The organism is Cupriavidus sp. KK10 (assembly GCF_018223725.1).
Taxonomy (GTDB): domain Bacteria; phylum Pseudomonadota; class Gammaproteobacteria; order Burkholderiales; family Burkholderiaceae; genus Cupriavidus; species Cupriavidus necator.
On the sequence record NZ_CP073677.1, the window covers coordinates 2,351,153 to 2,408,823 of the forward strand.

At 64.2% G+C, this 57,671-nt stretch carries 49 protein-coding genes (2 of these 49 running past the window's edge); 18 read left to right on the top strand and 31 right to left on the bottom strand.

Features of this window, described 5'->3' with window-relative positions:
* Both KB879_RS11350 and KB879_RS11355 read left to right on the top strand, forming a co-directional pair.
* A protein-coding gene (locus tag KB879_RS11350) for an IS256 family transposase (protein ID WP_211982161.1) crosses the window boundary here: on the top strand, window positions 1-196 show its 3' portion. 1,058 nt of this gene lie to the left of the window's left edge; 196 of the gene's 1,254 nt are visible here — the last part of the coding sequence; its start codon lies beyond the left edge, outside the window; its stop codon occupies window positions 194-196.
* A gap of 190 nt (window positions 197-386) precedes the next feature.
* On the top strand, window positions 387-1,052 hold the full coding sequence (locus KB879_RS11355; RefSeq protein ID WP_249221283.1) for a c-type cytochrome: 666 nt from the start codon (window positions 387-389) through the stop codon (window positions 1,050-1,052).
* 119 nt (window positions 1,053-1,171) lie between these two features.
* Here the strand turns inward: KB879_RS11355 and KB879_RS11360 are convergent, their stop codons facing one another.
* Entirely contained in the window at window positions 1,172-2,059 is an 888-nt protein-coding gene (locus KB879_RS11360) for an NAD(P)-dependent oxidoreductase (RefSeq protein WP_211981326.1), read from the bottom strand.
* Window positions 2,060-2,153: 94 nt separating this feature from the next.
* Window positions 2,154-3,137, bottom strand: a complete 984-nt coding sequence (locus KB879_RS11365; protein WP_211981327.1) for an aldo/keto reductase — start codon at window positions 3,135-3,137, stop codon at window positions 2,154-2,156.
* Window positions 3,138-3,311: 174 nt separating this feature from the next.
* On the opposite strand from KB879_RS11365, the gene KB879_RS11370 reads away from it, so the two are divergent.
* From KB879_RS11370 to KB879_RS11400, 7 genes are all read left to right on the top strand, one after another.
* Window positions 3,312-4,214 (top strand): LysR family transcriptional regulator, encoded by a 903-nt coding sequence (locus tag KB879_RS11370; protein ID WP_211981329.1) that lies wholly within the window; start codon window positions 3,312-3,314, stop codon window positions 4,212-4,214.
* 82 nt (window positions 4,215-4,296) lie between these two features.
* Window positions 4,297-4,926, top strand: a complete 630-nt coding sequence (locus KB879_RS11375; RefSeq protein ID WP_153956587.1) for a transcriptional regulator — start codon at window positions 4,297-4,299, stop codon at window positions 4,924-4,926.
* Window positions 4,916-5,887 (top strand): ornithine cyclodeaminase family protein, encoded by a 972-nt coding sequence (locus KB879_RS11380; protein WP_211981331.1) that lies wholly within the window; start codon window positions 4,916-4,918, stop codon window positions 5,885-5,887. Before KB879_RS11375 ends, KB879_RS11380 begins: the two co-directional genes overlap by 11 nt.
* Window positions 5,888-6,045: 158 nt before the next feature.
* Window positions 6,046-7,029 (top strand): tripartite tricarboxylate transporter substrate binding protein, encoded by a 984-nt coding sequence (locus KB879_RS11385; RefSeq protein ID WP_153956589.1) that lies wholly within the window; start codon window positions 6,046-6,048, stop codon window positions 7,027-7,029.
* Between the two features lie 14 nt (window positions 7,030-7,043).
* On the top strand, window positions 7,044-8,600 hold the full coding sequence (locus KB879_RS11390; protein ID WP_211981333.1) for a M81 family metallopeptidase: 1,557 nt from the start codon (window positions 7,044-7,046) through the stop codon (window positions 8,598-8,600).
* Between the two features lie 23 nt (window positions 8,601-8,623).
* Window positions 8,624-9,760 (top strand): DSD1 family PLP-dependent enzyme, encoded by a 1,137-nt coding sequence (locus KB879_RS11395; protein WP_211981335.1) that lies wholly within the window; start codon window positions 8,624-8,626, stop codon window positions 9,758-9,760.
* Between the two features lie 169 nt (window positions 9,761-9,929).
* Window positions 9,930-10,763: a MurR/RpiR family transcriptional regulator gene (locus tag KB879_RS11400; RefSeq protein WP_211982171.1), complete on the top strand. Its 834-nt coding sequence runs from the start codon at window positions 9,930-9,932 to the stop codon at window positions 10,761-10,763.
* On the opposite strand, the gene KB879_RS11405 is transcribed toward KB879_RS11400, so the two are convergent.
* Complete coding sequence (locus tag KB879_RS11405) at window positions 10,750-11,601, bottom strand: HAD-IIA family hydrolase (RefSeq protein ID WP_153954067.1); 852 nt, start codon at window positions 11,599-11,601, stop codon at window positions 10,750-10,752. The two genes, KB879_RS11400 and KB879_RS11405, sit on opposite strands and share 14 nt — an antisense overlap.
* A 353-nt stretch (window positions 11,602-11,954) precedes the next feature.
* Here KB879_RS11405 and KB879_RS11410 point away from each other — a divergent pair, with 353 nt between their 5' ends.
* The 5 genes from KB879_RS11410 (at window position 11,955) to KB879_RS11430 (ending at window position 18,198) form a co-directional block, all read left to right on the top strand.
* On the top strand, window positions 11,955-14,105 hold the full coding sequence (locus KB879_RS11410; RefSeq protein ID WP_211981344.1) for a phosphocholine-specific phospholipase C: 2,151 nt from the start codon (window positions 11,955-11,957) through the stop codon (window positions 14,103-14,105).
* Between the two features lie 118 nt (window positions 14,106-14,223).
* A complete protein-coding gene (locus tag KB879_RS11415) occupies window positions 14,224-15,171 on the top strand; it encodes a phosphate/phosphite/phosphonate ABC transporter substrate-binding protein (RefSeq protein WP_211981345.1) in 948 nt (315 codons plus the stop codon).
* Window positions 15,171-15,947, top strand: a complete 777-nt coding sequence (locus tag KB879_RS11420; RefSeq protein WP_211981346.1) for a phosphonate ABC transporter ATP-binding protein — start codon at window positions 15,171-15,173, stop codon at window positions 15,945-15,947. Before KB879_RS11415 ends, KB879_RS11420 begins: the two co-directional genes overlap by 1 nt.
* A gap of 11 nt (window positions 15,948-15,958) precedes the next feature.
* Window positions 15,959-16,981, top strand: a complete 1,023-nt coding sequence (gene phnE, locus KB879_RS11425) for a phosphonate ABC transporter, permease protein PhnE (protein ID WP_114135014.1) — start codon at window positions 15,959-15,961, stop codon at window positions 16,979-16,981.
* A gap of 236 nt (window positions 16,982-17,217) precedes the next feature.
* Window positions 17,218-18,198, top strand: coding sequence for a tripartite tricarboxylate transporter substrate binding protein (locus KB879_RS11430; RefSeq protein WP_153954063.1), 981 nt, complete (start codon window positions 17,218-17,220; stop codon window positions 18,196-18,198).
* A 264-nt stretch (window positions 18,199-18,462) separates the two neighbouring features.
* Here KB879_RS11430 and KB879_RS11435 read toward each other — a convergent pair whose 3' ends face one another.
* From KB879_RS11435 to KB879_RS11460, 6 genes are all read right to left on the bottom strand, one after another.
* Window positions 18,463-20,007, bottom strand: coding sequence for an amidase family protein (locus KB879_RS11435; protein ID WP_211981347.1), 1,545 nt, complete (start codon window positions 20,005-20,007; stop codon window positions 18,463-18,465).
* Between the two features lie 150 nt (window positions 20,008-20,157).
* Window positions 20,158-21,432 (bottom strand): oxalate/formate MFS antiporter, encoded by a 1,275-nt coding sequence (gene oxlT / locus KB879_RS11440; RefSeq protein ID WP_153954061.1) that lies wholly within the window; start codon window positions 21,430-21,432, stop codon window positions 20,158-20,160.
* Between the two features lie 105 nt (window positions 21,433-21,537).
* A complete protein-coding gene (locus tag KB879_RS11445) occupies window positions 21,538-23,118 on the bottom strand; it encodes a gamma-glutamyltransferase family protein (RefSeq protein WP_153954087.1) in 1,581 nt (526 codons plus the stop codon).
* Between the two features lie 238 nt (window positions 23,119-23,356).
* The gene (locus KB879_RS11450; protein ID WP_371827399.1) at window positions 23,357-24,439 is read right to left on the bottom strand and encodes a GntR family transcriptional regulator; all 1,083 of its coding nucleotides are present in this window, start codon (window positions 24,437-24,439) and stop codon (window positions 23,357-23,359) included.
* Window positions 24,440-24,458: 19 nt separating this feature from the next.
* Window positions 24,459-25,379: a 2OG-Fe(II) oxygenase gene (locus KB879_RS11455; RefSeq protein WP_153954060.1), complete on the bottom strand. Its 921-nt coding sequence runs from the start codon at window positions 25,377-25,379 to the stop codon at window positions 24,459-24,461.
* A gap of 16 nt (window positions 25,380-25,395) precedes the next feature.
* Window positions 25,396-26,142, bottom strand: a complete 747-nt coding sequence (locus KB879_RS11460; protein WP_211982366.1) for a hypothetical protein — start codon at window positions 26,140-26,142, stop codon at window positions 25,396-25,398.
* Window positions 26,143-26,422: 280 nt separating this feature from the next.
* On the opposite strand from KB879_RS11460, the gene KB879_RS11465 reads away from it, so the two are divergent.
* A complete protein-coding gene (locus KB879_RS11465) occupies window positions 26,423-27,397 on the top strand; it encodes an IS5 family transposase (RefSeq protein ID WP_116386451.1) in 975 nt (324 codons plus the stop codon).
* Window positions 27,398-27,800: 403 nt separating this feature from the next.
* Here KB879_RS11465 and KB879_RS11470 read toward each other — a convergent pair whose 3' ends face one another.
* The 5 genes from KB879_RS11470 to KB879_RS11490 form a co-directional block, all read right to left on the bottom strand.
* Window positions 27,801-28,610 carry an NAD(P)-dependent oxidoreductase gene (locus KB879_RS11470; RefSeq protein ID WP_211981348.1) on the bottom strand — a complete coding sequence of 270 codons (810 nt, stop codon included), beginning with the start codon at window positions 28,608-28,610 and terminating at the stop codon, window positions 27,801-27,803.
* Window positions 28,611-28,715: 105 nt separating this feature from the next.
* A complete protein-coding gene (locus KB879_RS11475) occupies window positions 28,716-30,008 on the bottom strand; it encodes an MFS transporter (protein ID WP_211981349.1) in 1,293 nt (430 codons plus the stop codon).
* 81 nt (window positions 30,009-30,089) lie between these two features.
* The gene (locus tag KB879_RS11480) at window positions 30,090-31,031 is read right to left on the bottom strand and encodes an SMP-30/gluconolactonase/LRE family protein (protein WP_211981350.1); all 942 of its coding nucleotides are present in this window, start codon (window positions 31,029-31,031) and stop codon (window positions 30,090-30,092) included.
* Window positions 31,032-31,068: 37 nt separating this feature from the next.
* Entirely contained in the window at window positions 31,069-32,613 is a 1,545-nt protein-coding gene (locus KB879_RS11485) for a UxaA family hydrolase (protein ID WP_211981352.1), read from the bottom strand.
* Window positions 32,614-32,658: 45 nt separating this feature from the next.
* Window positions 32,659-33,684 carry a tripartite tricarboxylate transporter substrate binding protein gene (locus KB879_RS11490; protein ID WP_153954051.1) on the bottom strand — a complete coding sequence of 342 codons (1,026 nt, stop codon included), beginning with the start codon at window positions 33,682-33,684 and terminating at the stop codon, window positions 32,659-32,661.
* Window positions 33,685-33,887: 203 nt separating this feature from the next.
* On the opposite strand from KB879_RS11490, the gene KB879_RS11495 reads away from it, so the two are divergent.
* A complete protein-coding gene (locus tag KB879_RS11495; protein ID WP_153954050.1) occupies window positions 33,888-34,769 on the top strand; it encodes a LysR substrate-binding domain-containing protein in 882 nt (293 codons plus the stop codon).
* A gap of 51 nt (window positions 34,770-34,820) precedes the next feature.
* Here KB879_RS11495 and KB879_RS11500 read toward each other — a convergent pair whose 3' ends face one another.
* The 10 genes from KB879_RS11500 to KB879_RS11545 all read right to left on the bottom strand — a co-directional run bounded on the left by KB879_RS11500 (window position 34,821) and on the right by KB879_RS11545 (window position 45,835).
* Window positions 34,821-35,552 (bottom strand): ribonuclease activity regulator RraA, encoded by a 732-nt coding sequence (locus tag KB879_RS11500; protein WP_153954049.1) that lies wholly within the window; start codon window positions 35,550-35,552, stop codon window positions 34,821-34,823.
* Between the two features lie 30 nt (window positions 35,553-35,582).
* Window positions 35,583-36,518 carry a dihydrodipicolinate synthase family protein gene (locus KB879_RS11505; protein ID WP_211981354.1) on the bottom strand — a complete coding sequence of 312 codons (936 nt, stop codon included), beginning with the start codon at window positions 36,516-36,518 and terminating at the stop codon, window positions 35,583-35,585.
* Between the two features lie 74 nt (window positions 36,519-36,592).
* On the bottom strand, window positions 36,593-37,378 hold the full coding sequence (locus KB879_RS11510) for an SDR family oxidoreductase (protein WP_153954047.1): 786 nt from the start codon (window positions 37,376-37,378) through the stop codon (window positions 36,593-36,595).
* An 89-nt stretch (window positions 37,379-37,467) separates the two neighbouring features.
* On the bottom strand, window positions 37,468-38,415 hold the full coding sequence (locus KB879_RS11515; RefSeq protein ID WP_153954046.1) for an NAD(P)-dependent oxidoreductase: 948 nt from the start codon (window positions 38,413-38,415) through the stop codon (window positions 37,468-37,470).
* Between the two features lie 12 nt (window positions 38,416-38,427).
* Window positions 38,428-40,179, bottom strand: coding sequence for an IlvD/Edd family dehydratase (locus tag KB879_RS11520; protein ID WP_153954045.1), 1,752 nt, complete (start codon window positions 40,177-40,179; stop codon window positions 38,428-38,430).
* A gap of 14 nt (window positions 40,180-40,193) precedes the next feature.
* Window positions 40,194-41,207: a tripartite tricarboxylate transporter substrate binding protein gene (locus KB879_RS11525; protein ID WP_211981356.1), complete on the bottom strand. Its 1,014-nt coding sequence runs from the start codon at window positions 41,205-41,207 to the stop codon at window positions 40,194-40,196.
* Between the two features lie 254 nt (window positions 41,208-41,461).
* Window positions 41,462-42,091: a transcriptional regulator gene (locus KB879_RS11530; RefSeq protein ID WP_153954043.1), complete on the bottom strand. Its 630-nt coding sequence runs from the start codon at window positions 42,089-42,091 to the stop codon at window positions 41,462-41,464.
* A gap of 67 nt (window positions 42,092-42,158) precedes the next feature.
* Complete coding sequence (locus KB879_RS11535; RefSeq protein WP_153954042.1) at window positions 42,159-43,613, bottom strand: amidohydrolase family protein; 1,455 nt, start codon at window positions 43,611-43,613, stop codon at window positions 42,159-42,161.
* A gap of 129 nt (window positions 43,614-43,742) precedes the next feature.
* The gene (locus tag KB879_RS11540) at window positions 43,743-44,855 is read right to left on the bottom strand and encodes a DSD1 family PLP-dependent enzyme (RefSeq protein ID WP_211981358.1); all 1,113 of its coding nucleotides are present in this window, start codon (window positions 44,853-44,855) and stop codon (window positions 43,743-43,745) included.
* A gap of 11 nt (window positions 44,856-44,866) precedes the next feature.
* Window positions 44,867-45,835: a tripartite tricarboxylate transporter substrate binding protein gene (locus KB879_RS11545; protein ID WP_153954041.1), complete on the bottom strand. Its 969-nt coding sequence runs from the start codon at window positions 45,833-45,835 to the stop codon at window positions 44,867-44,869.
* 310 nt (window positions 45,836-46,145) lie between these two features.
* Here KB879_RS11545 and KB879_RS11550 point away from each other — a divergent pair, with 310 nt between their 5' ends.
* On the top strand, window positions 46,146-46,901 hold the full coding sequence (locus KB879_RS11550; RefSeq protein ID WP_153954040.1) for a sulfite exporter TauE/SafE family protein: 756 nt from the start codon (window positions 46,146-46,148) through the stop codon (window positions 46,899-46,901).
* A gap of 129 nt (window positions 46,902-47,030) precedes the next feature.
* Here the strand turns inward: KB879_RS11550 and ggt are convergent, their stop codons facing one another.
* The 7 genes from ggt to KB879_RS11585 form a co-directional block, all read right to left on the bottom strand.
* On the bottom strand, window positions 47,031-48,638 hold the full coding sequence (ggt, locus tag KB879_RS11555; protein WP_211982173.1) for a gamma-glutamyltransferase: 1,608 nt from the start codon (window positions 48,636-48,638) through the stop codon (window positions 47,031-47,033).
* A gap of 144 nt (window positions 48,639-48,782) precedes the next feature.
* A complete protein-coding gene (locus tag KB879_RS11560) occupies window positions 48,783-49,775 on the bottom strand; it encodes a tripartite tricarboxylate transporter substrate binding protein (RefSeq protein ID WP_371827411.1) in 993 nt (330 codons plus the stop codon).
* A gap of 304 nt (window positions 49,776-50,079) precedes the next feature.
* Entirely contained in the window at window positions 50,080-52,398 is a 2,319-nt protein-coding gene (locus tag KB879_RS11565; protein ID WP_211982177.1) for a xanthine dehydrogenase family protein molybdopterin-binding subunit, read from the bottom strand.
* A gap of 20 nt (window positions 52,399-52,418) precedes the next feature.
* Window positions 52,419-52,898, bottom strand: a complete 480-nt coding sequence (locus tag KB879_RS11570; RefSeq protein WP_115213844.1) for a (2Fe-2S)-binding protein — start codon at window positions 52,896-52,898, stop codon at window positions 52,419-52,421.
* A gap of 197 nt (window positions 52,899-53,095) precedes the next feature.
* Window positions 53,096-54,043: a LysR family transcriptional regulator gene (locus tag KB879_RS11575; protein WP_211981360.1), complete on the bottom strand. Its 948-nt coding sequence runs from the start codon at window positions 54,041-54,043 to the stop codon at window positions 53,096-53,098.
* A 162-nt stretch (window positions 54,044-54,205) separates the two neighbouring features.
* A complete protein-coding gene (locus tag KB879_RS11580; RefSeq protein ID WP_249221285.1) occupies window positions 54,206-56,155 on the bottom strand; it encodes a sigma-54-dependent Fis family transcriptional regulator in 1,950 nt (649 codons plus the stop codon).
* Window positions 56,156-56,493: 338 nt separating this feature from the next.
* The gene (locus KB879_RS11585) at window positions 56,494-57,027 is read right to left on the bottom strand and encodes a lecithin retinol acyltransferase family protein (RefSeq protein WP_371827400.1); all 534 of its coding nucleotides are present in this window, start codon (window positions 57,025-57,027) and stop codon (window positions 56,494-56,496) included.
* Window positions 57,028-57,466: 439 nt separating this feature from the next.
* On the opposite strand from KB879_RS11585, the gene KB879_RS11590 reads away from it, so the two are divergent.
* Window positions 57,467-57,671, top strand: the 5' end (the start) of a protein-coding gene (locus KB879_RS11590; protein ID WP_153954035.1) for a hydantoinase/oxoprolinase family protein. It continues 1,940 nt past the right edge of the window; the window shows 205 of its 2,145 coding nt (coding positions 1-205); the start codon lies at window positions 57,467-57,469; its stop codon lies beyond the right edge, outside the window.

Consider the following 57,671-nt stretch of genomic DNA (forward strand, 5'->3'; position numbering starts at 1 on the left):
AAGCATGCACATGCAGTTGCGCAAGATCGTCAAGAACCGAGGTCACTTCCCCAGCGACGAGGCGGCCAGCAAGCTGCTTTACCTGGCCTTGCGCAACATCGAGAAAGACTGGAAGATGCCGCCCATCACCTGGAAACAAGCGGCCAACCAGTTCGCCATTCTCTTCGGTGACCGCTTCACCAACGCCCTACGCTGAGATTTATTTAACCGACCTCAGCACACAGAATTCCTGACACCTCCCGCTCGGCCGAGACGGACACGCCTGACTGTATTTAGCATGACAATTTCGTAATCGTCTCAGCGCTCATTTGTCAGTATCGCTCCTGCATAGTCGTGCCGAATCATTGATCCGACAACGCTTACGACCGCCATATCGGGAGATGCACATGACCGGCCACTACCCTCCCAGCCCGGGACGCAGCCGCTTGCGGCTTGGTTTGCTGGCTCTCATCGCTGTTTCCGGCGTCTGTCATGCGCAATCCGCAGTCACAGCGGCCGATCCCGCACTCAGTACGCCAGCGCCCTCCCTTGCCAGTTGTGTTTCGTGCCATGGCACCTTAGGCGCCGGTACGGCAACTGGCGCACCAAGGCTTGCGGGAATGAATCCGGACTATCTTGCGCATGCACTGTCCATGTTCAAGGCAGGAACCCGTGCGAGTGCTGTCATGCAAAGCGTTGCACACGACCTCTCCGACGGCGAGATACGCAGCCTCGCGGTGTTCTTTTCAGCCCAGCATCCTCCGCGTGTCGAGGGTGCACACCCGCCTCCGCCAGCTCTGGTGATGGCCGGCAAGCGACTGGCCGAGCTGGGAGCGGCTCCGGACATTCCCGCCTGTTTCAGCTGCCATGCGGCCGATGGAAAAGGCAACGGCGCACGCTACCCTGGCATTGCCGGTGAACCGGTGGCATTTGTCATCAACCGGCTCCATGAGTTCCAGGCCCGCGCGAAGGCGGGAACACCAGCGCCGGGGACAATGACGGCCGTGGCGGCCACGCTGAACGAGCAGCAGATTGAACAGGCTGCGGCTTACCTGTCGGTGATCGATCCCTGAGGCGACGGGCACCCGCTGGAGGCATCGGCCTGGGTCGGGAAGCTCTTTCCACATCTGGTGGACGTAGCCCCCTCCCCTTGCAAACCGCCCGTGAGCGACTTGCCTTACGGATGCCAGGCCTACTTGCGCATGCCGGCTTCGGTCAACGCGCAAAGTGCCACGGCAGACCAATCGTGCTCAGCACCAATGCCTTGCGAGCGCACCGCAAGAAAGCGATCGTGCACGAAGCTCGCAAGCGGGAGCGGCACACCGAGCGCTTCGGCGGCCGCCAGCATCAGGCGATTGTCCTTCTGGCCGAGCGGCAATGAAAAGCCAGCCGGCTGGAACTGCTGCGACGCGATCATGGAACCATAGATCTTGTAGGGCGGCGCATTGAAGTTCGCGTTGGTCAGCAGATCGACGAAGTGCATCGGGTCGATTCCCGCCTTGCCTGCCACCGCGCAGGCTTCGCCCAGCGTCTCGATGATCACGGACAGCATGAAGTTGCCGATCAGCTTTACGAGGTTCGCCTGCGACGGATCGGCCCCGACGATGCCGACGGACTGCCCCAGCTGTTCAAGCAGGGGCACCGCAACTTTCAGGTGCTCGTCGGCGCCTGCGGCCATGATGAAGAGCTTGCGCGCCGCCGCCGCGTCGGGCCGGCCAAACACCGGCGCCGAGACAAAGCCCACCCCGGCTTCACGATGCCGCACCGTGAGAGCCTGTGCGGTATCGACGCCGATCGTGCTCATTGAGATATGCACCGCGCCTGGCCTGAGTCCAGCGAGGATTCCCGTTTCGCCGAGCGTGACCAATGTGAGCGCGGCATCGTCGGCGACCATCGAGAAGACGACGTCAGCCAGATGTGCCGCTTCGGCCGGACTCGCCGCGACCGTGGCCCCTGCCCTGCGCAGCGGTTCGGTACGCGCCGGGTTGCGGTTGAACACTTGCACCTGGTGCCCGGACTCGAACAGATTCATGGCAATCGCGGCGCCCATCGAGCCAAGCCCGATAAATCCAATCTGCATGATGAAACTCCGAATAACGAATAATGTTGACAAGGTAGCGCCCTGGCAGGGTCGCGATGACGGGCGAAGCTTGCCCGTCCGCTGCCACCCCGTGCTATCGCAGCGGCGGCGCCATGAAATCCGGACCGACCGGATCGGTCACATGCTGTGCGAGCAGGATATCGATGTCCTCCTTGTCCTGCGCGCTCAGCTTCCATCCGAACGCGTCGCCGATGCCGCCCAACTGGTCCGGGCGACGCGCGCCCCACAGCGCAATCGTCGGGCCCTGGTCGAGGATCCAGCGGATCGCCAATGCCAGCACCGACTTGCCATGGCGCTCGCGGGCAAACGCCGAGAGCGCCTCGACTGCCGCCAGGTACTGCGCGAAACGCGGCTGCCGGAACTTCGGATCGGCATTGCGCAAGTCATCACCGTCGAACGTGGTGGACGCATTCATGCGCCCGGACAAAAGGCCTCGGCACAGCGCACCATAAGCCAGCACGACAAATCCCCGCTCACGCGCGTAGGGCAGTACGTCAGCCTCGATCGCGCGCTCGAACAGGTTGTAAGGAGGCTGGACTGCCGCGAGCCGTGTCGCCACAGAGAACGCGTCCATCTGCCGCGGGGAAAAGTTGCTGACGCCGACAGACAGGATCTTTCCTTCCACGCGCAGCTTCTCCAGTTCGGCCGCGGTGTCTTCGAATGACACCAGCGTGTCCGGCCAGTGCACCTGGTACAGGTCAATGTAGTCGGTGCGCAAGCGGCGCAGTGAATCCTCGATTTCCTGCCGGATGCGCGCCGGGGTGGCGTTGCGCTGCACACCGCTGTTGCCCCATTCGAGCCCGGCCTTGGTCGCGATCACCGCATCCTGGCGCCAGCCAGCCAGCGCCTTGCCGACCACTTCTTCCGAATGGCCGAAGCCATACACCGGTGCGGTGTCGATCAGATTGATGCCATGGTCGAGCGCGCTGCGGATCGTCGCCATGGCGGCGTTGTCGTCGGTTCCGCCCCACATCCAGCCGCCTATCGCCCATGTGCCCAACGCAATGCGCGATACCGCAACCGGGATGCCTTCAATTCGTATCGTCTCGACATTCATACTCAATCGCTCCAGTAGATGGTTGCCTGCGAGCGTTGGCCTACGCGTCGGACTGCGCGTCGGACTGCGCGTCAGACTGCGATCGGCCACCGCATCAGGCGCGTACAATCTAGCTCATATATCGTTGAGTTGAATTCAACGAACCATTGAGGCAAGCCACATCACCTGTCTGTCATGCCCGCCTTCACCCGCACCGAGCTTGCCGATCTCAATGTGTTCGTCACCATCTGCCGCCGCCGCAGTTTCCGGCAGGCGGCCGTCGAACTGGGGGTGTCAACGTCCGCGCTAAGCCACTCCATGCGCAATCTCGAAGCGCGGCTGGGCGTGAAGCTGCTCAATCGCACCAGTCGCTCGGTGGTGCCGACTGCGGCCGGCAGCGCGCTGGCGGAACAGCTTGGCAGGGGCTTTGAGACCATTGGCGCGGCCATCGATGAACTCGATCGCTACCGCACATCGCCGGTCGGCCGCCTGCGTATCAACGTGCCGCGCGACGCGTCGCGCCTGCTGATCGGGCCGATCCTGCCAGCTTTCACCGACGCGTATCCGGAGATCCAGCTCGACATCACCGTCGACGATCGCCTGATCGACATCATTGCCGACGGCTACGACGCCGGCATCCGCTACGGCGACACGGTCGCACGCGACATGATCGCCGTGCCGCTGACGCCACCGTTACGCTGGGTGATCGTGGGGTCTCCCGCATACCTGGCGCGGTGTGGGCGCCCGACGAAGCCAGACGACCTGATGCGCCACGCGTGCATCCGCATTCGTATTGGCGACAACTCGCTGTATCGGTGGGAGCTTGGCAACGGACGCCGTGCACTCGAACTCGACGTGCCTGGCCCGGTAAGCGCCAACGAGACGGACACCGCCGTCGATGCCGCGCTGAACGGCGTCGGGCTCGCGTACTGCCTCGAACGCCGCGTGGCCGACGATATCGCCGCCGGCCACCTTGAAGTAGTGCTGCCGAAATGGGCGGTCGCCGGGCCGCCCATGGTGATGTACTACCCAAGCCGGCGGCAGACACTGCCGGGCCTGCGGCAATTGATCGACATGATCCGCTCGGCCAACACCTGACAGGCGACGGGCGCATGCGCGCTCCGTGACACGCAGGATTTTCTTCCTTGACTATTCGTCTAGTTCTGGATAATCTGTCCATATGACGAAGCGAACCAAGGAGCAGCAAGCGCTGCTCGATCAACTCAAGCAAGTGGCGCAGGGCCTCGGCGAGACCCTGGCGCCGTTTTGCGAGGTCGTTGTCCACGACCTCCTGGATCCCAGGCACGCCATCCTGGCCATCCATAACAACCTGTCGGGCCGCCAGCCTGGCGACCCGGCCACAGAACTCGGCCTGGCCCGCATCGCCGATCCGCAATACCAGCAAGTCATCGCCAACTATGCGAACCAGTTCGCCGATGGCCGCCAGGCCAAGAGCACATCGATCGGCATCAAGGATTCCAGCGGGCAATACATCGCTGCCCTGTGCCTGAATGTGGATCTCTCGCTGTTTCGTGGTTTGCAGACCATGCTGGGACAGTTCGGCACGGTCGGCGCGGCTGCGGGTGTTACCGAGTCGCTCGATCCGGTCGGCGCGGATGCCATCCGGGATCGCATTGACCAGTTCGCGGCGCGGCTCGCCACCACGCCCCGTTCGCTCAAGGCAACGGACCGGCGCGCGCTGATGCGCGAGCTCAAGGAATCGGGTTACATGGAGGTGCGTCGGGCCATGGAGGTCGTGGCGATGCATCTGGGCGTATCGCGAGCAACGGTGTACAGCGATGCCAAGTGACGCCCGCCTGCTGCTGCTCGACAAGGACGAGGTGCAGTCCTTGCTACTGCCTGACGACGTCCTGGAAGCCGTGCGCGAGGCCTTCGTGCTGCATAGCCAGGGCGAGGGCCGCGTGTTCCCGGTGGTGCGCGAGCCGCTGGTAACCGGCGGCGTCTTCGGCATAAAGTCCGGGGACGTGCAGGCACAAGGCTTGCTGGGTTTCAAGGCCGCGGGATTCTGGCCCAGCAACCGTCAGCTTGGCGGTGAGCCGCACCAGGCCACCATCATGCTGATCGATCCCGCGACCGGGCGGCCCGTCTGCCTGCTGGACGGCAATGCGGTCACCACCATGCGCACCGGCGCCGCGGGTGGCCTGGGGCTGCAGCAGCTCGCACGGGCGGACAGTACCCGCGTGTGCGTGTTCGGCACCGGTGTCCAGGCGGGCGTGCAGCTCAGCTTTGCCCTGCGGTTGTTGCCAGCACTTGGCGAGGTCCGCTATGTCACGGTGGACGGCAAGCGCGACGCTGCTTTCGAGGCGCAGTTCGCGCACCGTTGCGACATCTCGCCCGCGGGCGACCGCAATGCTGCAGTGTCCGAGAGCGACATCGTGATCACCGCAACGCCGGGAGCGGGCGCCTTGTTCGAAATGCAGGCGGTACAGCCAGGTACACACCTGAATTGTGTTGGCGCCGACACCAAGGGCAAGCGCGAGTTGCCCGAGGGCCTGCTGCAGCGGGTGCGCCTGTTCGTCGATGACCAGGCACAGGCACGCCAGATCGGTGAAACCCAATGGGCCTCCGATACGCCGTGCATCGAACTGGGCGACCTGCTGACAGGCAAGGCCCGTGTGGACCGGCAACCGACGGACATCACGGTATTCGACATGACCGGTCTCGCCCTGCAGGACCTGACCGTCGCCCGCCTGCTCCATCAGCGGGCCGGCGCGGCCGGCGTGGGCTCCAGCATCCCATGGTCGTGGTAACGCTTTGATCGATGTTTGCATTATGTAGGAGCTGCTTGCTTTTCACGATGTCACCGTAGCCGCCGCGCGGCTTCGGCGCCTTGCCCGCGGCATGCCACAGATGCGCTACCGGACGGTCAAGGACCTCAATTCCTTCCCTTTTGTCCGGAGTTGGTTTCATGCGTATCATCCCTGCCCTCACAGCGCTCGCATTGAGTGCTGCCTGTAGCTTCACTTCCGCCGCCCGCGCGGCCGACAACCCCTGGCCGCAAAAGCCGGTTACCGTTATCGTTGCCTCCGCTGCCGGCGGCTCGGCCGACGTATTGACCCGCGTTGTGCTGACCCACCTGGCGAAAGAAACCAACGCCAACTTTGTCGTCGACAACCGCCCGGGAGCCGCCGGCAACATCGGCATGGCGCAGGTCAAGCGCGCTGCCCCGGATGGGTACACGCTGGGCTATGGCAACATCAACACCCTCGCCATCAATCCGGCGCTGTTCAGCAAGCTTCCCTACGATGTGCGGCAGGACTTTGTGCCTGTGGGCCGCATGTTCTCGATCTATAACCTGCTTGTGGTCCGTGCCGATTCCCCGGTCAAGAACGTGGCCGACCTGCTGGCACTGGCCAGGAAATCCCCGGGCAAGCTGTCATATGCCGCTGCGGGCACTGGCAGCAGCGGCCACATGGGCGGCGAGTTGCTCAAGAAGATGGCCGGCATCGACGTGTTGTTCATTCCATACAACGGAGATCCGGCGTCCCTGACCGACCTCGCCGGTGGCCGGCTCGACTACACCATTACCAATGCGTCGGTGGCATGGCCACTGGTCAAGAGCGGCAAGCTGCGCGCGCTGGCGATCACCAGCCGCGAGCGCGTCGCGCTGTATCCCGACGTGCCGACGCTCAATGAGTCAGGCCTGAAGGGCTATGAAAATGTCTCGTGGGGCGGCCTGGTGTTTCCCAAGGGCACGCCGCAGCCGATCGTCGACAAGCTCAGCATGGCGTTGGAGAAGGTGCTGAAGACCGACAGCCTGCGCCAGGACCTGGCCAATGCCAACGCCGTCGCCGCCACCGGCACCCGCGCAGAATTCATCCAGTTCATCGCCAGCGAGCAGAAGAAGTGGGCCGACCTGATCGTAACCGCGAAGATCCCCAAGCAGAACTGAGCTTTCCGCCGACCATGTCCAATCCCCGCATTGCGATTCTCGGCTTTGCCATTGAATCCAACCGTTTTGCTCCAGTGTCCACGCGCGCCGACTTCGTGTCGCGGGCTTATCTTGCCGGCGATGCGCTGCTGTCGGATGCCCGCGCCACCGCCCCAGCCATGACGCCGGAGATCCCTGCCTTTGTCCGCCGCATGGATGCCGGCGGGCAGTGGCAGCCCGTCCCTATCCTGTTCGCCAATGCAGAGTCGGGCGGCCCGGTCGACCACGCCTTCTTCATGGAGACACTTGCCATCTTTGAACGGGAATTGCGCGCCGCGCTGCCGCTCGATGCCGTCTACATTTGCGAGCACGGTGCCGCCATCACCACCGAAGAGGATGATCCCGACGGTTTGGTCTTCGAGATGGTGAGGTCCATCGTTGGACCGACGGTGCCGATCGTCGCCACCGTCGACCTCCATGCCAATGTGTCCGATCGCATGGTCGACGCGGTCGATACGCTGATCTCCTATCGCCGTAATCCCCATACCGACATGGCCGAGCGCGGCGCGGATGCGGCTGACATCCTGATCGAGTTGATGCAAGGCACGCGCTTTTGCGTCGCGCATGTGCGCATGCCGGTTTGTGCGCCCCCGACCCAGCTCTTGACCGCGCCCGGAACCGGACCGTACGCCGACATGATCGAACAAGCGGAAGCACTGGTTGACCCGCGCATCGTCAATATTTCAGTGGTGGGCGGCTTTGCCTTTGGTGACACCCCGAAGAACGGCATGACGGTCATCGTCACGACCCGCGGCGATGCCGACTTCGCCAGGCAGACCGCCCATGATCTGGTAATGCCGGCGTGGACCGGCCGCACCGCGTTCACGCCCGCGTTGACGTCTCTTGACGAGGCGGTCGCGCTGGCCAAGGCTGCTGGCGATGACCACGCGCTGCCGCCCGTATTGCTGTCCGATGTAGCGGACAACCCCGGCGGCGGCGGGCGCGGCAACACGCCCTTCCTGCTGCAGGCGTTGTTGCGAGCCGGCGTGCGTGATGCCGTGCTCGGTGTGGTCACCGATCCTGAGCTCAGCGCGCAGGCCCATGCCCTCGGCGTGGGCGCCGAGTTTACCGCCCGCTTCAATCGCGGCGAGAGCACCGCATACTCCGATGCCTTCAGCGCACCCGCCACGGTACTGCGGTTGCACGCGGGCCAGGGCGTGGGGCGACGGGGGCAGTTGGCCGGCTGCAGCTATAACCTGGGCCCGTCGGCCCTGCTGCGGGTGGGAGGCGTGAAGGTCGTGGTGATCACCAATCGCCATCAATGCCACGAGCCCGCTTTCTTGGAGATGTTTGGCATCGATATCGCCGCTGCCCGCACGGTGGTAGTGAAATCGCGCGGCCATTTCCGCGCGGCGTTCGATGAGTTCTTTGATCCCGGGCAGATTTTCAGCGTCGATGCTCCGGGGCTGACATCGCCAGTATTGTCCCGCTTCGACTTCAAACGCCTGCCGCGGCCGGTGGTCCCGCTTGACGCCATGACCGACTGGACGCCGCATATCCGGCTGTTGCGCAAGCACAGCGCGCTCCAGTGAACCCTTTGCCGATCCAGCCAGACATGTCCACAACTCTCGACTCTCTCGATACCCCGGCGGCCGTCATCGACCTCGCCCGCATGCAACGCAACATCGACCGCATGCAGCAGCGCATGAACGCGTTGGGCGTGCGCTTCCGCCCACACGTCAAGACCTCCAAATGCACGCCGGTCGTGCGCGCCCAGCTTGCCGCCGGCGCGCAAGGCATCACGGTGTCCACGCTGAAGGAAGCCGAATACTTCTTTGCTGAAGGCATCACCGACATCGTCTATGCCGTCGGCATGGCGGCGCATCGGCTGCCGCAGGCGCTCGCGTTGCGGCGGCGCGGGTGCCAGCTGAAGCTCCTCACCGACAGCGTGGCCTCGGCCGAGACGATCGCCGAGTTCGGGCGGGCGAATGATGAGGTGTTCGAGGTGCTGATCGAGATTGACACGGATGGTCACCGCTCCGGCATCCGTCCGGAGGACCCTGCGCTGCCGGATGTCGGCCGCGCCCTGCACGATGGGGGCATGCGCCTGGGTGGCGTGCTGACCCACGCTGGCTCGAGCTACGAGCTTGACACCACCGAGGCCCTGAGCGCCCTGGCGGAGCAGGAACGCGCCGGCTGCGTGCGTGCGGCCGAGCGTCTGCGGGCCGCGCAGCTGCCGTGCCCGGTGGTCAGCATCGGCTCGACTCCGACGGCACTTTCCGCCGCGCAACTCGATGGCGTCACCGAGGTTCGGGCCGGCGTCTATGTCCTGTTTGACCTGGTGATGAGCAATGTGGGCGTCTGTACCACCGATGACATCGCCCTCAGCGTACTGACCACGGTGATCGGCCATCAGGGCGACAAGGGCTGGGCCATCGTCGACGCCGGGTGGATGGCGATGAGCCGCGATCGCGGCACGCAGAAGCAGAAGCGGGACTATGGCTATGGGCAGGTCTGCACGATCGACGGCACGGTGTTGCCGGGCTACGTGCTCAGCGGCGCCAACCAGGAGCATGGCATCGTGTCGCGCGAAGGAGCGCCCGATGCCGATATCGCCGCGCGCTTCCCGGTTGGCACGCGGCTGCGCATTCTTCCCAACCATGCGTGCGCGACCGGCACGCAATTCCCCGAGTACCAGGCGCTCTCCGAAGACGGTGAGCTGGCGGCATGGCAGCGCTTCCATGGCTGGTGAGATGGACGCAGCGGGGCTCGTGCACGGAAGTCTTCTACAATGGCGGCCATGTGTCCGCAGCGCGGACGCGCGACGGAACCCATCCATGCCAGCGAAGAAGAAACTCCCGGCCAAGTCCGCGCCGAGTCAGGCTAGTCAGGCCCCACCGAAGCAAGCCACGCTGAGCGCCATCATGGCGCGTATCGACAGCATCCGCGACACCCTGGGCGCCACCGGCCAGCGCATTGCCGACTTCATTGCCCGTCATCCGGAGGAAGTGGTCCATATGTCCGTCAGCGAAGTGGCCGAGCGCACCGGTGCCAGTGAAGGCAGTGTGGTCGGACTGTGCAAGGCGCTCGGCGCCACCGGTTTCCAGCAGCTGAAGATCGTGCTGGCGCAGGAGATCGTGCAGCCGGTACAGATGATTCACGAAGACCTGGAACCGAAGGACGATGCGGCCGCCGTGGTACGCAAGATCTTCCAGAGCAATGTGCAGACGCTGCTCGACACCCAGTCGACCCTCGACGTGGGCGCGCTGCAGCGCGCGGTCCAGATCCTGAAGAAGGCCAAGCGCATCGAGATCTACGGCATCGGCAGTGCGGCCACCATCGCCGAGGATGCGCATTACCGCATGCTGCGCATTGGCCTTAACGTCAAGGCCGTGATCGACTCGCATGTGCAGGTCATCAGCGCGGCCTTGACCGGCCCGGATGTCGCGGTGCTGACCATCTCGCATTCCGGCAGCACCTATGAGACCGTGACGGCGACGCGACTGGCGAAGGAGGCCGGCGCACACACCATCTGCATCACCAACTTCGGTAAATCGCCGATCCAGGCCTTCTCCGATGTGGTGCTGCTGACGATGGCGCGCGAGACCCACTTTCGCACGGAGGCGATGACCAGCCGCCTGGCACAACTGGCGATCATCGATGTGCTGATCGCGTGCCTGGCGCTGACCGACTACGATCGCGCGGTCAAGACCATCCGCCACACCTTCGACGTACTGTCGCTCAAGCGCTATTGAGCCTGGCGTGCAGGGCCGTGCGGCCGGCACACCATGTATTCAGCAACTGAGCAGGGGTCTCCGCCTCGGCCCCGGAGCCGGTGCCAAGCAGCAGATATGACATGCCCATCGCGACCGCGCCCGCGGCATCGGTCGCCGGGTTGTCGCCGATCATCAGCGCCTGCGCCGGGCTTGCCTGCAGCCGCCGCAGTCCTTCGTGGAACAGCGCATCGGCGGGCTTGCCGATGATGCACTCGGGATCCACGCCGGCACAGGCTGTCAGCGCGGCGAGCAGCGCACCGGTCTCCGGCACGCAGGTGCCGTTGTCGCCGGGATGGCTGAGATCGGGATTGGTGACCACCAGCCTGGCGCCGGCGCGCAGCACATTCGCCGCCAGCGCCAGCTTGCCGTAGTTGAAGTCGGGATCGCGCGCCAGCAGCACCACGTCAGCGCCCTGCTCCACCAACTGGCAACCGATCCGCTTCGCATGGCGGCGCAATGCCGGGCTGCCCAGCAACAGAACCCGCGCCTCGGGGGAGGTGCGGCGCAGCCAGTTCACAGCCATTTCGCCGGCAAGCACGAGTTGCTCCGGTGCAACGGGCAGGCCCATGCGGCGCAGCTTGCGCGACATGCCGGCCGCGGTGTCGGTGGAGTTGTTCGACACGATGGCATAGCGGCCCTGCAACGCCTCGAGCAGCGCGGCCGCGCCCGGCATGGCGGCGCCGTTGCGGATCAGCGTGCCGTCCAGGTCGACGATGTAGCGCCACGCCGGCGCGCGCCAGGGCGGCAGCGCCGGCTGCGGGATCGAGGCATCGTCGGTGGCACGTTGGCCGGAGGGGAACCGCCTGATATCTGTCATCTTTGCGTTCGAACATTTTGAGTAACGCTCATTCTACATTCAATTTTTATTGAACAACATTCACTGGATTGTCATGTAGGTCTTCTAGCATCCGTGTTGCCCCATCCCCAACCGCGCGACACGGAACCTCCATGAACACCCTGCGAACGAGATGTCTCGCTGTACTGGCTGGCGTTGTACTGAGCTCGGCGCTTGCCGGCTGCGGCGGCGGAGATGACTCCGCCTCCACGGCAACGTCACAGCAACTTTCATCGGCACAAGCGAACGAGCAAAAAAAGCCGGCGGACACGCTGCGCTGCGCCCCCTGAGCCTCTGTTGATCTCTTCCCACGCCATCGCCCACAGGTCAGCCACATGCAATCCAACGACAGACGCAATTTCCTCCGCACCGCCACCCAGGCCATGGGTGCCGCCGCCGCGCTCACGGTGCTGCCGCCGAGCATCCGCCGCGCGCTTGCCGTGCCCGCCGCGGTAGAGACAGGCACCATCAAGGACGTCAAGCACATCGTCATCCTCATGCAGGAAAACCGTGCCTTCAATCACTACTTCGGCACGATGAAAGGCGTGCGAGGCTTCGGCGACCGCTTCCCGATCCCGCTCGAAAGCGGCAAACCGGTCTGGTACCAGTCGGATGGCACGAAGGAGATCCCGCCCTTCCACCTGGACAAGCAGACCATGAACGCACTGCTGGTCCCGAGCACGCCGCACTCGTTCTCCGATGCGCAGGCGGCCTGGAACCAGGGCAAGTTCGGCATGTGGCCCAAGTACAAGAAGCCCTACTCGATGGGTTACTACAAGCGCGACGACATCCCCTTCCAGTTCGCGCTGGCCGAAGCCTTCACCATCTGCGACGCCTACCACTGCTCCATCACCACCGGCACGGATCCCAACCGCATCGTCTTCTTCGCGGGTTCCAACTTCAACCCGGAACTCGGCAAGAGCGGCGTCAACTGCACCGATACAGACTCCGAGCCGAACAACCTGCGCTGCTGGATCACGGGCGCGCTGCCGACGCCGGGCTACACCTATGCCGGCTCGTCTTTCCGTTGGCCGACGATTCCCGATGTCCTGCAAAAGGCCGGCGTCAGCTGGCGCATCTACCAGGATCCGAACGACAACTGGACTGGCGCGATGCACGGTGGCCTGGCCTTCGATTCGTTCCGCACGGCGCAGCCGGAGTCGCCGCTGTACAAGGAAGGCATGAGCCTGTGGACCATCGAGGACCTGCAGCGCGACGTGATGAACGGCACGCTGCCCGAGGTAGTGTGGGTGCTGCCGACCAAGCTGCAGTCCGAACACCCGGGCGCGCCGTCAAGCCCGCAGCACGGCGGCAACTTCACCGCCCAGGTGCTGAACGCACTGACGTCGAACCCGGAGGTCTGGAGCAAGACCGTGTTCTTCCAGACCTTCGACGAGAACGACGGGCTGTTCGATCACCTGCCGCCGCCGGCCGTGCCCTCCTACAACCTGGACGGCACGCTCGCCGGCAAGTCGACGCTGCCGCTGGAAGGCGAGTATTTCTCGGACCCGGCACGCAAATACCTGCATCCCCAGGACACCATCAGCGGCAACCTGCGCCCGTGGGGACTGGGACCGCGCGTGCCGATGTACGTGGTATCGCCATGGAGCAAGGGCGGCTGGGTCAATTCGCAGACCTTCGATCACACCTCGGTGGGCCGCTTCCTCGAGCAGCGCTTCGGCATCACCATTCCCGCCATCAGCCCCTGGCACCGCGCGGTCAGCGGCGATCTCACCTCGGCCTTCGATTTCGCCACGCCTAACGACCCGAAATTCCCCGCACTGCCCGATACCAGCGACTACGCGATCATCGAAGCCCAGCAGAAGACCATGCCGGCGCCGACTCCGCCCGCCACGCCACAGCCGCTGTTCCAGGAAATCGGCACCCGCTTCTCGCGCGCCCTGCCCTATGAGCTGCACACCAGCGCGCGCGTCGACAGTGGGGGCCGCAGCGTGACCCTGCTGTTCGCCAACAGCGGCATGCAGGGCGCGGTGTTTCATGTCTACGACAAGCTGCACCTGGACCGCATCCCGCGACGCTACACCGTGGAAGCGGACAAGACCCTGTCGGACGCGTGGGACGTCGTCGCGGACAACGGCAAGTACGACCTGTGGGTGCTCGGGCCGAACGGCTTCGTCCGGCATTTCACCGGCACCGCGGCCGCCAGCGGCGCGCAGCCGGAGTGCCAGGTCTGCTACGACCCGAAGAACGGCCAGTTGTACCTGCATATGCGCAACACCGGCAACGCCGCGTGCACCGTCACGGTACAGTCCAACGCGTACCGCAACGATGGCCCGTGGACGCTGACCGTACCCCCGGGCGGCGAGGTCGTGGAAGAGCGCTGGTCGCTGGAAAGGAGCGCGCGCTGGTATGACTTCAGCGTCGTGCGCGCGGACGACGCGAGCTACCTGCGACGCTTTGCCGGCCGTCTGGAAACCGGCAAGGACAGCGTCAGCGATCCGGCCATGGCCATGCCCGCCGCGTGATTTCCGGCACCTGCTAATTTTCTTTGACTATTGAGCGGGCGGCCTGCCTTGGTGCAGGCCGCTTGTCCATTCGCCGCCGACGGCGGCGGCTATACCACCGAGGGAAGGACCTATCACCATGTACCGCCGATTTTGCATCCGGACCATCACGGCAATCGCATTGGCCTGCGCCGGCCTGGCCGGCAGCGCGACCGTATTCGCGCAGGCGCAGCACGATGGCAGCGCGGCCAGCCCGTTGCGCGTCGTGCTGATTCCGGCCGACGGCGGCACCGAGGATGGCACGAAGAAGGATTTCGAGCCCATCTTCGGCGCCATCAGCCAGGCCACGGGACTGAAATTCGATATCAAGATCGGACAGAGCTACGGCGCCGTGGTCGAGGCGATGTGCAATGGCGCCGCCGATATCGCGTGGTATGGCCCGGCCAGCTATCTGCAGGCCCGCGCCCGCGGCTGCGCGGAGTTGCTGGCGCTCGCCGTGCGCGACGGCCAGTCGGTGTACTACTCGGGCATTTTCGCCCGCGCCGATGCCGGCATCGAGCGGATCCGGGACCTGAAGGGCAAGAAGATCGCGCTCGGCGATGTCAACTCGACGTCGAGCTTCAATGTGCCCGTGGCCATGATGCTTTCATCCGGTGTCCGGCCGGCCAGGGACGCTGCCATGATCAGCATGGCCGGCAGCCACGCCAATGTGCTCAAGGCCCTGGCCGAAGGCCTGGTCGATGCCGGTGGCGCCTCGTTCGATTCCTTCGAGAAAGCAGCCAACGCAAAGGCCATCGATCCCGCCAGGATCAAGGTGGTGGCGAAGAGCGCGCCGATTCCCTATCCGCCGCTCGCCATGCATCCGAAACTGAGCGACGGCGTAAAGGCCAGGCTGCGCGATGCCTTCAACAACATCAACAAGCTGCCCGGCATCACCAAGGATCAGATCCGCGGCTATGGCGGCAGCAAGGTCGACGGCTATACCTCCAAGGTGAGCGAAACCGACATGGCGGCCGCGGGCAAGATGTTCGAGCTGGTGACCGACCAGGTCAAGGCCGACATCATCATGAAGGCCGGTGCGCACTGATGATCGACTTCGATAGCGTATCCAAGGTCTGGCCCGATGGTACGGCGGCCTTGTCCGACGTCAGCCTGTCGGTGCCGCGCGGGCAATTCTGCGTTGTGCTCGGGCCGTCGGGCGCGGGCAAATCGACGCTGCTGCGCGCCGTCAACGGCTTGATGAGACCAGGCACGGGCGGCGTGGCAATCGACGGCATCGAGCTGACCCGCGCCACCGAGCGCCAGCTGCGCCGCCGGGTTGCCATGATCCATCAGCATTTCAACCTGACCCCGCGCATGAGCGTTGCGCGCAATGTGTTGGCCGGCGCGTTGCCGGAGGTTTCAATGTGGCGAGCGCTGCTAGGCTGGTTTGAACCCCGGTACCGCGCACGCGCGTGCGCCCTGCTGGCCGGCGTGGGCCTTGACCCGTCGCACTTGCCGCGCCGCGCCGGCGAACTCTCGGGCGGGCAACAGCAGCGCGTCGGCATTGCCCGCGCCTTTATGCTCGACCCCGAAGTCATCCTGGCTGACGAGCCGGTCGCCAGCCTGGACCCCCGCATCTCTCGCGACATCCTGACCCTGATCCGGGACGCCGCGCGCGCCTGCAATAGCGCTGTCCTTTGCAGCTTGCACCAGGTCGGCCTGGCGCGCGAGTTCGGCGACCGCATCGTCGGGATGCGCAGCGGCCGCATCGTGTTCGACGGGACACCCGCCGATTTCACGGATGAGGTAGTCGAGCGATTGTATGGCGGCGTCAGCTGGGAAGAAGCCGCACCCTCCCCCTCGCTACCGCTTGCCGCTTGAAGGACTCCGCCATGAACAATCCCGCCCATCCAGCCATTCCCGGCACGCAAGCCGACTGGAAACTCGACCAACCTTACAGTGCGCGCCATTTGCTGATCGTGCTGGCATTGCTGGCGGCCTTGCTCTATACCGGCCAGCGCACCGAAATGGACCGCATGGTGACCATGACGGGGCAAGCCGTGGGCAACCTGCTTGGCCTGAGCCCTGACTCGCAGGTGGTGCGCGGCCTGTCGCGCGTGGCCGAGTCGATGTGGCCCCCGGCGCTTGGCGAAAGGGAAGAAGTGGCGCGCTTGCCCGGGCTCGATCGCCGGCACTTGCCCATGTTCTCCCATATCGAAATCCAGGAGAACCGCGAACAGCACCTGAATCCGCAATCCCTGCAATGGGAAACCAGGCTGGAGCGCACCGAGTACCTGGTCAGGCCGATGGGCTATTTGTGGACCGTCTTCGTGAAGATGGTTGAGACCGTCGAGATCGCCATCTGGGGCACCGTGCTGTCGGTCCTGTTGTCGATGCCGCTGGCCTGCCTCGCCGCGCGCAACTACACGCCGAACCGGTTCACCTACACGCTGGCGCGCGCCTCGATCAGCCTGTTGCGGTCTGCGCCGGAACTGATCGTCGCCCTGTTCCTGGTCCTGGCCTACGGCTTCGGTCCGATCGCCGGCGTGCTGGCGCTGAGCCTGCATGCGGCCGGCTTTCTCGGCAAGTTCTACGCGGAGGACATCGAGCACGCCGACAACAAGCCACAGGAGGCGCTGGAAGCCATCGGCGCGGGAAAACTCAAGACGCTGTGGTACGCGGTAATGCCGCAGGTACTGCCGCAATACACGGCCTATACGCTCTACATCCTGGATCGGAACGTTCGCATGGCGACTGTCATCGGACTGGTCGGCGCCGGCGGAATCGGACAGGAACTCAAAGGCCGCTTCGACATGTTCCAGTACGGCCATGTTGCCACCATCCTGATTGCGATCTTCATCGTGGTGTTCCTGCTCGACCAGTTCTCGGCACGCGTGCGCGCGAGATTGATATGAGTCCATGCCAACGCCGTCCTTGGCAAAAACCGAGGCCAGACTCACCCGCCGAAATCGTCGATCGCGCATCCCGGAATACGCAGGCTCATCGCTGCCTGACGAAGCAGGTGGTGCACATGTGAGCGAACTCCATGAGGGCCCATGGCCGCAGAGGATCTGGCACGGACGTTGCGTCGGATGCTGCCGCTGCAAACTGGTTGCAGCCTCAGTGGAGTTTGATCTTTCGGGAGCGTCCGATGAAGAAAGTAGTTGTACGTGGGGCAGCCCTGGCGCTGTCCATTTGCGTACTGGCTTTCGGTGCTGGTACTGCGCAGGCGCAGGCATATCCATCCAAGCCAATCAGACTGGTGGTCCCATTTCCGCCGGCCGGTGCAACGGATGTCCTGGGTAGAGCGATTGCCCAGAAGTTGTCTGAAGGACTGGGTCAGCCAGTGACGGTGGAGAACCGGCCTGGTGCAGGCAGCACCATCGGCGCAGACGTCGTCGCCAAGGCGGCGCACGATGGCTACACACTGCTACTGGCGTCCGGTTCGCTTGCCATCGCATCCAACCTCTACAGCAAACTCAGCTTCGATATCCTGAAGAGTTTCACGCCGATATCGCTGGTAGGCCATGTACCCCATATGCTGGTCGTGAACCCTTCGGTCCCGGCGAATTCGGTGAAAGAACTGATCGCGTTGGCCAAAGCCAGGCCCGGGCAGTTGAGCGCCGCTTCGCAGGGAAACGGCACGCTGTCGCACCTTGAACTGGAAATGTTCAAGATATCCACGGGTGTCGACATACTGCATGTCCCTTATAAGGGCAGCAATAACGTCATGTCCGATCTGCTTGCCGGCAATGTCTCGGTGTTCTTCGACAGCGTTCCGTCGTCCATGCCGCTGGTGAAAGCCGGCAAGCTCAAGGCACTGGGGGTGGTCGGGACCAAGCGCCTGCCCACGAGTCCAGATATCCCGACGCTGAGCGAAGCCGGGTTGCCGGGATTCGAAGCCAAGAACTGGTTCGCGCTACTGGCACCGGCCGGCACGCCGAAGGAGATCGTGGAGCTGCTCAACGCGCAGGTGCAAAAGGCCGTTGCATCTCCGGACCTGGTTTCGCAGCTGGCAAGTCAGGGCGTCATCCTGGAAGGTGGCACATCGAAGCAGCTGGCGGCACTGATGCAAAACGACGTAGCAAAGTGGGGCAAACTCGTAAAAGCCGCAAACGTGCACCTGAACTGAACGCAGCGGGCATGCACACGCCATCGGGGACCACGCCGGCAGCAAATACTTACGGGGATTTCCTTTAATCGATCCTGGCACCGGAGAATTTCACGATCCTGGCCCACTTGACCGTCTCGCGGCGGGAGAGGTCCAGGAACTCCTCAGGCGTGCTGGGCGCGATTTCCGCCGGCAAGCGCCGTTGGCATAAGGGACAGGCCGCGCTCTTGCAGGCGCCAGGCGGAGCGCACCAGAGCGGGCCATCTCTTTGATAAAAGCGGATTCTCAGTCGTTGCGCGCCAGGCCCGGGGTGGAAGCAGGCATCTTGCGTGCGCGGGCCGCCTGCTCGAAACCATACGCGTATCGGATGAGTTGCGGTTCGCTCCACGGGCGACCGAGAAACTCCAGGCCGACGGGCACGCCGCGCGGGGCCTCCTCGGTGGGAGAAGAGAACCCGGCAGGCACCACCACTGCCGGGAATCCGGTCAGCGAAGCCAGAATGCCGTTGCGTTCTCTTTGGTCATACTCTCCGATCGGCACGGGCAGCCGCTTCTGATGTGGATAGATCATGGCATCGAGGTGGTTCTCCGCCATCACGTTGGCAAGCCGGATCTTGAGCGCGTCGATCTTTACCAGCCGGTCCTTGTAATCAGGCTCATTCAGGCCATTCTCGATGCCTTTGGCGGACTGCAGGAATTTGATCAGGCTCGGATGCGTTTTCCCACTGGCGACGATGTCGTCCAGCGAATGTGCGGGAGCCTTGCTTCCGACATCCTTCAGGTACTGGTTCATGACGCTCTTGTATTCGTATTTCTGAACATCGAGCTGGCCGTTCAGCTTGTCGGTATCCAGCTCGGGTGTCGAGACCGGTACCATGACCGCTCCCTTTTTCTTCAGCACGTCAATCGCATGTGCCATGACGCGATTGACTTCCTCGTGATCGGTCCCGGTCCCGAACAGGGATTGCATCACACCGATGCGCACGCCTTTCAGTCCGTTTTTATCCAGGTATGCCGTATAGGTCCCGGGGATATGGCCCCAGCTCATTGCGGTCACCGGATCGGCTTGATCGTACCCCGCCATGACGTCCAGCATGCGGGCGGCATCAGCCACCGAACGCGTGATCGGGCCTGCCTCGTCCTGCGTGAAGGAAACCGGCACAATACCCGAGCGGCTGACCAGTCCAAGCGTAGGCCGAATCGACACTAGGCTATTGTTGGAAGCCGGGGAGCGCAGCGAATTTGCCGTATCCGAGCCGGTGCCGATGGCGGCGAAATTGGCAGCCAGTGCCGCCCCGGTGCCGCCGCTCGATCCGCCCGGGGTCAGTTTGAGGTCGTAGGGATTCTTGGTCTGTCCGCCCAACGAACTGACCGTCACCCCGCCCAGCGCGAATTCCTGAAGATTGGTCTTGCCGAGAATCACGGCGCCACTCCGCTTCAGCCGGCCCACCACGAATGCGTCTTCAGTGGGCCGCGAACCCGCCAGCGAAGCCGAGCCAGCGGTGGTCGGCATGTCGGCCGTGTTGTAATTGTCCTTCAGCACCGTTGGGATGCACTGCAGTGGTTTCAATTTTCCGCTGCGGTGGAATTCGCGATCCATTTCATCTGCCTGGGCCAGCGCATCTGGATTCATGTAGAGCATGGCATTCAAGGCGGGACCTTGCTTGTCATATGCGTGAATCCGGTCCAGATATCGCTGGACCAGCCCATGGCAACTCAGGCTTCCGCTCCTCAGCGCTTGATGAATGTCTGCGACCGAAGACTCCATAATATTGAAGGATTTCTCGGCAGAATATGCCGTGAATGGCAGGATTCCAGAAAGTAATGCCATCGCATTTGCCGCGAATCGGATCCCGAAAGAATATCTTTTTAAGCGCATAGATAAGGTCAGATGGTTCTGAAGTACAGCCCGCCAATCGAGGCTGGCATGGTGAAAATTTTTGATCGTTATGAAAGAGAAATCAGGATCGCCAGCCAGCTGTTATCTGAGATACCGTCGCCGTGCCGGCTTGAGAACCGCGATCGCGAGCAATGCAGTCGCAATGTCGAGGGTGATGGCAACACCAAACACGGGCATCCAGCTACCGAGCTTTTCGTGCATCAGCGCAGCGAGCGGTCCGCCCAGGATCGACCCGATGCCCTGGGAGATATAGAGCCAGCCGTAGTTGGTCGTGGCATAGCGCGTGCCGAAGGTATCGGTCAGCGTGGAAGGAAAGAGCGAAAAGATCTCACCCCAGCCCAGGAACACCACGCCGGACAGCAGCACGAACAGCACCGCATTCTCGCGCGTCAGCAGCCACAGCGCCATCGCCACGCCTTCCAGCGCGAAGGCGAAGCACATGGTGTTCTCCCGGCCCCAGCGGTCGGATACCCAGCCAAACAGCGGGCGCGTCAGTCCGTTGGTGAACCGGTCCAGCGTCAACGCCAGCGGCAGCGCGGCCATGCCGAGCACAGTCACGCCGGCAACGCCGAAGTCCTTCGCGAAGGTCGCCATCTGCGATGTCACCATCAGTCCTGAGGTGGACATCATCGTCATCATGGCAAAGAGCAGCCAGAACAGCGGCGTGCGCAGCATCTCGCGGGTTGGGACGTCGGCGGCGGCCCTGGCACCGGTGCGCGTCGCAATATGTTCGGGCAGCACCACGCCCTGCGGCGAACGAAGACCTTGCGAGGCAACGAAGCCGATCACGGCAAAGAGAAGGCCAAACTGCCACAACGTGGCCTCCAGTCCCTTCTGGGCCAGTGCCGAGGCGATCGGAAAGGTCGTGGCGATGGCACCCATGCCGTATCCCGCTGCGACCATGCCCACGGCAAGCCCGCGCCGGTCCGGGAACCAGCGCACCATCTGCCCGACGACCCCGACGTAGACAATGCCCGTGCCCAGGCCGCCCACGACGCCATAGGTCAGGTACAGCAGCCCCACACTGTGCGTTTGCGCCGCCAGTACCCAGCTCAGTCCCGACAGCACCGTGCCAAGCGCAATCAGCCGGCGCGGCCCGAAGCGTTCAATCAGCGCGCCCTGGAACGGCGAGAAGAATGTCTGCAGCACGATCAGCAACGAGAACGTGACCTGCAACTCAGACAGCGGAACCCCCAGCTTGGCGGCCAGCGGTTTTGTAAACAGCGTCCAGACATACTGCGGGCTGGAAATCGCCATCATGCACAGCATGCCAAGCGCCAGTTGTATCCAGCGCTCGCGCGCCGCCGGCAAGGCTAGGGCGGTACCTGTTGATGCGTTCTCTGCAACGGTATTCATCGGACTACTCCTTCAGACCAGCTTCGGGGATCGGACAAGGGGAACTGCGTAGAAGACCGGGACCTGCCGCGCGAGGCGCATTGGCAAGCGGCATCCCGGCGCGGATTACCAGGCGGCAACGGCGCCATCGCTGCGGGGATCGGCGCCACCTTCGTAGAGCCCGCTGGGGTGCAGCACGATGGCGCCGGCATGGCCCATGGTTTCGTCATACGGCTGCAAGAGCTCGATCTCGTGGCCAAGTGTGCGCAAAGCGTCGCAGGTCGCCTGCGGAAAGCGCGACTCGAGCTTGAGCGTGTCGGTGGTCTGGCCCCAAGTGCGGCCCAGCAGCCAGCGGGGGGCGTCGATCGCGGCCTGCGGGTTCATGCCGAAATGCACGATGCGCGAGAACACTGCGCTCTGCGATTGGGGCTGGCCGTCGCCGCCCATGTTTCCGTAGACCAGCGTGCGGCCGTCGGCCAGGCGCGCCAGGGCCGGGTTCAGCGTGTGGAACGGTTTGCGCCCCGGCATCAGCGGGTTGCGCGCGGCGGGATCCAGCGAGAAGCTGCAGCCGCGGTTCTGCCAGTTGATGCCGGAGGCAGGCAGCACGACGCCGCTGCCGAACTCGTGATAGATGCTCTGGATAAAGCTGACCGCGACGCCCTCCGCGTCGACCACGCCCATCCAGACCGTATCCGCTGGCCCCATGCCCTCTCCCCACGGCAGCGCCTGGTCGGGCCGGACCCGCGCGGCCGCGGCATCGAGCCAGGCCGGCGCAAGCAGGTCCCGTGGATCCACGTCCATGTACGCGGGATCGGTGATATGGCGGTCGCGGGCCAGAAAGGCCTGCTTGGTTGCCTCGACACAGGCATGGACGTAGGGCGCGCCAGTCGATGCCATGGCGCTCGCCGGCAGCAGATCGAGCAGGCGGTCCAGCTGGCCCAGGATCTGCAGCGACACCAGCCCCTGAGTGGGTGGCGGCATGTTATAGACGCGGCCGCGCGAGTGCGCCAGCACCAGCGGCGCCTTCCATACCGCGCGGTGTCCGGCGAGGTCCTGCAGGCTGAGCGGGCTGCCGACGGCGGCCAGGTCCTGCGCAATGCTGCGGGCCAGGTCGCCCCGGTAGAAATCGTCAAGCCCCGCTTCCGCCAGTTGCTCCAGCGTGGCAGCCAGGCGCGGCTGGCAAAAACGCGCACCGGCAAGCGGCGGCACGCCGCCCGCCAGGAACGTCTCGGCAAATCCGGTTATTCCAGAGAGCTCATGGGCCCTCGCCGCAATGCAGGCCGCCTGGCTATGCGTGACCGGAACGCCGTGGCGGGCATAGCCGATGGCATCGGCAAGCAGCCGCGACAGCGGCATGCGCCCGCCCAGCGTCTCGCGCGACCAGGTGCGCGCGGCATGCCAGCCGGACACCGTCCCGGCGACTGTGTTGGCCGCCATCCCGCCGCGGAACGGGATCGTCGCGAGGCCCGCTTCACGGTAGCGCTCGATGCTGGCAGCCCCTGCCGCCGCACCGCACGCTTCGAGGCCGCGGGGCGCCTCATTCGGGCGCGCGATCAGCCAGAAGCTGTCGCCGCCGATGCTGTTCATATGCGGGTAGGCAACCGCGATCGTGGCCGCGGCCGCGATCATCGCTTCGACGGCGTTTCCGCCTTCGCGCAGGATCGCCAGTGCACTCTGCGAAGCCAGGGCGTGCGGCGCGACCGCCATGCCGCGGCTGCCGCGGATGGGGTTCCGATGAAATGTCACAATGTGCTCCGGAAATTATGTATACATAAAATTCACGGAACACAACGCAAGGCCTGTGCCACGCCATCCCCTGCCACTACTGCAGGGCAAGCGATGCCGCGCCGGTCAAGGCGTTGCTAGCGATAGCGGGGAATTCCCCGACAGGGGAAGGTAACGGGAAGTGGGAAAAATTATGGCGCCGACGGCACCATATTGGGGCTTACCCGAAGCGCCTGCGACGCGGCGGTGCGTCGGTGGCAAGCGGGCGCTCGAGGTTGGTGCGGGCTTGTTCCAGCCGTTCGGTGGTCAGGCGGCTGACCTCGACGCGCCCTTCTTCGATATGGCCGGTCAACAACTCGACCGCCCGCGCGCCATCACAGGCCAGCAGCGCCGTGAGGATATTGGCGTGCTCCTCATACGTGAGGGCGATGCGCTCGCCGTAGGCAAAATCGAGGCGCCGGATGATCCGGATGCGGTCCGTGACCTGTTGATGTACCGCGGCTGCCTCCGGATTACCCGCGGCGCAGACGATGGCTCGGTGGAACGCCTCGTCCAGGTCGGCAACCTGGTTGCCGTCGGTCAGGCGTTCGGCAGGCGGGACTTGCCACGTGGCTGCCAGCACCTCCAGGCACGCGCGATCCACGCGCGGCGACACCGGCTGCTGGCACAGGCGCATGGCGGCATGGGTCTCCAGCAAGGTGCGCAGGTCATAAAGTGCCTCGAAGCGCGCCAGGTCGATCGGCACCACCTCCCAGCCGTTGCGGAAGTGCCCGCGCACCAGTCCTTCGGACTGCAGGCGCAGCAGCGCCTCGCGTACCGGCGTACGGGAGATGCCGAACCGCTCCGCGACATCGTTCTCGGAAAAGCGGTCGCCAGGCAACAGCCGGAACGCAAAGATGTCGTCCCGCAGGCTGAAGTAGGCACGTTGCGAACGGGACGATTCGCCGGTTATTGCCGCGCCGCCCTGGCGCTCCTGTACCTCTGGCGGAGAGCCTGGAAAGCCGGAGTCTGCTTGGGTAGCTGAAGAAGGGCCTGGCAGGGGCGTCGTGCGGCGCATCGGACTGACATCGAAATGGGCATCGCTTTGGCGGGCGGCAGAGCGACACGCGTGGCGTGCGCGAAAGCATACCACCGATTTGCGGGCATCCCGAAGACGTTGAAAACCGGCCGGACCGCACCGGGCCTCGGCCTGTGCCTGCGCGAGCAGGCACAGGCCATCAAAGCAGCGGACAAGGCGGCCAAGGCACCGCTGCCGTTGTTCCCGATCATGCTTGCGCTGAGCTTGTTGATCGCCATCGTGCAAGTGCGCTCTATCTCGGCCACTAACTGGACACACGATCCTTTCCGCCGGCGGGCACGAAGCGCCGCTGCCGCATCCATTTAGTGACGACCCATTTCTCGCCGGCCTGCACTGGCGCCCCCGCGTGCAGCGTCCTGCCGTCGAGTTGACCGGCCGCATCGCAGTACTCGAAATACACCGCATTGCCCTTGCGCGGCGAAACCGCGAAGCCGATCTCGGGAAACGTGGTCTCGCCGCCGGCGTCGACATCGTTGAGATACACGACCAACGTGCTGACCCGTTGCCCGCTGCGCGCCAGCGAAGCCCGGTTGGCCGCGTTGGTTGGCATCAGGAAGTCGTAGTGCGGCGTGCTTTGCGCGCCCACGCCATAGCGCAGCACCTGCAAGCCTTCGCCGTTCTCCACTGGCAGCCGCATCAGCGCGGAGATGCGCTGGTCGATGCGCGCCACCAGCGCGTTTTCCTGCAGCCGGAAGAACATGCCGTGGCTGGTGCGCTCGTCGCTAACCACTGTGAAACCCGTCGAAGGATCGACCGTAGTGGAGGGCACGAGCCGCGGCTGCGCCATCGCGACCAGCGCGTCGCATTCGTCATGGCTGAGCACGCCTTCGAGCACGGCGACCGCCGGATTGTCCATGCGCGACAGCACGCGTACCTCGCGATCGGTGGCGCCGAGCAGCGTGCCTCGTCCCAGTCGCGCCAGGCGCACGCCAGGAGCCGTCGGCTTGCCGCGGGACACCGTGATGCTGTTCCGCGGCAAGGGCGCGCCGTCGCGGTACGCGCGCTCGAAGGCAGCCACCAGCTCGCGCGCGACCAGCGGATCGTAGCCCTGCGAGGCCAGGGCCTGCGCCATTTCGCCGGGCGCGCCGCCGCGCTGCAGCCCCTGCGTGATCCAGTCGCGCAGCGCGGGAGGGAAGTTGATTAGGGCGAGCGTAGTCTCTGACATGGCAGGCAGGCTCCGTTCAGCTGAGATCGTCGTTCGGGGCCCATCCATCCGTCGTCAGGTGGAAGCCTTCGCGCAACTGCATCGTCCCGGCCCCTTCAATCACGCGCGCGGCCATCGGGAATGCGCGCAGTGCTTCCGGCGTTCGCATCCACGGCGCGGCCGCCGTCCCCGACGCCGAGCCGATGTCTGCCAGCACCGCATCGATGCCGACGTCGAGGCGCTGGGCCAGGTTGGCCTTCTCAATCGCATAGCTCGTGCCGTTCGCCTCGACGAGGCGCTCCACCTCGCTCGACAAGGGGCTGATCACGACACCCCCGCCGATCTGTTCATTCACCTGATCCAGCGAGGCGCGCAGCACCATCCGGCTGGTGACGGGCGCGCGCGTCACCGTGTTCACGGCCGAGGTACCAATATCGGCGATCAACGAAGTGGGGCCGCTGACGTTCAGCTTGAAGGCGCCATGCGCGTCGGTGGTAGCCGGATTCTCCGCGCTCTCACACTTGCCGTTTTCATTGGCGTCAGCGCAGACCAGGGCGCCCTGATAGTACCCGGGTTTCAGCGTGGGCTCGGTCGCGCTGCCGGGGATGAAGCCGCTGGTCGCGACGACGCCGGCAATGGACTGCGTGCCCTGGCCCTGGCCCTGGCCCGGGTCCGTGCTGGTGCCAGCGCTGGTGCTGCCGTCTCCGCCGCATGCCGTCAGTATGCAGGCCGATGCGACCGCGGGTAAAACAAGAATACAGCGAGTTGATTGGAACGTTGCCATTCCTGGTCCAGAATGTTGGGACCTGCCCTTTTGATCAAGGCGGTCGGAATAATGTGAGGGAGTTGTTCTTGCGTGAGGCGCGACCAGTATTAGATGACGACATGACAATTCTGTGTCGAGGTGCAGTTAGCACAAAAAGGACCGGAGACGGGACGACGCATTGCGGAGGGACGCGCCGCCGCCTGGATCCGGCGGCGCGGTGTTAAGGCAATGCTGATTAAGTCCTCCGCTTCATGAGGAAGAGCGTTATGTGAGGGATCAAGAGCGCAAAGAGAAGAACATGAAGCAGATGACGTTGGCAGCGGGTGCAGATCAAGGGGCTGGATTCGAGCAATACCGTAAGCCGACGCGACGTGAGGCATTTCTGGCGACGATGGAGACGATCGTGCCGTGGGCGGCGTTGTGCGCGGTGATCGAGCCGTACTATCCGAAGGCCGGCAACGGCCGGCCGCCCATTGGCCTGGAGCGGATGCTGCGCATCCACTTTTTGCAGCACTGGTTCAACCTGGCGGATCTGGCCTGCGAAGAGGCGCTGTATGACAGCGCCAGCCTGCGCCGCTTCGTTGGGATTGACCTGGGTCGTGAACCTGTGCCGGATGCCACCACGCTGCTGAAGTTTCGCCGCCTGTTAGAAAAGCACCAGCTTGCGGAGCGGCTATTCGCTGAGGTAGGCCGGATCCTGCAAGCCAGCGGCGTGAAACTGAAAACCGGCACCATTGTGGATGCCACGATCATCGGTGCCCCCAGTTCGACGAAGAACGAAAAGAAGGCGCGCGACCCCGAGATGCATCAGACCCGGAAAGGACAACAGTGGTTCTTTGGGATGAAGCTGCACATCGGCGTGGACAGCCAGAGTGGGTTGGCCCATTCGGCAGTCGTGACGCCGGCCAATGTCCACGACAAGCATGCGCTACCCCAGTTACTGCATGGGCAGGAACAGCGCGTCTATGGTGATAGTGCCTACGCCAGTCAGCAGGAGCTGATCGCATCGAAAGCTCCCCACGCCAAGGACTTCACCAATCAGCGTACCCGCAAGAACGGCCAGATTGACGAGGTGCAACGCGGGAAGAACCGAAACAAATCGAAGATCCGTGCCCGGGTCGAACATGTCTTTGCCGTGGTCAAGCGCCTGTGGGGTTTCACCAAAGTCCGCTACCGCGGCCTGAAAAAGAATGCCGGCCGGGCCTTCACGGCCCTGGCGCTGGCCAATCTTTACCTGAGCCGAGGACATCTGATGGGAGCAGTCCGCCCATAAAGGGCGAGTGCGGGGCGAGCGCCTCGCCAACACACCCCGTTGGGGGGCGCAGCAAGCCAAAATCTCGTCATCAGAGCCATTTTTCAAAGCGAATAGGCTCCGCGTCGAACCGCTCCACAAAAAATCAGCAGCTTATTCAGCGTAGCCTTAAGGATGTATTGACGTATGCAGATTGTGCGTGAGCGCGAATTGCGCTGCAGCAGCGGGCGGCTCAGCTTCAATCCCGCCGCACCATCAACGGGGTGGCGGCGGGACTGCGCAATAGCGGACTGAGCCAATGCGCGTTCAGCTCAGTCAGTGCGGGGCATGGCCCGGAGGAGCGACGCGCAGTGCCCGTTCAAAGATAGCGAGCGTATCAAGGAAGACACCATACCGAGGCGATTATCGACCCAACAGTACACGTTCAATCGATATCCTCAAGCCGTCCCGCAAATTCGACAAGACAACCAAAACCGCCGTGGAACAGAGCTTCGCGCTTATCCTCACGGACACCGGATTCCAGGACGCCAGCACCGGATCGCTCCGCATCATCCTCTGGTACATAGCCAAGGAAGCGTACGTTGGCGTTGTCCCAACGATTTCTGGCATTGGCGGACACGCCATATGCGATCAGGAAGTGGTACTTCGGAGCATCTATCGCCCGGCGCGTCAACTGCACCATGTCTCGATGACTGATCCAAGAGAAAAGGTGGCGTTCCACCGTGGGTTGGTCGTCTGGACGGAATGACCCGATACGCAGACAAGCCACTGACAGGCCATATTTGTCCGCGTAGAGACGGCCAAGCGCTTCGCCAAATACTTTGGACAGACCATAGCGGCTGTCCGGTCGCGGCATGACTCGGTCATCGATCATCCGATCACGGCGATGAAAGCCAACAGCATGATTCGAGCTGGCAAAAATCACGCGTTTGACGCCAGCCATGCGGGCCGCCTCGAACACGTTGTAGCAGCCTTCAATGTTCAGGCGGCGAATACGGTCCCATGTGTCCTCGTCGGGAATGCCGGCCAGGTGAACGACACAATCGATTCCCTGCATCGCATGCGCTAGCTGTTCGATGTCGGTAATGTCAGCCGTCACGACTTCCTCGCCGGCAGCGGCAGGCGCCTGGGATGCGACATCGGCAAGCCGTATCAGTTCGTACTGCCCTTGCAACCCTTTGCGCAGCGCACGGCCGATGTGGCCGGCAGCACCGGTAATCAAAATCCGCTTCATGTACTTATCCTAAATGGTGTGTGGTCGGCCTGCTTATGCAAGCCGGCACCTCTGACGGGAAGGATGGACAGCCGCCATCCTTGCTGAGGCAGCGGTGAACGCAAGCTATGCAGCGGACCTGCTCACCGCCGGTTGACTCTGTGTGGCGCGGCCATTGATCACGAATACCATGGCCAGTACGCCCACCACGTCGATGGTTGCGCCAAGCGCGAAGGCGCTGCCGTAGCCTCCGAAGTACTGAACCGCGAAGCCTGTTACGGTGGGGCCGATGATGCCGGAGATATTGCCCATGAGGTGCACAAAGCCACTGACGCCGCCCAGATGCTTCCCCGGAACGAGTTCGTGCATCAGGGCCCAGCAAGACTGAGAGGCGGCGGTCAGGAACAGCACCGCAGCCGCCACCAGAGCCACTGCTGTCGCTGTCTGCGTAGCGAAACTCACTACGAGCATGGCGACTGCGGACAAGGCGAGCGGCACGACCGCAGAGAGCTTGCGTGCATTCAGCGGGTTCTTCATGCGCTTGTAGATGAAATCGCCCACGAGGCCGCCGCCGAAATAGCCGATTGCGCCGCACGCCCAGGGAATCGTGCTCAGCATGCTCATCTGTTTCAGGTCAAGGTGCAGGGCATTGGTGAAATAGCTCGGCAGCCACGATACAAAAATGAACAGTGTGTAGTTCACGGCAAACAAGCCGGTGCCCAGCGCCAGTACGCTGGGCTTGAACAGATGCTCGCGCAGCGTCGTTCCGCGGTCGCCGTCGTCGGCTGGGTGCGCGGCACTGCGGCTCTCTTCGATCAGACGCAATTCGTCCGCGCCCACACGGCGGCTCTGTACCGGGCTATCGGTAACGAAGAAGCGCCAGAAGACGATCCAGATCAAGCCAATCAGCGCAATCACGACAAAGGAAATACGCCACCCGAAAGCGATTGCCACCAGTCCCACAATCGGGCCGGCAATGGCACTGCCGAGCGTTTGCCCCGAGAAGGAAAAGCCGATCATTCGGCCGGTTTCACTACGCGGGAACCAGTTGGTAATGGTCCGGTTGGTGGTCGAATTCATCGGCCCTTCGCCGAAACCAAATAGCGCACGCGTCACCAGCAGGGTCGTGAAGCCGGTCACGGCGGCGGTGAGTCCACACACCAGTGACCAGCCGCCCATCGCCCAGGAAAAAACGCGCTTGGGCCCGTAGCGGTCGGCAAGATGTCCGCCGACAAAAGCAAAGATGGAATAGCCAAAAAAGAAGCTGCTAAAGACAATGCCGAGCTCCGACGGGGAAATGTCCAGCTCTTTGCTAATAATCGGTGCAACGACGCCCAGCGCTGCGCGATCCATGTAGTTGATCATCCCGGCCGAAAATAGTAACCCGGCTACTACATAGCGATACTTTCCAGACATCATTGCCTCCAAAAACCTATACTATTTGTAAATAAAATTACAAAAAATTATTTGCGAATTAATTGAGTGCCAAAAGACTGAGATTCAGCCGCCGACGGCGCCTTGCGTGTTGACATACAAGGCATAGATCGACTGGGAAGAAGCCATAAAGAGGCGATTGCGCATTGGTCCGCCAAAACAAAGATTGGCACAGCGTTCCGGAAGTGCGATGCGCCCGATCAGTCTTCCTGCGGGTGACACGCACATGACGCCGTCAAGATCGTCGCTGCCCATGCCCCAGCCACACCAGAGGTTTCCGTGAACATCGCAGCGCATACCGTCGAGGGTTCCTGCGCCCGCATCAAGCAGGATCCTTCCGTTGGCGATGCGCGTGCCACTGTCGACGACGTCATAGGTCCAGATCTTGCGCCCGGGCGTCCCGCGCGACTCGATGACGTACAGGATGCGCTCGTCGGCCGAGAAGCACAGGCCGTTAGGCCCCTTCAGTTCCGTTGTCATGACGGTCGGCGAGCCCGAGCCGGCGTCGATCCGGTAGACCGAATGCGGCAGTTCCGGGGTCGCGGCGCGACCTTCGTAATTGCCCTGTATCCCCATGGGCGGATCGGTGAACCAGATGGAGCCGTCGGATTTGACGACGACGTCGTTGGGCGAATTGAGGCGCTTTCCCTCAAAGCTGTCGATCAGCACCGTGAGGCTGCCGTCATATTCGGTGCGCACAACGCGGCGGCCGCCGTGCTCGCATGTGATCAACCGCCCTTGCCGGTCGCGCGTGTTGCCATTGGCGTAGCCGGATGGTTGCCGGTACACGCTGACCGCGCCAGTCTCCTCTTCCCACTTCATCATCCGGTTATTCGGAATGTCGCTCCACAACAAAAAGCGGCCATCGCCGAACCAGACTGGCCCTTCCGCCCAGCGGAATCCAGTTGCGATCTGCTCCACGGCGGCGTAGGCGATCCGGTATTTCTCGAACTCCGGTTCCAGCACCTGGATGCGGGGATCGGGGTAGCGTGCACTTGGTTGCCACATGACTACTTTCCTTCTGGCTGTTCCCGTATGTCGGAAATCAGCTCATGATGCCGATATGCCAGGGCACGAATTCGTTGTCCCCGAGCCCAAGCAGTTCGCTCTTCGACGCCTTGCCCGAAGCGGTACGCAGCATCAACTGGAAGATCTCTTCGCCGACCTGCTCAATGGTTTTCTCGCCGTCGAGAATCGTGCCGCAATTCAGGTCCATGTCTTCCTCCAGCCGGCGATACATCGGCGAATTGGTGGCCAGCTTGACGCTGGGGACAGGCTTGGCGCCGAACATCGAGCCGCGTCCGGTGGTAAAGGCGATCAGGTTGGCGCCGCCGGCGATCTGGCCGGTGGCCGAGACCGGGTCGTAGCCCGGCGTGTCCATGAATACCAGCCCGTGCTGCGTGACCGGCTCGGCGTAGCGGTACACCTCCATCAGCGGACCTGTACCGCCCTTCATCGACGAGCCCAGTGACTTCTCGAAGATGTTGGCCAGGCCGCCCATCTGGTTGCCCGGGCTGACGGCGCCGTTGATCTGCACATCGCGTCCGACGGAATAGTCCTCCTTCCACCAGCGCACGCGTTCCAGCAGCTTCTCGCCGACTGCGCGGCTGGCGGCACGGCGCGTCAGCGTGTGCTCCACCCCATAGATTTCCGGCGTCTCCGACAGGATGGCGGTGCCGCCGTGGTGCACCAGCAGATCCACGGCCGCGCCCAGCGCCGGATTGGCGGTGATGGACGAAAACCCGTCCGAGCCGCCGCACTGCAGGCCCACGGTCAGGTGGCTGGCCGGCACCGGACGGCGCTCCACGCGATTGACTTGCGGTAGCAGTTCCATGACCGCGGCAATGCCGGCCTCAATGGTCTGGCGCGTGCCGCCGCTTTCCTGCATGACGAAGGTACGCAGCAAGGGGCCAGGTTGCAGAGACTGCGTGTCGAGCAGGCCGTTGAGCTGGTTGCGTTCGCAGCCCAGCCCCACGATCAGCGCGGCGCCCAGGTTGGCGTGGCGCGCATAGCCGGCCATGGTCCGGCGCAGCAGATCCATCGGCTCGCCGGACATCTCCATGCCGCAGCCCAGCGAGTGACTGAACGCCACCACGCCATCGACGTTGGGGAAATCTGCCAGCCGCTCCGCCGTGAACCACTCCGCTATCTTGCGTACAACGGTAGCCGAGCAATTCACCGTGGAAAGGATGCCGAGATAGTTGCGCGTGCCCACCCGGCCGTCGGCGCGCACGATGCCGTCGAAGCTCGCCTGCCGGCCGGCCTCGACCGGGACCACGGGCTGGTAGTCGCGGCCGAAGGCGTAGTCCCGCTCGTATTCCTGGAAGCTGACGTTGTGCGAATGCACGTAGCTGCCCGGCTGGATATCGGCCGCGGCAAAACCGATGCACACGTTGTACTTCAGGATCGGCTCACCGGCCTTGATCAAGCGGGCGGCGATCTTGTGGCCGGCGGGCACCTGGCTGCGCACGCCCCAGGTTTCCCCCGGCACTTGCGCGCCGATGGCCACGTTCATGCGGGCTACCAACACGTTGTCCGCGGGATGCAGGCGGATGCAAGGTCCGATGATGCTCTTCTTCTGGGTTTCCATACTACTTTTCCTGGATTGCGGAATCGGATAAAGGCCAGGCGCCGCTCACTCGGGCTGGATGCCGGCGCTCTTCACCACGCTGGCCCACTTGGGGACTTCGGTGGCCATGAACTTGCCAAACTGTTCGGGACTGGTGCCGAGGATAGTGAAGCCCTGCTCGGCGAACTTGGCGCGCAGCCCAGGATCCTTCAGGGCTACGCTGACTTCGTCGCTGATCTTGCTGGCGATGGCCCTGGGCGTCCTGGCAGGCACGAACAGGCCATACCAGGTCAGCACCTCGAAGCGGTTCAGCCCCCCTTCCGACAGCGTCGGCACCTGCGGCAGCGCCTGGGCGCGCGCGAGACTGGACACCGCGATTGCCTTGAGCTTGCCGCTCTTGATGAACGGCGCAGCCACCGGCACGTTGGCAAACATCACCGGCACCGTGCCCGCCATCACGTCGGTCAGCGCCGCCGACTCACCCTTGTAAGGCACGTGCGTCAGGCCGATGCCACCCATCGAATCGAACAGCGCACCGGCAATGTGCTGCGGGCCGCCAAGGCCCGACGAGGCATAGCTGCTCAGCTTGCCGGCGCGCGCGAGCGCGATCACGTCCCGCGCCGTACTGGCCTGCACCGACGGGTGCACCACCATCACCAGCGGCATCGACACCACTTGCGTCACCGGCATGAAGTCTTTCAGCGGATCGAAGGGCAGCTTTGCATACATGCTCGGCGCGATGACCATGGTCGACTGCGACGCCAGCATGATCGAATAGCCGTCGGCGGCCGACTGGGCCAGGTTGGCCGCCGCGATGGTGCCGGTGGCGCCGGGCCGGTTATCGACGATCACAGTCTGGCCGGTTTGCCTGGCGAGCTGGGCGCCAAGTTCGCGGGCCACGATGTCGGCGCCGCCGCCGGGGGCGAAGCCCACCACGATGCGGATAGTCTTGGTCGGATAGGCGTCGGCCGCGCCTGAAGGCGCGGCGCAGAGTGTCGCGACGATGCCGGCAATCGACGCGCAGAGCACAATGCGGCGGCGCTCATCGCTGACCCGGCGGCTGACGGGCGTGGTTGGGGGCGTGGTGGGCATGGACTGTCTCCTGGTTGTTATGTCCTGCTTTCAGCACTCGTCCATCGCAGATCTTTGTCCACGGATGGGGCGATGCTCCTGTTATCGATTCAGGCCGCGTTGTTTCCTGCGGAATCCTGATTTGATTTGAGACAGATTTTAGAAACTGGCAGAATGCAAAAACAGCATTGACCGCCTTGTTCAATCAATAGAATTTTTTTGTTATGGACACCCGCTACCTGCAGAGTTTTGTCGCCGTGGTCGAGTACGGTTCCTTCGCGGAAGCCGCGCGTCGCCTGGGCCTCACGGCAGCCGCCATTGCGGCGCGGGTCCAGGCGCTGGAGGACGCGCTGGATACCCCGCTGGTTCAGCGCGCGGGCCGCACGGTGCTGCCGACCCAGGGGGGCTTGCGCATCCTGCCCAAGGCGCGCGCGGTGGTGCGCGACGTGCGCGACCTGAGCGCGGTGGCGCATGACGACAGCCTGGTGGGAGAACTGCGGCTGGGCGTGTCGACTTCGTCGTTGACCGGCCTGTTGCCGCCGATACTGGAAGGGCTCTACACGGCGCATCCGCAGCTGAAGATTTACGTGGAGCCAGGCGCCTCTTCGCACCTGTACCGGCGCATCGTCTCGGGTGAACTGGACGCTGGCATCATCGTGGCACCGCAGTTCACGATTCCCAAGGCATTCGCCTGGCAAGTGCTGGTGGAAGAACCGTTCATCGTGCTGGCATCGCAGGCCATGGCCGGCCGCGGCGCGCATGACCTGCTCGCCGGCGAGCCGTTCATTCGCTATGACCGCGCCGTGTGGGGCGGCATGGTGGCAGACCGCTACCTGCAGGAGCACAACATCGTGCCGCAGGAGCGATTGGAGATCGATGCGCTCAATGCCATCGCCACCCTGGTCCACCAGGGCATCGGCGTCTCGCTGGTGCCGGACTGGACGCCGCCATGGCCCGAGGGCCTGAAGGTGGCGCGGATCCCGCTGCCCGGGCGGGCGCCGGTGCGCAAGGTGGGGTTCCTGTGGTCGCCACACGGCGCGCACGCCGCCCTGTCGCAGGCATTCCTGGAGTTCGGCATGGCCTCGCGGCGTGCACGGGGAACCTGAACGCGCGGCCGCCGCAATGACGGCGCGGGCGCGCGTTGGCGCCCACAGCGTTTAGCGGCCCGCGCCTTCGCCTTCCGTCCAGGCCTTGTACCGCGCCTTGTTCTCCTCATTGGGCGGATACAAGCCGGGCAACGGCATGCCGCGCTCCACTTCCTGCATGATCCAGCCCTCCAGGCGCTCCTGTTCCACCGAGGCGGCAATCACTTCGTCAAGCATGGCGGCGGGAATCAGCACCGCGCCGTCCTGGTCCACCACGATGACATCGTTGGGGAACACCGCAACGCCGCCGCAGTCGATGGGTTCCTGCCAGCCGACGAAAGTGAGACCGGCGACCGAAGCGGGTGCCGCTGCGCCCTGGCACCATACCGGCAATCCCGTGCCCAGCACCCCAGCCACATCGCGCACCACGCCGTCGGTCACCAGCCCGGCCACGCCGCGCTTGCGCAGGCGCGCGCACAGGATATCGCCGAAGATGCCTGCATCGGTCACACCCAGGGCGCCCACCACCGCAATGCAGCCGGCCGGCATGTCCTCGATGGCCGCGCGCGTGGAAATCGGCGAACCCCAGGAGGCCGGCGTGGCCAGGTCTTCGCGCGCGGGCACGAAGCGCAAGGTAAAAGCGCGGCCGACCAGGCGCGGCTGTCCGGGTGCCAGAGGCCGCGTGCCGCGCAGCCAGACGTTGCGCAGGCCATGCTTGAGCAGCACGGTGGTCAGGGTTGCGGTGGTCACGCCTTGCAGCGCCTTGATCACACTTTCGTCGAGGGGAAGCGATGTGGTCGCCATGATGTTTCCTTGTTGCATTTGGTTTGGGGATTAATCTGCCAGTGCCGCGCGCGAGTCATGCCTTGCGAGACGCCGCAGCAGATGCTCCACTTCGTGCCGGGCCGTCGCCGACATGGCCGCCGCTGGCTTGCGCTGCGCCGCGGAGGCGAGGAGCCCACGGCGCATCATCACGTACTTGCGCACGGCCAGGCCGGCACCGGGCTGCTGCTCATAGCGCAGCAGCGGCAGGTGGCCATCGAAGAGATCGTGCGCGGCCTCGCGCTCGCCCTGGGCCGACAAGCGCACCAGGTCGCAGAGCATATCGGGGAAGCTGTAGCCGGTATTGGCGCCATCCGCGCCGCGCTCCATTTCATAGTCCAGGAACAGCCCGTTGTTTCCACAAAGAATGGAGATGTGCCGCATTGAACCGTCCTTCTCGAAAGCGCGCAGGGCGGAGATCTTTTCCAGGCCGGGCCAGTCTTCGTGCTTGAGCATGACGCACGAGGGCAACTCGCCGACGATGCGGCGGATCACGCCGGGCGTCATCTGCACCGAGAACGTCAGCGGATAGTCCTGCAGCACGAACGGCACGTCGGCGCCGATCGCGTCTACCGCCTGCCGGTAGTAGCCGACGATCTGGTCGTCGGTGCGCAGCGTGTTGGGCGGCGCGATCATGACGCCGGCCGCACCCAGGTCCATCACCTCGCGCGTCAGCGCGCGCATGGCGGCGAAACCCGGCGCCGAGACCCCGACCACCACCGGCAGCCCGCCCGCGCGCCGGATCATGCGCGCGGCCACGTCGATCGACTCGGCGTGCTCGAGCTTGGGCGCTTCGCCGAGCTGGCCGAGCACGGTCACGCCGGTCGCGCCGCAGCCGAGATAGAAGTCCATCAAACGATCGATCGAACTCACGTCGATCGATCCGTCGTCCAGGAATGGAGTGGGCGCGATGGGGAAGACGCCCTTGGCGTCAGCGGTCAACAGCATCTTTGGGTCTCCGCGAAAGCTGGTGTTGGGTCGGGTCGGTCGTGCCGGGGCGCGGGGGGCAGTTCCCGCGAGCCTCAGATACTCTGGATAAGGCCGCCGTCGATGCGGATGGTGGAGCCGGTGATATAGCCGGCGCGGTCGCTGGCCAGGAACGTCACCGCATCGGCATATTCCTCCGGGCGGCCGTAGCGGCCCACCGCGATGGCCGCGGTGCTTTCAGCCGACACCTCCTCCACCGGGCGCTGCTCGCGGCCGGCCTTGACTTCATCCAGGAAGCGGATGCGGTCGGTGGCGATGCGCCCCGGCAGCACGATATTGACCGTCACGCCGTCTCGGCCGACTTCACGCGCCAGGGTCTTGGACCAGCCCACCAGCGACAGGCGCAGCGCATTGGAAATGCCCAGGTTCGGAATCGGCGCGACCACGCCGGACGAGGTGCTGGTGACGATGCGCCCCCACTGCCTGGCCCGCATGCCGGGCAGCACCCGGTCGGTGATCGCGATCACCGACAGCACCATGCTTTCGAAGTGCTTGCGCCACAGTGCCGGTTCCTGGCCGAACGCGGTGGTGGGCGGCGGGCCGCCGGTATTGTTGACCAGGATATCGACCTGGCCAAACTGGGCCTCGATGGCGGCGACATGGGTCTCGATCGACGCCAGGTCCGCCAGATCCCAGGTGCGCGCAAGCGCCGTGCCCCCCTTGGCGACGATCGTTGCCACGGTGCGGCTTGCCGCTTCCTCATTGACATCGGCGACCACGACCTTCACACCCTCCGCCGCCAGCGCCAGCGCGATGGCGCTGCCCAGGCCGCCGCCGCCGCCCAGCACCAGTCCTACCTTGCCTTCGATTCCTAGTTGCATGAATACCTCGCTTGAATATCTTGAAACGCCTGGATTGACAAATTACGTTCGCCGCGCGCTCGATTGAGCTGCCGCGCCAGGGCCCGCCCTCACGCCACCGCCACCGCCACCGGCGTCAGCGCCGTTCGCCCTGCCAGCACGGCTTGCACGTTGTCCAGCATCAGCCGCAGCATCACCGCGCGCGTTTCCCGGGTGGCCGTACCCGCGTGCGGAGACAGCAACACGTTGGGCAGCGCGGTCAGCGGCGAATCGGCCAACGGCTCGAACTCGAACACATCGAGCGCCGCGCCCCGGATCGTGCCGGCTTGCAGGGCCTCGCAGAGTGCCGCCTCGTCGACCACGCTGCCGCGCGCCAGATTGAGCAGGTAGCCGTCCGGCCCCAGCGCAGCCAGTAACGCGGCATCGACCAGGTGGCGATTCTGTTCGGTCGCACGGCAGGTGAGGAGCAGGATGTCCACCGACGCAGCCAGCGCGATGGGGCTCTCGCAATAGCGGTATGGCAGGCTTGCTCGCTGCGTGCCGGTGTAGGCCAGCTCCACGCCGAAGGGCGCCAGCCGCTGCGCAATGCCCGTGCCGATGCGACCGAGCCCGATGATGCCGACGCGCTTGCCGGCCAGGCTGGTGGTGAGCGGGAAGTCGTCCTCGCGCCAGGCGCCGCCGCGCACATGGCGATCGGCGGCGGGAATCCGGCGCAGCAGCGCCAGCAACAGGCCGATGCCGAGTTCGCAGACGGCCGCGTCCAGCACCCCGGGCGTGTTGGTGACCACGATGCCGCGCCTGGCGGCATGGGCGACGGGGATGCCGTCGTAGCCCACGCCGGAAGTCGCAATCACCCGCAACGCAGGCAGGCTGTCTATCACCGCCGCAGGTACCTGGTAATTGCTGCGCGTGACGATGGCGCGCACCGCGCCGCGCAAGCCGGCGTCAGCCGCAATCTCGGCCTCGGAGACGCAGCGGAATGCGGCGTCGATCGCGTCTTGCTGCGCAGCTTCAAAGACGCCGATGCGCAGCACGGGCTCACGTGTATCGCTTGTCATGTCCCCCCCTTCTTACTCAGGTGCCTTGCCGCGCGTTTCGGGCGCGCGCAGGAAGTCGAAGTCGACGCCCTGGTCGGCCTGCGTCACGGTCTGCAGGAACAGCTTCAGGTAGCCGCGCGGCGCGCTCGGCTCAACCACCGGGGCGGCCGCGCGGCGGCGCGCCAGTTCCTCATCCGATACCAGCAGGGCCAGCTCGCGGCGGCTCACGCTCAGGCGGATGCGGTCGCCAGTCTGCACCAGCGCCAGCGGCCCGCCCACGGCGGCTTCGGGGGTCACATGCAGCACCACCGTACCGAACGCGGTGCCGCTCATGCGTCCGTCGGAAATCCGCACCATGTCCTTGACACCGGCCCGCGCCAGCTTGCGCGGGATCGGGATATAGCCGGCCTCGGGCATGCCGGGCGCGCCCTTGGGGCCGATGTTCTTCAGCACCAGGATGTCATCGGCGCTCACGTCGAGGTCGTCCAGGTCGATGCGCTCGATCAGGTCCTGCGCGTTCTCGAACACCACCACGCGGCCCTCGTGCTCCATCAGCTCCGCGCTCGCCGCGGACTGCTTGATGATGGCGCCGCCAGGCGCCAGGTTGCCGGCGAGCACGGCAATGCCGCCTTGCGGGTAGATCGGGTTGTCGAAGCTGCGCACCACATCCTGCGCGAAGCCCGGGCCGGCATTGTCTATCTCCTCGCCCAGCGTGCGCCCCGTGACGGTCAGCGCATCGAGGCGCAGCAGCGGGCGCAGTTCACGCAGCAAGGTGGCCATCCCGCCGGCCTTGTGGAAGTCCTCCATATAGTGCTGGCCGTTCGGCTTCAGGTCGAGCAGCACCGGGGTTTCGCGGCCCATGCGGTCAAGCGCCTGCATATCGATATCCAGGCCCATGCGACCCGCGATGGCCGCCAGGTGCACGATGCCGTTGGTCGAGCCGCCGATGGCCAGCAGCACGCGCATGGCATTCTCGAACGCGGCCGGCGTCAGGATGCTGTCGATAGTCAGGCGCTCGTGTGCCATCGCCACGGCACGTGCGCCGGTTTCCTCGGCAATGCGGATGCGGTCGGCGGTCACGGCCGGCGGCGTGGCGCTGCCTGGAAGGCTCATGCCCATCGCTTCGGCCAGGCAGGCCATGGTACTGGCGGTGCCCATCACCGAGCAGGTGCCGACGCTGGCCACCAGCTGGTTGTTGACCTGCGAGGCTTCCTCCGCGTCGATTTCCCCGGCGCGGAACTTGCCCCAATAGCGGCGGCAGTCGGTGCAAGCACCGACCCGCTCGCTGCGGTGCGAACCCGTCAGCATCGCGCCAGTAACCAGTTGGATCGCGGGCACACCGGCAGAAGCCGCGCCCATCAGCTGCGCAGGCACGGTCTTGTCGCAGCCGCCGATCAGCACCACCGCATCCATCGGCTGGGCGCGGATCATTTCCTCCGTATCCATCGACATCAGGTTGCGCAGATACATGCTGGTCGGCGCGGCAAAGCTCTCGTGGATGGAGATGGTCGGGAATTCCATCGGCAGCCCGCCGGCAAGCATGATGCCGCGCTTCACCGCATCGATCAGCTGCGGCATGTTGCCGTGGCACGGGTTGAATGCGCTGCCGGTATCGGCGATACCGATCACCGGGCGGTCGAGTGCTGCATCGGTATAGCCCGAGCCCTTGATAAACGCCTTGCGCAGGAACAGCGAGAACCCAAGGTCGCCATAGTTGGTCAGTCCCTTGCGCAGGCCTGTATCCCCGGAGGAAGCGTCCGGTCCTTTGGGTTTATTGGTGGTCATGGTTCGTGGTCGGTTCAGCTATCGGAATTGATATGGGCGTCGGTGATGACCTTCTCCCAGCGTGTGACTTCGGTACGCAAGCGCTCGGCCGATTTTTCAGGGCTGGTTGGCGGCAAGGCATAGACACCCTGTTTCAGGAACTGTGCCTTGACGTCGGGCAATGCCAGAATCCTGGCCAGCGCCGCATTCAGGCGCTCAACCACCGGCGCGGGCGTGCCCGCCGGTGCCAGCACGCCGAAGGTGGAGCTGACGTCCAGGGTAGGCATGCCGCTCTCTGCGGCAGCCGGCACGTCCGGCAGCATCGAGATGCGCTTGGGTGCTGCCACGGCAAGCGCGCGCAACTGGCCTGCCTTGATGAACGGCTGCGCGGCCGGCACCGTCTCCACCATCATGTTGACCTGCCCGGCCACCAGGTCTGTCATGGCTGGACCACTGCCTTTGTACGGCACGTGGGTCATGTCGATATTGGCCTCTTTCTTGAAGATCTCAGCCGCCATGCGCTGCGGGGCGCCGGCACCGGAAGAGGCGTAGTTAAGCTTGCCGGGATTGGCCTTGCCGTAGCTGACCAGTTCCTGGAGCGTCTTGACCGGCACCCTCGGATTGACCACCACGACCAGTGGCACCGAGCCAACGACCATCACCGGGGCGAAGTCCTTGAGGATGTCGTAACGCAAGTGCCCTTTTTCCAGGGTCGCCATGGTTGCATGGGAGGTCAGTGCGCCCATCAGCAACGTATAGCCGTCTGGCGCGCTGCGGGCGACCACTTCCGCGCCGATGTTCCCGCCCGCGCCGCCCCGGTTGTCAACCACCACCTGCTGACCCAGCACTTCGCCCAGGCGGGTGGCAACGATGCGGCCGATCACGTCGGTGGCGCCGCCCGGCGGATAAGGCACGACCAGCCGGATCGGCTTGTCCGGATAGGCCGCGAACGCGGCCGGGGCACTGGTGAAAGCGGCCATGGCGGTGAGGGCCAACAGCCCTGCCCGCAGCAGGGTGCGACGAGTCGCATTGGTGGTAGGGAAATCCATGTCGTCTCCGGTCTCTTGTTGTCAGCGCACCCACAGCCGGGGATGCGTCATGCACGGAGTTTGACGAAGACGGAAGGCGAAAAAAAGCGATCTCCAGACCGATTAACCAAAAGATTATTTTGGTTTCCGCGGCCCCCCAGGGCCGCTCGCTGCTAAACGGGCCGACCCTGGCCGAGGCCGGCTTGGGGGGCTACGCTTGGCGTAACCCGCGTTAGCGGAATGAATGCGGAAACGAGCCGGGCAGCAGGCCAGCGTCACTTAGCATAGCTGTACACCGAGGCTCGCGAGACGCCCAGATGCTGCGCGACGATCTCCATGGCTCGGCGCACCTCCATACAGCCCGACTCCTTGAGCTCGCGCATCAGTGCGCGACGCTCTTGCGCCTTGAGGGAACGGGGCGTGGTCGCAAGCCGCGCAGCGAACTGGTCAATGCGGCGCCTGATGGCCTCGGCGCCGGCCGGATCGAGCGATTCGCTCACACCTGCAGCAGAGCCGACGCTGCCAAACTGGTTCAGCGCATTTTGCAAGCCTCGGAAAAGCGTCAGGTCTACATTCATGCACAAGGCCGCCACGTAGCGACCACTCGAATCCTTGATGCCTATGGACGTGCTCTTTGCCTGGCGGCCATCGGCGAACTGATTCGCGTAGTTCGCGATGACTTGCGGAAACTCCGGATCGGCAATGCGTGCGATACCGAGTTCTGTGGCCGGATCGCCAACCTTGCGGCCCGATAGATTGTTGTGGATCGCCAGGATGGCCTGCTTTGGATGCAGCAGGTCATGTACAACGACTTCACAGAACGGTGCCAGGGTCTCGCCGAGACCCTGCGCGACCTGCTCAATTTGTTCAAGCAGCGCTTGCTGCTCCGCCGAAAGTTTTTTCATTTGGAAATAATATCTAAAATCAAGATATTACGTCAAAGAAACGGCCCGGCGACTCCTGGCTCGGCGATTACGCTCGCTCCCGCCGTAGCACCTGGCCGGGCCGCGCGCCGCTGGACTTGCCATCGCGCCACACGACGCTGCCGTTGACAAGCACAGTATCAATGCCTATGGCCGGTGCAATCGGCCTGGAAAATGACGCTCCCTCGCCAACTGTTTCGGGATTGAGAACGGTCAAGTCTGCGAAGGCGCCCTCCCGCACTACCCCACGGTCGGCGAGCCCGAAATTCCTGGCGGTCAGTCCGGTCATCTTATGGATCGCGGTCTCAAGCGAAAACAGGCCCAGGGACCGTCCGTAGTGGCCAAGAACACGTGGGAAGCTTCCCCAAAGACGCGGATGCGGAGAGTCGTCGTGGGGCAAACCGTCCGAGCCGATCATGGTCTGGTCGAAGGCCAGGATGCGCTGCACATCCCGGTCGTCCATCATGTAGTAGATCGCACCGGCGGGGGACAGTCGGTCGACTACCTCTTCCTGTGTGTCACCGAGTTCGGCCATGATGTCGGCCAGATCCTTGCCGGCATACTGTGGCAGGGGCTTTGACCAGGTCACGGTCACCCGGGTCGCATTACGTGCGCGATGCGCGGACAGAATGGTGGACGACGCCGGATAAGGATAGCAGTCGAGGCAAACCTCTTGCTTTTCCATATGTTCAGCAATGAACTTCAGCGTTTCCGCGGAGCGACCATAATTGTTGACGCCGACCAGCTTATGATGCGAGATGACGACCGGTACACCGACTTCGCGACCGATGCGGAAGGTCTCGGTCAGTGATTGAATGATGTGGTCGCCCTCGTTTCGCATATGCGTGCAATAGACTCCGCCGTACTCGCGTAGCGGCTCGCATATTTCAATGACTTCTTCCGTTGGCGCCCCAATCGACGGTTCATAGAACAGCCCCGTTGACACGCCAATCGCGCCGGCGCGCATGGCTTCATCGACCAGCGCGCGCATGGCTGCGATTTCGTCCGGATTTGCCGGCAGGGAAAGATCATTCATCGTCGCGACCCGCAATGTCGTATGGCCGACCAGCATGGCGCAATTCGTTGCCGCGGGCTGGGCGCGCAACGCTTCCAGGTATTCCGCAAAGGCAGCAAACCGAAACCACGCACCGCCATCATCGAGCAGGTTAAGCGGCGGGGTGACCGGATCGGGAATCTGCCGCGGCATCGGCGCCAGCGAAACGCCGCAATTGCCGCCGATCACAGTAGTGATACCCTGGCTGACCTTGGGAGCCATGTCCCCACCAGAGAGCAGCAAGCGGTCGTCATGCGTGTGCGCATCGATAAAACCAGGCGCCACCACAAGGCCAGATGCATCGATTTCCGTGGCTGCGCTGCCCCCCCGCAAATCGCCGATGCGCACAATACGGTCACCTTTGATACCGACCTCGCCTGCATAACGTGGAGCCCCCGTTCCGTCGACAATCGAGGCATTGCGGATCATGACGTCATAACGCTCACTCATCGGGTACTCCCTGGTATCGTGTTCATCAATTGCTCCGGAAGCCGGGCTGTGTGGTGATGCATCGCGTCGCGGGATCGGCGACGCGATCAATGCATGTCAATCGTGCTCGCAGACCATCGGCAATGGCAGTCAGAGCAGAGCGCCACGCGCCGCAATCGGCCATAGCGCTTCGACCCTTCCATCGCGTACGCAGACCAGAGAATCATAAAGATTGACGGTGGGATCGCAGTGGCCGGGAATGAGCATCAGTTTCTCTCCCAGCTCCACTGAAGCGGGACTGGGGGTAGCAATTACGCCATGTTCGTCTGATGCTTTCAGGTATTTCAGATCGCTGCGCTTCCACACTAGTGGCATGCCGGAATCAACACTGGAGGCCTTCAGGCCGGCATCCACGATAGCCCTCTCGCCAGTGGCCCTGCTCATCACCGTCGTCAGGACAAAGAGCGCATGCTCGAAGGGAATGTCGTCCGGCCCGCGCGTATTTTCGCCGTAGTCGCGATCCATGAAGACATAGGAGCCACACTGAAGCTCGTTATAGACGCCGGAGTCGCGCTCGAGGAGGAACGTGCCAGTGCCTGCGCCAGCGATAATCTCAACCGGAATGCCACGTGCCTCGATGATTTTCTTTGTCGACAGCGCGAGTTCAGCGGCATCGCGAATTGCGGCAGTACGCTCCTGCGGCGTGCGCAGATGCTGGGCCGGTCCGTGATAGCACTGCAGCCCGGCAAAGCGCAGCGGTGAGGAGACAATCAATTCTGCGAGATGCGCCGCTTCTTCACCTGGAGGGATGCCGCAGCGATGGGCGCCGACGTCGATTTCGATATAGACATCCACGCTCTTCCCGGATGCTTGTGCGGCGGCGGCCAGAGCCTGAATCTGCGAGGCATCATCGACCAGAACCCCAATGCGGGCAGAGCCGGCAAGTTCCATCAGGTGGCGGATTTTCGCTGCACCGACGATCTCGTTGCTGATGAGGATGTCGGTAACGCCGGCCTCGACAAACACGGCAGCCTCGCTGACCTTCTGGCAGCAGATTCCCACAGCGCCCAATGCGATCTGTCGCAAGGCGATCTCCGGACACTTGTGGCTCTTGGCGTGGGCACGCAGACGCACGTTCCGGCCGCGCAATGCGTCAGCCATTCGCTTCAGATTACGCTCGAATGCATCCAGGTCGAGCACGAGCGCGGGTGTATCGATGGCAACGGCAGGGTCGCCGATTTGGGCTGCTTTCCAGGGACTCACGGGGATTTCCTTTAATCGATCTTGGCACCGGAGAATTTCACGATCCTGGCCCACTTGACCGTCTCGCGGCGGGAGAGGTCCAGGAACTCCTCAGGCGTGCTGGGCGCGATTTCCGCCCCCAGCAGCTTGAATCGCTCTCGCACGGCGGGGCTCTCCAGCGCGATGCGAATCTCGCGGTTGAGGCGGGTAACGATGTCTTTAGGCATGTGGGCCGGGCCGACGATGCCTCCCCACGCCGACACCTCGAATCCGGGCACGGATTCGGCGATCGCGGGAACTTCCGGATATCCAGCCAGGCGCTGCGCCGAGGAGACGCCAAGCGCCCGCGCCTTGCCCGCCTTGGCCATCGGTGCGGAAACCGGCGTGTTGATCATCATCAGCTGTATGCCACCGCCGATCAGGTCCGTGACGGCCGAAGTCGCTGCGCGATAGGGCACATGCAGCATGTTAACGCCCGTCATCGCCTTGAAGAGTTCGACGCCCAGATGTGCCGTGGTGCCGTTGCCATCCGATCCAAAGGCCAGCTTGCCCGGATTCTTTTTCGCATAGGCAATCAGCTCGGGAATGGTCCTGACCGGCACACTGTCGTTGACGATCATCATGTTGGACAGGCGCAGCGTGTTGGCGATCAGCGTCAGGTCCTTTTCGACGTCGTACGGCACCGATGGCAGCAGCGACTTGTTGGTCGCCAGCGAGACGATATTGCCGTAAGCCAGCGTGTAGCCGTCGGGCGCGGCCTTCACCACCTCCATGGTGCCGATCACATAGGAACCGCCAGGCTTGTTGTCAATCACGATGGACACGCCCAATTGCTGTGCCAGCTGCGGAGCGAGGGCCCGCATTAACGCATCCGGAGCACCGCCGGGGGCCGACGGCACAATCAGCCTGATCGGTTTGTCCGGATAAGCCGCGAAGGCGGAAACCGGCAACGCTGCACACAGCGCTAACACAAACTTCACCAAAAAACGTCGGGAACTCATTGGACCATCTCCTGTACGTGATTCGCGTTTTCGAGTCATTCCATCAGCAGCACCTGCGCCATCGAAGTTCCATGGTTACGGTTTGTGTTCTAGACAAAATATACAGTTCTGGATAGAATGTCAACCAACGCAGGAAGTAACGGAACAACTCGCGCCAGCCCCCTGCCCCAGAGCAACGCGCGCCCGAAGGCCAATATGGATTGCGGCCTGCAGACCACGCGCTTCACCGTTGCTTCATAAGGTCCCATGTCGCCAGGCTGGTCACTGCGGACACTCATATGACGCCCCAATAGGAAAGAGGCCCTTACGCATGGATCCGGTAATCTTGGTCGTGGCACTGGGAGCCATTGTTGCTGGCTTCGTACAAGGGCTTTCGGGCTTCGCCTTTGGTCTCACTGCAATGTCGTTCTGGGCGTGGTCGCTGGATCCCAGGCTGGCCGCGTCAATGGCGGTTTTTGGGGCGCTAACGGGGCAGATCATTGCCGTGGTAACCATGCGCCGAGGATTCAAGCTGGGCAGGCTATTGCCTTTCCTGATCGGCGGCCTGGCTGGCATACCCGTTGGCGTCGCGATTCTCCCGTCGCTCGACCTTCAACTCTTCAAGGCCTTCCTCGGTACGTTCCTGGTGCTGTGGTGCCCGACGATGCTTGCCGTACGAAACCTGCCGAAGATCACAGCGGGCGGGAGGCTGGCCGACGGGATCGTGGGCGGCATCGGCGGGATCATGGGTGGCATCGGCGGCTTTACCGGCACGATTCCCACACTGTGGTGCTCGTTGCGGGGATTCGACAAGGATGAACAGCGTGCGATCATTCAGAACTTCAATCTCGCCTTGCTGCTTGTGACCATGGCCATCTACGTGGAAAAGGGATTCGTGACACGTGCCATGCTGCCGATGCTCGGAATCGTCGGGCCGGCGATGCTGATTCCCACTATCCTGGGCGCCCGGCTGTATGTTGGGATTTCCGAAGCGACCTTCCGCAAGATTGTATTGAGCCTGCTCGCGGCATCCGGGGTCGCGTTGCTGACATCGTCCGTCCCGCATTTGCTTCAGCGTTTGGCGTAGGGCTTCTGTCGCAGCAACAGCGAGGCCGTCGACGCCACCCCAAAGAATGCTCGCGCAGCGAAAGTTCTTGAGGGCCAGCCTCGGTCGAGTGAGGCGCCTGACGGCTCGGTGCTCCTGCTCGACCGCCGATCAAATTCCGACCGGATAGCCATCCTTGCGGTGATCGCTTGCCGCGACATAGCCGCCATTTTCCAGGCGCAGAGCCGCCTGGGCGCTGCCGAACTCGGTATCAAAGCGTTTGGCAACCGTGATCGGATGCCCGCGCGAGATCAGTCCTTCAATCACCGCTTGCGGCATATTCCATTCGACGGTAACGCCATGATTGTCGTCAAGTACGCGCCAGCGCGGCGCGTCGCTTGCCGCCTGCGGATTCAGCCCGTGATCGACCATGCGGGAGACCATCTGCATATGACCCTGCGCCTGCATGGATCCGCCCATGAGGCCAAAGCTCATCAGCGGCCGGCCGTTTTGCATCAGGAAGCCGGGGATGATGGTGTGGAATGGACGTTTTCCAGGCGCCACCTCGTTGGTATGGCCGTGACGCAAGTTGAAGCCCCAGCCGCGGTTCTGCAAGGCGATGCCGGTATTGGGCACGACCACGCCCGAACCAAAGCCCTTGAAGTTGGATTGAATAAACGAAACCATCATGCCGTTGCGATCCGCCGTGGTCAGGTAGACGGTGCCGCCGCCAAGCGGTTTGCCGGTGCGGGCCGGCGCTGCCCGCTCGGGGTCGATCAACCTGGCGCGTTGTGCCAGATATGCCGGGTTGAGCAGGTCGGCCGCTGTGACTTCCGTCATGTGATCCACATCGCCGACGTATTCATGCAAGTCGGCAAAGGCCAGTTTCATTGCCTCGATCTTCAAGTGCATCGCCAGCGCGCTATCCTGATCCAGGCTCTTCAGATCGAAATGCTCAAGCATGCCCAACGCCATTTGCGCCGCAATGCCTTGACCGTTTGGCCCGATCTCGTACAGTTCAACATCCCGGTAGCGGATGCCGATCGGCTCGACCCAGTCCGCCTTATGCGCGGCGAGGTCGGCTTCAGTGATCGCGCCACCGGTATTGCGCGCATGGTCGACAATCGCACGGGCCAGTTCGCCATGGTAAAAATCGTCGCCCTTGCTGCGCGCGATGCGCTCGAGTGCCTTTGCCTGTCCCGGGCAAATAAAGCGCTCGCCCTGGAGCGGCGCCCGGCCGTTGGGGGCAAACGCTTCGCGGTAGCCCGGCTGATCGATCAGTTCGCCGACCTGTTTTTGCCACTGATTGTGGACATTGTGCGAAACCAGATAACCTTCCCGCGCATAGCGCAGCGCCGGTTCGAACAGGTCTTCGAACGGCAGGCTGCCAAAGCGCTCCCACATGGCGCGCCACGCTGAAACGGTGCCTGGCACGGTTACCGAGTCCCAGCCCCGCTTCGGCATCTCCTTGTATTTTGAAAAATACTCGCGCGTCCATGCGGCCGGTGCCCGGCCCGATCCGTTCAAACCATGCAATGTGTCGCCATCCCAGATCAGTGCAAACGCGTCGCCGCCGATACCGTTGTTGCAAGGCTCGACCACAGCCAGGGCGATTGCCGTGGCAAGCGCCGCATCGGCTGCATTGCCGCCGCGCAGCAGCATCTGCAAGCCGGCCGCGGAGGCAAGCGGCTGCGAGGTCGTCACGACGTTGTCGGCGACCAGCGGCAAACGCTGCGACGTGTACGGGAACGTCCAGAAAGCACCTTGATTCGATTGCATGTTGTCCTGGTGTAAATAGCAGCCCACGCGAAGTCTGGCGGCGGCAAGCCGTTCAGCTAAGCATGGCGGTTGAAAAAAAGTCGGCGCAATGCTGTTCTCCGGGCAATTGGCATTGCGGGCGACGCGAAAACGCATCGACCCATATCAATCCACGACGATGTTCTGTCGCTTGGCAAGCGCCCTCCATCGCTCCACGTCCTGCGCGATGGTGGTGGCGAACTGGGCCGGCGTGATGGGCCTGGCTTCGGCGCCCTCTTTCAGGATCGCCGCCTTGATCTCGGGCTTGGACAAGACCGCATTGACGGCGGCGTTCAGTTGGTTGACGATCGCCGGCGGCGTGCCCGCCGGCGCCAGCAGGCCCCACCACAGCTCGAACTCGTAGCCCGGCACCGCGCTGGACATGGGCGTGAGTTCCGGCGCGATCGGGCTCGGCTTGAGGCTGGTGATGCCAATGGCGCGCACCTTGCCGGCGCGGACCATCGGCAGCAGCGACGGGCCGGTGGAGATCAGCAACTGCGTCTGGTTGCCCATCAGGTCGGTCAAGGCGGGGGGCATGCCGCGATACGGGATATGCGTGATGAGCAGGTTGCCGGCCATGGCCTTGAGCAGTTCGGTGCCGAACTGGTTGACGCCGCCCGGCCCGGACGAGGCGTAGTTGTACTTGCCTGGATTGGCGCGGATCGCGGCGATCAGTTCCTGCGGTGTCCTGGCGGGGAATGCATTGTTGACCGCGACGATGAACGGCCCTCGCGCAAACATCGCCACCGGCGCGAAGCTCCTGATTGCATCGAACGGCAGTTTGGCCTGCACCGCGGCATTGGTTGTCATGCTGGACGACACGGCGGCCAGCGTATACCCGTCCGGGGCGGACTTGGCGACGATGCCGGTGCCGGTATTGCCGCTGGCGCCGGGGCGGTTGTCGATGACGACGGCTTGCTTGAGCTCCTCGCCGATCCCCTTGGCGACGATGCGCGCGAAGATGTCGTTGGAGCCGCCCGGCGGATAGGGCACGACGATGGTGATGGGCTTGCCTGGATACCCATCCCGCGCGAAGACCGCGCCGGACACCAGGCAGGCAATCAGCGTGGCGGCGAACGCCACGCTACGGGAAACGGATGCGGATGCTGATTTCAAGATGCCTCCATCGGTGTCCTTGTTTGTCCCACGCGGGGCAGCCTGATCCCGGCAGTGTCAGGCGGGCGGAAATCCAAGGTTCTGGACAATATATTCAATAGTAGATATTTTGTCCAGGCTATGAGAACTACTTTGAGGCAGCATGAAGCGCTGCCCGAGCAACTGAGACGGCAAGGCGACGCCGGCGAGGGAACGCACAACGCACTGTCAGCTTCTTGGGTAGCGAGGCGAAACAGTGGCAAGCCGGACCTGCCGCCCACTGGGGCGGCCGATCGCATGCGTGTGACGACGGCGCGATCCGGTCAGATCAGCCCTTGAGCTGGTCCCGGATCGGCAGCGTGCGGATGCGCGTGCCGGTGGCGGCGAAGATTGCGTTGCACAGCGCCGGCGCAATGGTCGGCGTCGCCGGCTCGCCGACCCCGCCGAGCGGCACGTCGAAGCGGCTCGGCAGCAGGTGCACATGGATCTCCCGCGGTGCGGCTGGCGCGCGCAACACCTCGTACTGGTGGAAATTGTCCTGCTGTGGCCGCCCGTTCCTGAAGGTGATCTCGCCGCTGGTGGCCAGGCTGAGGCCCATGATGCAAGCGCCTTCGACCTGCGAGCGGATGCGATCCGGGTTCACCTGGGGACCGCAGTCGACCGCAACGTCGATGCGCGGTACGCTGATGCTGCCGTCCTGCCCAACCACGACTTCCACCACCGCGGCAACGTAGGTCACGAAGCTGTAGCAGACCGCCAGGCCCAGGCCGCGGCCCGACGGCAGCTTGCGGCCCCAGCCCGCTTCGCGCGTGGCCACTTCGATGGTCTTGCGCAGCCTGCCCGTATCCAGCGGATACTGCTGCGGCGACTCGCCGTAGTTCCAGGTGTCGCCCATCTGGCCAGGGTCGATGCGGCGATCCCGCCCTAGCAGCGCCAGCAGGTAGTCGCGATGATCCTGGCCCGCCGCCGCAGCCAGTTCAGCGGCAAATGACTGCACGGCGAAAGCATGCGGAATATTGGACACGGAGCGGAACCAGCCGATGCGGGTATGCGCCTCCACCTCGGGGTTCTCCACCCGGAGGTCGGGGATGTCGAAGGGCACATTGATCGCGGACATGCCCAGCTCCACCGCCGATTCCGACCTGGCGCCGGCGGTGAACGTAGAGCTGATCGATGACGCCGCGGTCCGGTGCAGCCACGCGAGTGCCTTGCCGTCCGGGCCGAGCATGGCCTCCAGATGCTCCACGGAGACGGTGTGGAAGTAGTCGTGGTGCAGATCGTCGTCCCGCGTCCAGGTCACCTTGACCGGCTTGCCGCCCATTGCCCTGGATAACAGCGCGGCCTCCGCGACAAAATCAGGCTTGGATTTGCGGCCAAAGCCGCCGCCCAGCAGCGTCACGTGGACGGTCACGTTCTCAGGCTTGAGACCGAGAGCCTTGGCCACGGTCTCGCGCGTGGCCTGGGGCGCCTGCACCGGCGCCCACACCTCGCACGACCCGTTGCGCACCTTTGCGGTAGCCACCGGCGGTTCCATCGATGCGTGCGCGATATGCGGCAGGTAGTATTGCGCCGTGATCCGCTTGCCGCTGCCGGCCAGCGCCGCCATCGCGTCGCCCTGGTTTCTCACCACCCGGCCCGACCGGCTGGCCGCCGCCTCCATGCTGGTCCTGAAGGCGGCCGAATCGTAGCCGGCATTGGGGCCGTCCTCCCACTGGATCTTCAGCGCCTCGCGGCCCTTGATGGCGGCCCAGGTATTGGTGGCAATCACCGCCACCCCGCCCAGCGGATTGAACAGGGCCGGCGCCGGGCTGCCGGCAAGCGGCACGACCTTGACCACGCCCGGCACCTTTTCGGCCTGCGCCGCGTCGAAGCTGGCCACCTTGCCGCCAAAGACCGGAGGACGGGCGATCACGGCGTAGAGCAGACCGTCCATGCGCACGTCGATGCCATACTGCGCACGGCCGGTGGCGATATTGCGGCCATCGATATTGCGTGTGCTGTCCTTGCCGATATAGCGGAAGGCGGCGGGATCCTTGAGCTTGAGACTCGCGGCCGGGGGCACGGGCAGGCGGGCCGCGTCGCGCGCCAGCGCGCCGTAGCCCAGCTTCCTGCCGCTCGCGGCATGCACCACCTCATGGTTGCGCGCCTGCACTTCGCTCACCGGCACGCCCCAGCGCGCGGCGGCGGCGGCTTCCAGCATCTGCCGCGCACTGGCGCCGACGCGCCGCATCGGCTCGAAGAAATGCCGGATGCTGCGTGAGCCGTCGGTATTCTGGTTGCCATAGCGCGTTTCGTCGCCCGGGGCCTGCACCACCGCCACGCGGGCCCAGTCGGCTTCCAGCTCGTCGGCCACCACCATTGGCAGGCTGGTGCGCACGCCCTGCCCCATCTCGGAGCGATGGCACACGACCGTGACGCGACCGTCCTCGCCGATCTGCACGAAGACCAGCGGATCGTCCACCGCGCCGCCGGGCATCGCGTCACGGCCGTACTTCTTGACCTCGTGCGCCAGCACGACGCCGTCCATGCCGACCGTCAGTGCCAGTCCTGTCATCGCGCCCATACCCTTGAGCCAGCGGCGCCGACCTGCCGATGCGGGCTCGCCATTGGCGGCGTCCTGCGCCGTTGCCAGTTCAATACCGCTCATCCCGCGCATTTGTGCCGGTTTCATTTGGCGCCCCCCTTGCCTGCCACGTTCGATTTCGCCACATGCTGGATGGCGGCGCGGATGCGCGTGTAGGTGCCGCAGCGGCAGATATTGCCGCTCATGGCGCCGTCGATATCGGCTTCGCTGGGATGCGGGTTGGCCTTCAGCAGCGCCGTGGCGGACATCAGCTGGCCGGCCTGGCAGTAGCCGCACTGGGCCACGCCGAACTGCTCCCACGCTGCTTGCAGCGCCTGCCCGACCTTATCGGCCGCCAGGCCCTCGATGGTGGTCAGCTTCCTGCCAGCCGCCGCGGAAACGGGCGTGACACAGGAGCGGATCGGCTGCCCGTCCAGGTGCATGGTGCAGGCGCCGCACAACGCCATGCCGCAACCGAACTTGGTACCGGTCATCCCTAGGTGGTCGCGCACCGCCCACAGCAGCGGCGCATCGTCGGGCAAATCGATCTTCTGGGGCTTACCGTTGATGGTGATTGTTCTCATGTCTTCTTGCAGGGCGTGCCAGTGGGAACGGACGGCCTTTACAAGGCCGCACGCGGCGAATGCAACGGAGATTCTGGTGCGCGCACGGCGCCCCCGGAATGAGAATTTTGGGAATTCACAATTCCAGGCGTCGGAATTCCTCTTTTGCCCGGAAGACGGCCGGCGCGGCAGCGATGCCGCGATGGCAGGCGCGCCGCCTACGCTCCGCCGGACGCTCTGCGCCTGCCACCCTGTCCGCTGCCGGGAAACAGGTCGGGATCGGTGAAATACGCAACCAGTGCATCGAACACCAGCCGCACGCGCTTGGGTACCGGCGCCCGCCGCGGACGGAATACGTAGAGGCCCCATGGCTGCGGCGTGTGCTTTTCCAGCACGCTGACAAGCTGGCCAGTGCGGAGGTACGCGCCTGCAAGGTAGTCCGGCAGCTGGCCATAACCGAGGCCGGACAGCACTGCGCCGAGCTCCGTTTGCGGGTCGTCCGTGAGGAACGCCGGGGCGCGGGGAATGAACTGCTCGTCCTGCGCGAAGTACCAGGGCCAGGGTCGGCGGGTGCTGCCGGCCACCAGGCCGGTGGTCGGCAGCCTATGGAGATCGGCGGGGACCGTAGGGCTGCCGGCGCGCGCCACCAGCTCTGGCGTCGCTACCACATGGAACGAAATCCGCCCGGTCATGCGGGCGACGAAGCGTTGGTCGCGAAACATGCCGAGACGCACGCCGATGTCGATTTCCTCGTCCACCACGTCGGCAACCTGGTCCGACAGCCGCAGGTCGAGCATCAGGCCCGGATGGTCGAGCGCAATCTGCCGCAGGGCCGGCAGCAGGTGTTCGCGGCCAAGCGTATACGGGGCCGTGATTCGCACGGCGCCCCTCAGCTCAGTCGCGGCGCGGGCCGAAGGCTGGGCGAACAGGCCGTCAACATCGCTCAATGCCTGACGTGCGCGTTCGGCCAGCCGCTCTCCCGCGGCGGTGATTCGCACACTACGCGTATTGCGGTGGAACAGGGGCTCCCCCACCAGGTCTTCCAGCTCCTTCACCGCGCGCGTGACGGTCTGGGGCGAGGTGCTCAGACGAGCTGCAGCCGCCTTGAAGGAAGGCGCTTCCGCGGTCACGCAGAAAATCCTGAGCATTTCGAGTCGATTCAGCATGCACCCTCGGCGATCCCGGCCGGCAACTTCGCGTCCCGGCTGGCGCGCATATTCCAAATCGTGGAGTATAAGTGCGGACGATGCGATGCTTCACCGGCGCGAGTTGGCACCCGGCGATGCGATAGCGGCGCAAGGATGCCACGCCGCGGGCCAATCGACCCGCTACATGCCGGCGCCTGAACTGCCAGGCCCGGACTGGATCGCGGCCAGTTTGACGTACAACGTACTCCGCGAAATTCCCAGTGTCCGGGCGGCCATGGACATATTGCCGTGGGAATTCGCGATCGCATCGAGTATCGCTTGTCTTTCCACTTCCTCAAGGCGACCGCGCGGAACAGGCAGTGACGTCGAGGTGGATATGGAAACTGAGTCCTTTGGCATCTGCGCGATGCCCGGGGGCAACAGAGGAGTATCGATGATGTGGCCTTCGCTGAGCGCGAACATCACCTCGAAGACATTGTGCAGTTCACGTATGTTGCCCGGCCAGCGATAGCGCAGCAGCGCCTGCCACACGGCGGGCTCGAGCTGCTTGGGCGCACAGCCATACTTGCGCGCCAGTTTGCCGTTGAGATGCGCAATGATTGCCTCGATATCGCCGGGCCGGTCGCGCAGCGGCGGTAGCAGCAGGCTGACGACGCAGAGGCGGTGGTACAGGTCTTCGCGAAAGTGCCCGGCTGCGATCTCCTTCTGCAGGTCACGGTTGGTGGCTGCGACGACGCGCACCGCGACGCGCCGCTCGCGGGTATCGCCCAGGCGGACCACAACGCCGTCCTGCAGCACGCGCAACAGGTGGGGCTGCATGTCCAGCGGCATCTCGCCAACCTCGTCCAGGAACAACGTACCGCCGTCGGCCTGCTCGAACTTGCCCGGAAGGCCACCACGGCGGGCGCCTGTAAAAGCGCCGTCGGTATAGCCGAAGAGTTCGCTGGCCAGCAGCTCACGGGTAAAAGCGCCGCAGTTGACGGCAACGAACGGACCGTCGGGGCGGTTACCCGCCCGATGAAGCGCCCGGGCAAAGAGTTCCTTCCCGGATCCGGTTTCGCCAAGCAGCAGTACCGGCAGATCGAGTGGTGCGATACGTCGCGCGCGCGCCTTGGTCGCCACCAGGACCTCGCTTGACCCGACGATCTCGCCAAACGCATCGTTGGCTGCCATCGGTGCCGTAGCCGTCGGCAACGATACCGCGCCCTGATGCTGGCGCGCCTCGAGTGGGATCACCAGCATCGTACCCAGCATGCCGTCATGGTCCTTCACCGGGTGCAGCCATTCGGGGCGCAGCCATTGCGGGCGTTGGCAGCTCCGGTCGATATCGGGCAGTGCAAGGTTGAGTCCAGGTACCTGGGCGCCAGCTTCCAGGGGCAGCCGCACGTCATGGCTCTCGCGCGCCGCCTGCGCATTGCCGTTGGTACGGACAACGCGCCCACGGCTGTCTACGAGCACCACAAAGTCGCTGGCGTAGCGGATGAAATGATCGATCGATCGGGTCAGCAGCCGCTCGTGCATGGCAACGCTGCGGCGGGCCAGCTCGCATTCGATCTGCCTGGCGGCGGCCACCACCAGGCCCAGGGTGTGGCCATGGAAGGTTTCCTTGACGCCGGAGACATCCACCACGCCCAGCAGGGTGCCGCCAAAGGGGTCGAGAATGGGCGCCGCGGCGCAGGTCCAGTTCTTGACGTCCACACAGAAATGCTCGTTGGCATGGATCTGAACCGCAGCGGCGGTGGCGATCGCGGTGCCGATGGCATTAGTGCCGATCACGTCCTCATTCCAGCAGCCGCCGGCTGCCAGGTTGATCCTCTCGCCAACGCTGCGGGCCCGGGTCTCACCGTTGAGCAGCAGAATGGTGCCGCCCGGATCGCAGAGCATGATGAGGGTACCGCATTCGCGCAGGATCTCGCGCAGGCTCTCGAGTGCCGGCCTGGCGGCATCGCACAGGTCCCGGCTCTGGCGCTGCAACTGGCGCACATGCTCGGCGCCAGCCCCCGGTGCGGAGTGCTTGGCAGGATCAACGGCCTCGGACCGACACCGCTGCCACGATGCGAGGACAACGCTTCGCACCCCCTTCGCTTCCACGGGCTGGTCCTGCAGAAAACGCTCCCAGGCCGACGCCACGACCAGTTCGTCGCCGATGCGGGGGATCAGGGCGCTGCAATGTAGAGACGGCATGGAACGATCACTATCAATTGACTGCAGTAACCGTATGCCCGCGCTATCCCCAAGTCAACAACCTCTTTGAAATCAACAGTTTGTGCTCTGCAGCAAATCAATCGGAGGTGTCCGGTTTCCGGTCAACGCCGCTTCAGGTGTCCGGAAACCGGACAGTGCCAACCGTCCGCCCGCGACAGGTCCGGTTTCGTTAGCCGTAGCCGTAGCCGTAGCCGCCACGAAGGTAGCGGCCGTCTGATCGTTGGCCGATGTGCCGGAATCCATGCATGTCGCACGAGCACGGCTCAGGAAGAGGATTGCGTTGAATTCGCGAACGTCCCGCACTCGAATCCGAAGCGGGAATCGGCTCGCACCACCGGCACACTGCGCGCGTCCGCGAGCCGCCTGATGGCGTTGCGGCAGGCAGCCAGCATATCGCTTGCCCAGGACTTCCAGAGGTCGATCTGATCGCTGCGGCTCTCGCCATACAAGCACCACATGCAGAAGTGCTCACAGTTGTTGGAAATCAGGCGATAGCGATCCTCGCCGAGGCGCGAGTAGGCGCGCCGGACGGCTTCCACACCAGCGAACCTGGCACCGGGGCTTTGCCGGACCCGCACCGGATGCCCGTTCGCGAATTCCTCGAGCGTGACCTCGTGCACCGGGGCCGGACGCAGCGACCGCGACAGACCCGCGTAATGCACGACCTTGCCGGCGCCCGCATAGACGCCATGATGCGTGTACCCAAATCGATCGGTGACGAGATGGGCGCCGGGAGCCAGGTCGGTGTCGGCAACCGCTTCGACCAGCAGGCGCCTTGTCATCATTGAATTCTTCATGGACTTCACCACGTTTCGCTGCCATTCGCAGGAAACCAGCGCACAGGTCGTGCCAGCGCTGTGTCCGGGCACAGGGAAGTCAAAGACCATCGCTGCGGCGACAGGCAAGCGGCCCATCCCCACGCCCGGCGCCATCCGCGCAGGGCAACAGCGCATGCCCCCGGCCGCTAAAGCCTGGGCTCGCCGCAAGACAACCGCATCGAATCGCTGGCCAGAAGATGTCCGGTTCCCGGACACCACTGTGCAGGGGCGTCGTGAATCCGGACAGCGACGGCAGGCACCCCTGCTACCACCGGAGTGGCCGGGGAATGCCCGCAACGTGTTGATTCCATTGCATACCGGCGCTGCGCGTCTGTGCCAGCCAGCGCTTGGCACAGGCCTTGCCATGGTTGGGTCGTGGGGAACTCCCACCATGACTACACCAACGACAGGAGGCAGTATGCAACCGCAGTCCACCGTACAGGTGATGGGCATCGATGCTGGCGGCACGATGACCGACACATTCTTTGTGCGCTCCGATGGCCGCTTCGTGGTCGGCAAGGCGCAGAGCAATCCCGGCGACGAATCCCTTGCCATCTTCAACTCTTCCGAAGACGCCCTTGCCCACTGGGACCGGACCGTGGACGATGTCTATCCGGAACTGG

Bases quoted from the DNA above. Each gene is read 5' to 3' on its own strand.
- KB879_RS11355 (WP_249221283.1), top strand. From the start codon at position 387: ATGACCGGCCACTACCCTCCCAGCCCGGGACGCAGCCGCTTGCGGCTT.
- KB879_RS11360 (WP_211981326.1), bottom strand. From the start codon at position 2,059: ATGCAGATTGGATTTATCGGGCTTGGCTCGATGGGCGCCGCGATTGCC.
- KB879_RS11365 (WP_211981327.1), bottom strand. From the start codon at position 3,137: ATGAATGTCGAGACGATACGAATTGAAGGCATCCCGGTTGCGGTATCG.
- KB879_RS11370 (WP_211981329.1), top strand. From the start codon at position 3,312: ATGCCCGCCTTCACCCGCACCGAGCTTGCCGATCTCAATGTGTTCGTC.
- KB879_RS11375 (WP_153956587.1), top strand. From the start codon at position 4,297: ATGACGAAGCGAACCAAGGAGCAGCAAGCGCTGCTCGATCAACTCAAG.
- KB879_RS11380 (WP_211981331.1), top strand. From the start codon at position 4,916: ATGCCAAGTGACGCCCGCCTGCTGCTGCTCGACAAGGACGAGGTGCAG.
- KB879_RS11385 (WP_153956589.1), top strand. From the start codon at position 6,046: ATGCGTATCATCCCTGCCCTCACAGCGCTCGCATTGAGTGCTGCCTGT.
- KB879_RS11390 (WP_211981333.1), top strand. From the start codon at position 7,044: ATGTCCAATCCCCGCATTGCGATTCTCGGCTTTGCCATTGAATCCAAC.
- KB879_RS11395 (WP_211981335.1), top strand. From the start codon at position 8,624: ATGTCCACAACTCTCGACTCTCTCGATACCCCGGCGGCCGTCATCGAC.
- KB879_RS11405 (WP_153954067.1), bottom strand. From the start codon at position 11,601: ATGACAGATATCAGGCGGTTCCCCTCCGGCCAACGTGCCACCGACGAT.
- KB879_RS11410 (WP_211981344.1), top strand. From the start codon at position 11,955: ATGCAATCCAACGACAGACGCAATTTCCTCCGCACCGCCACCCAGGCC.
- KB879_RS11415 (WP_211981345.1), top strand. From the start codon at position 14,224: ATGTACCGCCGATTTTGCATCCGGACCATCACGGCAATCGCATTGGCC.
- KB879_RS11420 (WP_211981346.1), top strand. From the start codon at position 15,171: ATGATCGACTTCGATAGCGTATCCAAGGTCTGGCCCGATGGTACGGCG.
- phnE (WP_114135014.1), top strand. From the start codon at position 15,959: ATGAACAATCCCGCCCATCCAGCCATTCCCGGCACGCAAGCCGACTGG.
- KB879_RS11430 (WP_153954063.1), top strand. From the start codon at position 17,218: ATGAAGAAAGTAGTTGTACGTGGGGCAGCCCTGGCGCTGTCCATTTGC.
- KB879_RS11435 (WP_211981347.1), bottom strand. From the start codon at position 20,007: ATGGCATTACTTTCTGGAATCCTGCCATTCACGGCATATTCTGCCGAG.
- oxlT (WP_153954061.1), bottom strand. From the start codon at position 21,432: ATGAATACCGTTGCAGAGAACGCATCAACAGGTACCGCCCTAGCCTTG.
- KB879_RS11445 (WP_153954087.1), bottom strand. From the start codon at position 23,118: ATGGCGGTCGCGCCGCACGCCCTGGCTTCGCAGAGTGCACTGGCGATC.
- KB879_RS11455 (WP_153954060.1), bottom strand. From the start codon at position 25,379: ATGTCAGAGACTACGCTCGCCCTAATCAACTTCCCTCCCGCGCTGCGC.
- KB879_RS11460 (WP_211982366.1), bottom strand. From the start codon at position 26,142: ATGGCAACGTTCCAATCAACTCGCTGTATTCTTGTTTTACCCGCGGTC.
- KB879_RS11465 (WP_116386451.1), top strand. From the start codon at position 26,423: ATGAAGCAGATGACGTTGGCAGCGGGTGCAGATCAAGGGGCTGGATTC.
- KB879_RS11470 (WP_211981348.1), bottom strand. From the start codon at position 28,610: ATGAAGCGGATTTTGATTACCGGTGCTGCCGGCCACATCGGCCGTGCG.
- KB879_RS11475 (WP_211981349.1), bottom strand. From the start codon at position 30,008: ATGATGTCTGGAAAGTATCGCTATGTAGTAGCCGGGTTACTATTTTCG.
- KB879_RS11480 (WP_211981350.1), bottom strand. From the start codon at position 31,031: ATGTGGCAACCAAGTGCACGCTACCCCGATCCCCGCATCCAGGTGCTG.
- KB879_RS11485 (WP_211981352.1), bottom strand. From the start codon at position 32,613: ATGGAAACCCAGAAGAAGAGCATCATCGGACCTTGCATCCGCCTGCAT.
- KB879_RS11490 (WP_153954051.1), bottom strand. From the start codon at position 33,684: ATGCCCACCACGCCCCCAACCACGCCCGTCAGCCGCCGGGTCAGCGAT.
- KB879_RS11495 (WP_153954050.1), top strand. From the start codon at position 33,888: ATGGACACCCGCTACCTGCAGAGTTTTGTCGCCGTGGTCGAGTACGGT.
- KB879_RS11500 (WP_153954049.1), bottom strand. From the start codon at position 35,552: ATGGCGACCACATCGCTTCCCCTCGACGAAAGTGTGATCAAGGCGCTG.
- KB879_RS11505 (WP_211981354.1), bottom strand. From the start codon at position 36,518: ATGCTGTTGACCGCTGACGCCAAGGGCGTCTTCCCCATCGCGCCCACT.
- KB879_RS11510 (WP_153954047.1), bottom strand. From the start codon at position 37,378: ATGCAACTAGGAATCGAAGGCAAGGTAGGACTGGTGCTGGGCGGCGGC.
- KB879_RS11515 (WP_153954046.1), bottom strand. From the start codon at position 38,415: ATGACAAGCGATACACGTGAGCCCGTGCTGCGCATCGGCGTCTTTGAA.
- KB879_RS11520 (WP_153954045.1), bottom strand. From the start codon at position 40,179: ATGACCACCAATAAACCCAAAGGACCGGACGCTTCCTCCGGGGATACA.
- KB879_RS11525 (WP_211981356.1), bottom strand. From the start codon at position 41,207: ATGGATTTCCCTACCACCAATGCGACTCGTCGCACCCTGCTGCGGGCA.
- KB879_RS11530 (WP_153954043.1), bottom strand. From the start codon at position 42,091: ATGAAAAAACTTTCGGCGGAGCAGCAAGCGCTGCTTGAACAAATTGAG.
- KB879_RS11535 (WP_153954042.1), bottom strand. From the start codon at position 43,613: ATGAGTGAGCGTTATGACGTCATGATCCGCAATGCCTCGATTGTCGAC.
- KB879_RS11545 (WP_153954041.1), bottom strand. From the start codon at position 45,835: ATGAGTTCCCGACGTTTTTTGGTGAAGTTTGTGTTAGCGCTGTGTGCA.
- KB879_RS11550 (WP_153954040.1), top strand. From the start codon at position 46,146: ATGGATCCGGTAATCTTGGTCGTGGCACTGGGAGCCATTGTTGCTGGC.
- ggt (WP_211982173.1), bottom strand. From the start codon at position 48,638: ATGCAATCGAATCAAGGTGCTTTCTGGACGTTCCCGTACACGTCGCAG.
- KB879_RS11565 (WP_211982177.1), bottom strand. From the start codon at position 52,398: ATGAGCGGTATTGAACTGGCAACGGCGCAGGACGCCGCCAATGGCGAG.
- KB879_RS11570 (WP_115213844.1), bottom strand. From the start codon at position 52,898: ATGAGAACAATCACCATCAACGGTAAGCCCCAGAAGATCGATTTGCCC.
- KB879_RS11575 (WP_211981360.1), bottom strand. From the start codon at position 54,043: ATGCTGAATCGACTCGAAATGCTCAGGATTTTCTGCGTGACCGCGGAA.
- KB879_RS11585 (WP_371827400.1), bottom strand. From the start codon at position 57,027: ATGAAGAATTCAATGATGACAAGGCGCCTGCTGGTCGAAGCGGTTGCC.